This window comes from Chitinophaga sp. MM2321, from assembly GCF_964033635.1.
Classification (GTDB): domain Bacteria; phylum Bacteroidota; class Bacteroidia; order Chitinophagales; family Chitinophagaceae; genus Chitinophaga.
Genome location: NZ_OZ035533.1, coordinates 4,383,024 through 4,440,694, shown reverse-complemented (window position 1 = coordinate 4,440,694; position 57,671 = coordinate 4,383,024). Strand labels below are relative to the sequence as shown.

At 44.7% G+C, this 57,671-nt stretch carries 41 protein-coding genes (2 of these 41 cut by a window edge); 30 read left to right on the top strand and 11 right to left on the bottom strand.

Annotation, left to right across the window (positions count from 1 at the left end; all coding sequences use genetic code 11):
* The 3 genes from ABQ275_RS17125 to ABQ275_RS17115 form a co-directional block, all read left to right on the top strand.
* Positions 1-919, top strand: the 3' portion of a protein-coding gene (locus ABQ275_RS17125) for a YihY/virulence factor BrkB family protein (protein WP_349314372.1). It extends 11 nt beyond the left edge of the window; only the last 919 of its 930 coding nucleotides appear in the window; the start codon falls outside the window, past its left edge; it ends in the stop codon at positions 917-919.
* A 151-nt stretch (positions 920-1,070) separates the two neighbouring features.
* Positions 1,071-2,453, top strand: a complete 1,383-nt coding sequence (locus ABQ275_RS17120; protein ID WP_349314371.1) for an MFS transporter — start codon at positions 1,071-1,073, stop codon at positions 2,451-2,453.
* A 7-nt stretch (positions 2,454-2,460) separates the two neighbouring features.
* A complete protein-coding gene (locus tag ABQ275_RS17115) occupies positions 2,461-3,657 on the top strand; it encodes an AGE family epimerase/isomerase (protein ID WP_349314370.1) in 1,197 nt (398 codons plus the stop codon).
* Between the two features lie 161 nt (positions 3,658-3,818).
* Here the strand turns inward: ABQ275_RS17115 and ABQ275_RS17110 are convergent, their stop codons facing one another.
* Positions 3,819-4,547, bottom strand: coding sequence for a ThuA domain-containing protein (locus tag ABQ275_RS17110; protein WP_349314369.1), 729 nt, complete (start codon positions 4,545-4,547; stop codon positions 3,819-3,821).
* Positions 4,548-4,666: 119 nt separating this feature from the next.
* Between ABQ275_RS17110 and ABQ275_RS17105 the strand changes: the two genes are divergently transcribed.
* The 9 genes from ABQ275_RS17105 to ABQ275_RS17065 all read left to right on the top strand — a co-directional run bounded on the left by ABQ275_RS17105 (position 4,667) and on the right by ABQ275_RS17065 (position 17,414).
* Positions 4,667-5,179 carry a sigma-70 family RNA polymerase sigma factor gene (locus ABQ275_RS17105; protein ID WP_349314368.1) on the top strand — a complete coding sequence of 171 codons (513 nt, stop codon included), beginning with the start codon at positions 4,667-4,669 and terminating at the stop codon, positions 5,177-5,179.
* 75 nt (positions 5,180-5,254) lie between these two features.
* Complete coding sequence (locus ABQ275_RS17100) at positions 5,255-6,232, top strand: FecR domain-containing protein (RefSeq protein ID WP_349314367.1); 978 nt, start codon at positions 5,255-5,257, stop codon at positions 6,230-6,232.
* Between the two features lie 147 nt (positions 6,233-6,379).
* On the top strand, positions 6,380-9,808 hold the full coding sequence (locus ABQ275_RS17095) for a SusC/RagA family TonB-linked outer membrane protein (protein WP_349314366.1): 3,429 nt from the start codon (positions 6,380-6,382) through the stop codon (positions 9,806-9,808).
* 11 nt (positions 9,809-9,819) lie between these two features.
* Entirely contained in the window at positions 9,820-11,334 is a 1,515-nt protein-coding gene (locus ABQ275_RS17090; RefSeq protein WP_349314365.1) for a SusD/RagB family nutrient-binding outer membrane lipoprotein, read from the top strand.
* A gap of 77 nt (positions 11,335-11,411) precedes the next feature.
* The gene (locus ABQ275_RS17085) at positions 11,412-12,932 is read left to right on the top strand and encodes a cellulase family glycosylhydrolase (RefSeq protein ID WP_349314364.1); all 1,521 of its coding nucleotides are present in this window, start codon (positions 11,412-11,414) and stop codon (positions 12,930-12,932) included.
* A 95-nt stretch (positions 12,933-13,027) separates the two neighbouring features.
* Positions 13,028-13,714 (top strand): ribose 5-phosphate isomerase A, encoded by a 687-nt coding sequence (gene rpiA / locus ABQ275_RS17080; protein ID WP_349314363.1) that lies wholly within the window; start codon positions 13,028-13,030, stop codon positions 13,712-13,714.
* 185 nt (positions 13,715-13,899) lie between these two features.
* On the top strand, positions 13,900-15,048 hold the full coding sequence (locus ABQ275_RS17075) for a glycoside hydrolase family 130 protein (protein ID WP_349314362.1): 1,149 nt from the start codon (positions 13,900-13,902) through the stop codon (positions 15,046-15,048).
* A gap of 15 nt (positions 15,049-15,063) precedes the next feature.
* Positions 15,064-16,428, top strand: coding sequence for a sugar porter family MFS transporter (locus ABQ275_RS17070; RefSeq protein WP_349314361.1), 1,365 nt, complete (start codon positions 15,064-15,066; stop codon positions 16,426-16,428).
* A gap of 116 nt (positions 16,429-16,544) precedes the next feature.
* Entirely contained in the window at positions 16,545-17,414 is an 870-nt protein-coding gene (locus ABQ275_RS17065; protein ID WP_349314360.1) for a carbohydrate kinase, read from the top strand.
* A 71-nt stretch (positions 17,415-17,485) separates the two neighbouring features.
* On the opposite strand, the gene ABQ275_RS17060 is transcribed toward ABQ275_RS17065, so the two are convergent.
* The 5 genes from ABQ275_RS17060 to ABQ275_RS17040 all read right to left on the bottom strand — a co-directional run bounded on the left by ABQ275_RS17060 (position 17,486) and on the right by ABQ275_RS17040 (position 23,838).
* Positions 17,486-19,555 (bottom strand): DNA topoisomerase 3, encoded by a 2,070-nt coding sequence (locus tag ABQ275_RS17060; RefSeq protein WP_349314359.1) that lies wholly within the window; start codon positions 19,553-19,555, stop codon positions 17,486-17,488.
* A 134-nt stretch (positions 19,556-19,689) separates the two neighbouring features.
* Positions 19,690-20,082 (bottom strand): hypothetical protein, encoded by a 393-nt coding sequence (locus ABQ275_RS17055; RefSeq protein ID WP_349314358.1) that lies wholly within the window; start codon positions 20,080-20,082, stop codon positions 19,690-19,692.
* On the bottom strand, positions 20,063-22,696 hold the full coding sequence (locus ABQ275_RS17050) for a sugar-binding domain-containing protein (protein WP_349314357.1): 2,634 nt from the start codon (positions 22,694-22,696) through the stop codon (positions 20,063-20,065). The genes ABQ275_RS17055 and ABQ275_RS17050 overlap by 20 nt, the downstream gene beginning before the upstream one ends.
* Before the next feature lie 158 nt (positions 22,697-22,854).
* Positions 22,855-23,235 carry a hypothetical protein gene (locus ABQ275_RS17045; RefSeq protein WP_349314356.1) on the bottom strand — a complete coding sequence of 127 codons (381 nt, stop codon included), beginning with the start codon at positions 23,233-23,235 and terminating at the stop codon, positions 22,855-22,857.
* 57 nt (positions 23,236-23,292) lie between these two features.
* Positions 23,293-23,838: a sigma-70 family RNA polymerase sigma factor gene (locus ABQ275_RS17040; protein WP_349314355.1), complete on the bottom strand. Its 546-nt coding sequence runs from the start codon at positions 23,836-23,838 to the stop codon at positions 23,293-23,295.
* Positions 23,839-24,288: 450 nt separating this feature from the next.
* On the opposite strand from ABQ275_RS17040, the gene ABQ275_RS17035 reads away from it, so the two are divergent.
* The 4 genes from ABQ275_RS17035 (at position 24,289) to ABQ275_RS17020 (ending at position 33,845) form a co-directional block, all read left to right on the top strand.
* On the top strand, positions 24,289-27,654 hold the full coding sequence (locus ABQ275_RS17035) for a SusC/RagA family TonB-linked outer membrane protein (RefSeq protein WP_349314354.1): 3,366 nt from the start codon (positions 24,289-24,291) through the stop codon (positions 27,652-27,654).
* Between the two features lie 65 nt (positions 27,655-27,719).
* Positions 27,720-29,201, top strand: a complete 1,482-nt coding sequence (locus tag ABQ275_RS17030) for a RagB/SusD family nutrient uptake outer membrane protein (RefSeq protein WP_349314353.1) — start codon at positions 27,720-27,722, stop codon at positions 29,199-29,201.
* 420 nt (positions 29,202-29,621) lie between these two features.
* A complete protein-coding gene (locus ABQ275_RS17025) occupies positions 29,622-30,968 on the top strand; it encodes a thioredoxin family protein (protein ID WP_349314352.1) in 1,347 nt (448 codons plus the stop codon).
* A 363-nt stretch (positions 30,969-31,331) separates the two neighbouring features.
* Positions 31,332-33,845: a prolyl oligopeptidase family serine peptidase gene (locus ABQ275_RS17020; protein ID WP_349314351.1), complete on the top strand. Its 2,514-nt coding sequence runs from the start codon at positions 31,332-31,334 to the stop codon at positions 33,843-33,845.
* Between the two features lie 497 nt (positions 33,846-34,342).
* On the opposite strand, the gene ABQ275_RS17015 is transcribed toward ABQ275_RS17020, so the two are convergent.
* The 5 genes from ABQ275_RS17015 to ABQ275_RS16995 all read right to left on the bottom strand — a co-directional run bounded on the left by ABQ275_RS17015 (position 34,343) and on the right by ABQ275_RS16995 (position 39,632).
* Complete coding sequence (locus ABQ275_RS17015) at positions 34,343-34,582, bottom strand: hypothetical protein (protein ID WP_349314350.1); 240 nt, start codon at positions 34,580-34,582, stop codon at positions 34,343-34,345.
* 143 nt (positions 34,583-34,725) lie between these two features.
* On the bottom strand, positions 34,726-35,178 hold the full coding sequence (locus ABQ275_RS17010) for a redoxin family protein (protein ID WP_349318799.1): 453 nt from the start codon (positions 35,176-35,178) through the stop codon (positions 34,726-34,728).
* A 68-nt stretch (positions 35,179-35,246) separates the two neighbouring features.
* Positions 35,247-35,687, bottom strand: coding sequence for a MauE/DoxX family redox-associated membrane protein (locus ABQ275_RS17005; RefSeq protein WP_349314349.1), 441 nt, complete (start codon positions 35,685-35,687; stop codon positions 35,247-35,249).
* A 40-nt stretch (positions 35,688-35,727) separates the two neighbouring features.
* On the bottom strand, positions 35,728-38,412 hold the full coding sequence (locus ABQ275_RS17000) for a hypothetical protein (protein ID WP_349314348.1): 2,685 nt from the start codon (positions 38,410-38,412) through the stop codon (positions 35,728-35,730).
* A gap of 188 nt (positions 38,413-38,600) precedes the next feature.
* Positions 38,601-39,632: an AraC family transcriptional regulator gene (locus tag ABQ275_RS16995; RefSeq protein ID WP_349314347.1), complete on the bottom strand. Its 1,032-nt coding sequence runs from the start codon at positions 39,630-39,632 to the stop codon at positions 38,601-38,603.
* Between the two features lie 796 nt (positions 39,633-40,428).
* On the opposite strand from ABQ275_RS16995, the gene ABQ275_RS16990 reads away from it, so the two are divergent.
* The 14 genes from ABQ275_RS16990 to ABQ275_RS16925 all read left to right on the top strand — a co-directional run.
* Positions 40,429-40,665 (top strand): hypothetical protein, encoded by a 237-nt coding sequence (locus ABQ275_RS16990; protein ID WP_349314346.1) that lies wholly within the window; start codon positions 40,429-40,431, stop codon positions 40,663-40,665.
* Between the two features lie 372 nt (positions 40,666-41,037).
* Complete coding sequence (locus ABQ275_RS16985) at positions 41,038-41,277, top strand: hypothetical protein (RefSeq protein WP_349314345.1); 240 nt, start codon at positions 41,038-41,040, stop codon at positions 41,275-41,277.
* Positions 41,278-41,443: 166 nt separating this feature from the next.
* A complete protein-coding gene (locus ABQ275_RS16980; protein WP_349314344.1) occupies positions 41,444-42,034 on the top strand; it encodes an RNA polymerase sigma-70 factor in 591 nt (196 codons plus the stop codon).
* A gap of 82 nt (positions 42,035-42,116) precedes the next feature.
* Positions 42,117-43,193, top strand: a complete 1,077-nt coding sequence (locus ABQ275_RS16975; RefSeq protein ID WP_349314343.1) for a FecR domain-containing protein — start codon at positions 42,117-42,119, stop codon at positions 43,191-43,193.
* 27 nt (positions 43,194-43,220) lie between these two features.
* Complete coding sequence (locus ABQ275_RS16970; RefSeq protein ID WP_349314342.1) at positions 43,221-46,580, top strand: TonB-dependent receptor; 3,360 nt, start codon at positions 43,221-43,223, stop codon at positions 46,578-46,580.
* Positions 46,581-46,640: 60 nt separating this feature from the next.
* A complete protein-coding gene (locus tag ABQ275_RS16965) occupies positions 46,641-48,104 on the top strand; it encodes a RagB/SusD family nutrient uptake outer membrane protein (protein WP_349314341.1) in 1,464 nt (487 codons plus the stop codon).
* 391 nt (positions 48,105-48,495) lie between these two features.
* Entirely contained in the window at positions 48,496-49,023 is a 528-nt protein-coding gene (locus ABQ275_RS16960) for a peptidoglycan-binding protein (RefSeq protein WP_349314340.1), read from the top strand.
* A gap of 80 nt (positions 49,024-49,103) precedes the next feature.
* Complete coding sequence (locus ABQ275_RS16955; protein WP_349314339.1) at positions 49,104-50,351, top strand: TolC family protein; 1,248 nt, start codon at positions 49,104-49,106, stop codon at positions 50,349-50,351.
* 8 nt (positions 50,352-50,359) lie between these two features.
* Complete coding sequence (locus ABQ275_RS16950; RefSeq protein ID WP_349314338.1) at positions 50,360-51,280, top strand: HlyD family efflux transporter periplasmic adaptor subunit; 921 nt, start codon at positions 50,360-50,362, stop codon at positions 51,278-51,280.
* 4 nt (positions 51,281-51,284) lie between these two features.
* Positions 51,285-54,332 (top strand): efflux RND transporter permease subunit, encoded by a 3,048-nt coding sequence (locus tag ABQ275_RS16945; protein ID WP_349314337.1) that lies wholly within the window; start codon positions 51,285-51,287, stop codon positions 54,330-54,332.
* A gap of 90 nt (positions 54,333-54,422) precedes the next feature.
* A complete protein-coding gene (locus tag ABQ275_RS16940) occupies positions 54,423-55,190 on the top strand; it encodes a tetratricopeptide repeat protein (RefSeq protein WP_349314336.1) in 768 nt (255 codons plus the stop codon).
* A gap of 90 nt (positions 55,191-55,280) precedes the next feature.
* Positions 55,281-56,402 (top strand): NAD(P)/FAD-dependent oxidoreductase, encoded by a 1,122-nt coding sequence (locus ABQ275_RS16935; RefSeq protein ID WP_349314335.1) that lies wholly within the window; start codon positions 55,281-55,283, stop codon positions 56,400-56,402.
* Complete coding sequence (locus ABQ275_RS16930; protein ID WP_349314334.1) at positions 56,380-57,120, top strand: methyltransferase domain-containing protein; 741 nt, start codon at positions 56,380-56,382, stop codon at positions 57,118-57,120. The genes ABQ275_RS16935 and ABQ275_RS16930 overlap by 23 nt, the downstream gene beginning before the upstream one ends.
* On the top strand, positions 57,117-57,671 hold the 5' portion of the coding sequence (locus ABQ275_RS16925; RefSeq protein ID WP_349314333.1) for a type III polyketide synthase. It continues 498 nt past the right edge of the window; 555 of the gene's 1,053 nt are visible here — the first part of the coding sequence; its start codon is at positions 57,117-57,119; the stop codon falls past the right edge of the window. Before ABQ275_RS16930 ends, ABQ275_RS16925 begins: the two co-directional genes overlap by 4 nt.

The window sequence follows — 57,671 nt, the reverse complement described above, 5'->3', positions numbered from 1 at the left end:
TCCTACAGAAAATATCCGTCCACATTGGCAGCTATTCCTGTTATCTTTCAAAGATGCATATAAGGAGTTGCAAGCAAATGATCCGTTGCGGCTGGCGGGCGCTACTGCCTTTTTTACTACGTTTGCCTTACCGGCTATCCTGGTGATCATTATACAATTACTCCGGCTTATTTTCAGGGTCCGGCATGTGGGAGAGCGGCTGTCGTTGCAGCTGGAGGGGTTATTCGGAAAAGAAACTGCCGATGCCATTCTCGAAACACTCCGGGCTTTTCGCAGTATTGCGCAAAACTGGATGATCAACATAGCAGGCTTCCTGTTTTTATTATTTGTAGCCACCACTTTATTCAAAATCATCAAGGGATCCATTAACCAGTTATGGAAGATAAAACCTGTGCGCCGGGAGAGCTTCGGGCAAATCATGCTGGGGCGTTTGAGGGGGGTGTTGGTGATCCTGTTTGCCGGCCTGCTTTTTATCATTGATTTTATAGCGGATGCGGTACAGGCATTCCTGGGAAAATATATAACGGAATACCTGCCGGCACTGGCCATCTACTATCATAGCGCCCTGAACTATGTGATCTCCGTGGTGATTGTTACGATGTGGTTTTACCTGGTGTTCTATTTCATCCCCGATGGCCGCCCCCAGTGGAAGACCGGCATGACCGGCGCCCTGGTGACCGGTATCCTGTTTACAATCGGCAAGATAATTTTAAAGGTGATGCTCACCTATAGCAGCATCAATACTATTTATGGTGCCTCTGCATCTACCGTATTATTGCTCTTGTTTATGTTTTATTCTTCCCTTATCTTTTACTTTGGCGCAGCTTTTACCAAAGTATGGGGAGAGCGTAACGGGACGCCCATTACACCTTTACTACACGCCGCCCGGTACCGGCTGACGGTGGAAGAGGAGGAGTGAAGCTATTCCAGCTAACAAAGCACATGGAATAGATAAATAAGTATTATATAAAATGCAGATTATAAAGATAGATTTGTGAACCTGGTCGCTGATGATTCCAGGCCCGCCACTGAGCAATACCTTAATTAATGCTTTGTTTTAGATTCCACCTATGAGCAATAGAATAACGTTACAGGAAAAAATTGGATATGGTTTTGGTGATATGGCTTCTTCTATGTTCTGGAAGCTGTTTGGCATGTACCTGTTATTTTTTTACACAGATGTAATGGGACTCGCTGCTGCAGCGGTAGGCACCATGTTCCTGATCACCCGTATATGGGATACCTTTTTTGATCCGGTAGTGGGGGCTATTGCCGACAGAACAAATTCCCGCTGGGGTAAGTTCCGGCCTTACATTTTATACATGGCCATTCCGTTTGGCGTGATAGGGGTACTCACTTTTACCACACCGGGGTTTACTGCTTCCGGAAAACTGGTGTATGCTTATATTACCTATTCTGTTATGATGATGATCTATTCACTCATCAACGTACCGTATGCTTCCTTGCTGGGGGTTATATCACCGGATGGTAAGGAGCGGAATACGCTGGCATCTTTCAGAATGGCCTTTGCATTTGGTGGCAGCTTTATTGCGCTGGCACTGATTGAACCGCTGGCCGGTTTCTTCAGTAAAACAGACAGCGGTACACCCAATCACGAACGTGGCTGGCAGCTGGGCGTGATGGTGATTGCGGCCATCTGTGTATTGCTGTTCCTCCTGTGTTTTTCATGGGTGAAAGAAAGGGTACAACCCATCAGGGAAGAACAATCTTCCCTGAAAGATGATTTCCGCGATCTCTGCAAAAATAAACCCTGGTGGATCCTGCTGGGCGCCGGTATTGCGGCACTGATCTTCAACTCTATCCGCGATGGCGCTACCTTGTATTATTTCAAATATTATATTCAGCATACCGAAGCATTTACGTTGGGCGCCATGAGCATTACGTATTCTACACTCTACCTTATGGTAGGACAGGGTGCCAACATCCTGGGGGTTATACTGGCATCTCCCATCGGTAATAAAGCAGGAAAGAAAAACACGTATCTCGGTGCCATGGTTATTGCATCTGTACTCAGCATCCTGTTTTACTGGCTGGGTAAGGAACAGCTTACGCTGATCTTTATTTTCCAGTTTGTGATCAGCGTATGCGCAGGTATTATTTTTCCCTTGCTATGGTCTATGTATGCAGATATTGCCGACTATTCGGAATGGAAAAATGGCCGTCGTGCTACCGGTCTTATCTTCTCTTCTTCTTCCATGTCGCAGAAGTTCGGCTGGACAATCGGCGGTGCACTTACCGGCTGGCTGCTGGGATATTTCGGGTTTAAAGCCAACGAAGTACAGGGCGCCGATGCGCAAACAGGTATTTTATTCATGCTAAGTTTTTTACCGGCGATAGGGTCCCTGTTATCGATCATTTTTATAGCGATGTATCCACTATCGGAAGCACGTATTGCCACTATCTCATCTGAATTGGAAGAACGCAGAAAATAACTATTTCATGCAAGCGGAATTAAAGCAGGCACTTCATACAGAGTTATATACCATCCTTGACTACTGGATGAAATATACACCTGACAGAGAACACGGTGGCTTTTTCGGAAAGCTGCACAACAACAATCATCATGATCCCTTTGCGGTAAAAGGAGCGGTGTTGAATGCGCGTATCCTCTGGACATTTTCTGCTGCCTATAACAGCACTGGAGAAGAACAGTTTCTGAAGATGGCAGACAGGGCTTATGATTATTTTGCCCGTCACTTTATTGATAAGGAATTTGGTGGTGTTTACTGGAGTGTGGATTATAAAGGCCATCCTGTAGAAACAAAAAAACAGGTGTATGCCATTGCCTTTGCCGTGTATGCGTACAGCGAATATTACAAAGCGCGTGGTCAGGAAGAAGTGAAGCAGATGGCCATTGAATTATACAACCGTGTGCAGCAGCATAGCTATGATCCGGTGTATGGCGGCTACCTGGAAGCCTTTACCCGCAACTGGCAGGAGATCAAAGACCTGCGCCTGAGCAACAAGGATGCGAATGAGAAGAAGACGATGAACACACACCTGCATGTGCTGGAAGCCTATGCCAATCTTTATACTATCTGGCCTGCACCTGCGCTGAAAGAAAATATCCGGGACCTGTTGGTGATATTCCGGGATAAGATCATTGATCCCGGGACCGGTCACCTGCATTTATTCTTTGATGAACAATGGCGGGTAAAAGGCGACACGGTTTCCTATGGTCATGATATTGAAGCCAGCTGGCTCCTGCTGGAAGCCGCAGAGATCATTGGCGATCCGCTGCTAATAGACAACTTCAAAGAACTCTCCCTGAAAATGGCGCATGCCACACTTGTGGGCATCGACAAAGACGGCGGATTATGGTATGAATATGAACCATCGCAGCGCAACCTGGTAGCCGAAAAGCATTGGTGGCCGCAGGCGGAAGCAGTGGTTGGTTTTATCAATGCATGGCAGCTCCATCCTGAAGGGCGCTACCTGCAACATGCCGTTAACAGCTGGAACTTTATCCGTGAGCGTATCCGGGATAAAGTCAATGGTGAATGGTACTGGGGTGTAAGAAAGGATAACAGTATTATGGAAGAAGATAAAGTAGGTTTGTGGAAGTGTCCTTATCATAATGTAAGAGCATGCCTGGAAGGAATGACCAGGATTACCAGGATGAGTGAAGGATTATAGGATGGGACAAGGATGGATTTAAAAAATATCATGTTAAAAATAAATACTGATCATCCATGTTCCATCAATGTCCCATCCATGTTTAAAGCATATTTAAAGCATATTTAAAGCATGTTTAATCCATGTTTAATCTATTCTTGTCCCATCCTATAATCCTTCACTCATCCTGGTAATCCTGGTCCGGTGACGTATACGATGCCTTCCCACAAGTGTTGCAGAAAAAGCGGTTCCTTATAGGATGTCCCAAAATGTCCGAGCGCAGTATAAAAAGCGCGTCCTCCATCAAATTCATGGTACCATGCTATGGGGTGATCTGCCCCGTGTTTGCCGCCGGTATAGGTGGTTTCATCTACTTTAAGCAGGATGTGTACATCGGTGGGTAATGCTTTGAAGTTGTACCATTCATCGAGCCATTTCCATTTTACGGGCAGGTGCCGGGTGGTGGCATGCTGATGATCAATTACGTTTACGATGGCTTCCTGTGGTTTGGGGTGCCCGTTAAAATACGCGCCTACGAGCCGTCCGTACCAGGGCCAGCTATAGCAGGTGGTAGATGCCGCATGAATACCCATGTAGCCACCGCCTGCCCGGATATATTTTTGGAAGGCGCGTTGCTGTGCGCTGTCCAGCACTTCTCCGCTGGTACTCAGGAAGATCACGGCGGCATAATGCCGGAGAGTGTCTGTCGTAAACCAGGCGCTGTTGGTGGTAGTGTCTACACCCAGCTGATGCTGCGCTCCAAGCTGTTGAATAGCGGCTATGCCTTCGGGAATGGAGGCATGGTGGTATCCCAGTGTTCTGGAAAAGACCAGCACTTTTTTCTGTGGCGGCTGCGCAATAGCGTTAATGGTAAAGAGGAGCGCCAGTATTGTACACCCTTTTTTCATCATGATATCCAAGATAATAACAAGATAAGGATTCAAAAATACTTTTTGCTATTGCCCTGATTTTTTCTTCCGCAACATTATTAGTAGATTTAGTGGGAGTTTAATTACTAATTTGTCAACCAGTGAGCAATAAGGATAGTAAGTTTACAATAGAGGAAGTTTACGCCCTTTACTGGAAGGAGTTGTACGTGGCTGCCTTCCGTCGCCTGCACGCTGCCGCAGATGTAGAGGATGTGTTACATGATCTTTTTCTTTCCCTGCTGCGCACCCCTGAAGCACTGGAAAGAGAAGGCTCCATCCGTGCTTACCTGCATCAGTCGCTCAAACACCGGATCATAGATAACTACCGCAAAGCCAGGATCAGGCCCCACCTGGAAAATGATACCAGTATGGAAGAAGCGCCTTCTGCCATACGTACTGACGCTGGTTTGCTGACCCGTGAAGTGGAAAACTGTGTAATGGAAGAAGTAAACCGTATGCCGCAGAAAATGAAAGAGATCTATCTCCTCAGCCGCGAAGAGCATTTGCCCAACAATGAAATCGCCAGCCAGCTCAATATTTCTCTGCAAACCGTCAAGAACCAGATTACAAATGCGCTCAAAAGAGTGCGGACGGCATTGGCGGAGCATGAATAAATGTTCTGATATTTTTTTTTCTCCTATCTAGTACTCTTCCCTTACTTCTCCGTGTATACTATCAAAATCATTGAAGTGGATGATATTTTATTGCAGGAACTGGTAGCCAAATACCGGGCGGGTACGCTGACAGCCGCAGAAAGGCAGCAGCTGGACGCATGGTATGCAGCATTTGATACAGCGGGGGAAAGGCTGAACCCTTTCGTTACGGCAACTGATGAAGTGACCGCAAAGGAACGTTTGCTGGGCAGGATCCGGAACTCGCTTGAAAGTGCCGCGCCGGCAGAGACGAAAGTGGTGCCTATGCGCCGCCGCTTCCTGTATGGTGCAGCCGCTGCGCTGCTGTTGCTGCTGGCAGGAGTGCCGTTATACAGGTGGATCATAAAGAAAGAGATGCCATCGGTAGCACCAGCCTATCAGCTGGCAGTTACAAAGCCTGGTAAGATGATGAAGCTCACACTATCCGATGGTAGCCAGGTATGGCTGAATGCTAGCTCCGGGCTGCGCTTCCCCGCGGAGTTTACAGACAGTACCCGCGAAATCTGGCTCACAGCAGGAGAGGCTTTCTTTGATGTGGCTACCGACAGTAAAAAACCATTTATTGTACATACCGGCAAACTGGCCGTACGGGTATTGGGTACCTCCTTTAACGTGCGCGCCTATACGGAATTGGAGAAGGTTAACATCGGTGTAGCCACCGGTAAAATACAAGTGATGGACTCCGCAGGATCACTGGGCATACTCACGGAAAGCAAGCAACTGAACTGGAACCGGGAAAATGGTACGGTGGAAATAAAAGATTATAGTGCCAAACAGATAGGCAACTGGAAAGATGGCCTCATCAGGCTGGACGGCGCTTCTTTTAATGAACTGCGCACTACTATAAAAAATGTATACGGATATACTTTGAATACCAGCAGCAAAACCCTGCAACAGGCATCTTTTACTGCTACATTTAAAAATACCAATAATATAGAAGAGGTTATGAAAATGATTTGCAGAATCCAACAAGCACGTTATCAACAAAAGGACAGTATTATTACCTTATACTAAACAACCAGCTATCATCCCGAAAATGCAACAGGAGCTGTGCAACCAGCCCCTGTTGAAAAGTGTTACAGCATTCACCTCCCGGTCAAAGGATTATGAATGACTGTGCATTTAAAGGGCCTTTTATTACCATTTAAACTCATCAAATGTATGAAAAAAAACCTTAGGGGAATTACCAGGCAATTTATGAGAGTGTCAACGATTTTCTTGGGAATTATGGTGTTGTCGGCAGGCTTGTTGCAGGCCCACACCGGAAATGCGCAAAGGGTCAAAGGAATGCGACTCAGCATTACCTTTAAACACCAGACCCTGGCGGCTGCCATTGCCGATTTGCAAAAGACTTCCCGCCTATCCTTTGCATATGACAAAAAGAAACTGCAACAGCTGTGGGCGCCCGATACGGCCTTCAGCAACACACCACTGGATCATATCCTGACCCGCCTCCTGGAGGGTACAGTATACTCCTATGATGTTATTAATGATAACGTGACCATTGGCCGCGACTTCAGCAAAGTATTGCAACAGGAGAAGCCCGGCAGCATGAGCGGCCGCGTTACGGATGCCACCAACGGGGAGGGGCTACCGGGCGCTTCCATCCGCCTCCAGGAATCCAATAAGGGCGCCGTTGCCGACGGCAATGGTAACTATAAACTGGAAGGCGTTGTACCCGGCAGATACACCGTCGTGATCTCTTCTATCGGCTACGAGCCAGGCCGTATCAATGGTGTGGACATTAAAGAAAACCAACAACTGGACCTGAACATCCAGCTGAAAGTGAAAAATAACCTCAACGAAGTAGTGGTAACTGCCCTGGGGTTGCGGAAAGACCAGAATACCCTCGGCTACGCCGTCAACACCGTACAGGGAGAAGATTTTACGAAAGCACGTGAGCCGAATATCGCCAACGCCCTGGAAGGCAAGGTGGCCGGTGTAAACGTAGTAAAACCGGTTTCCGGCGCCATGGGTTCCAGCCGCGTGGTAATACGCGGTAACGGATCTATCTCCGGAAATAACCAGCCACTATATGTTGTAGATGGTGTACCACTGGTAAATAATACCTACGGACAAACATCCGTATTCTATGGTGGTTCTGACGGGGGAGATGGTATCTCCAGTATCAACCCGGATGATATTGAAACGATGACCGTGCTGAAAGGTGGCCCTGCTTCCGCATTGTACGGCGCCCGCGCTTCCAATGGCGTTATCCTGATCACTACCAAAAGTGGTAAATCGCACAAAGGACTGGGTGTGGAGTACAACGGCAGCTATACCATGGATAAGCCGATATTCTATAATAAAAAAGATTTTCAGTATGAATATGGTCAGGGCTCACAGGGCCTCGCACCACAGGATGTAGCTACCGCCAGGGCTATTGGTCCCGGCAGCTGGGGCGCTAAACTGGATGGCTCTTCTGTTATACAGTTTGATGGCGTATCCAGACCATACAGTCCTGTAAAAGATAACATCAAAAACTTCTACCGCAATGCTAATACTTTTACTAACAACGTCTCTATTTTTGGTGGCAATGAAAAAGTAAATGCCCGGTTTTCTGTATCTGATCTCAACAACCATGATCTGATGCCTAACTCCAGTTTGCGCCGTCAAAACTATACCCTGCGTGCTTTTGCGCAGCTGGCCGATAAGTTGACCTTGCAGGTGAATGCCATGTTTGTACACGAAAAGGTAAGAAACCGCCCTTACTCCGGCGACTTCTCCTGGAATCCGCACATGTCGGTACAACTGTTGCCCACCAATATGGATGTACGCACACAGGACCGCCGGGTAGATGACCAGGGCAAAGAATATCTTTTCTCGGATAACATCTATTTTGCGAACCCTTATTTTATGGCGTACAACAGGCTCAGTTCCGATACAAAAAACCGCCTGATTGCTTCCGCCGATATGAAATATAATGTTACCAGTGCATTGTATGTACGTTTACTAATGGGAACGGATATGGCATACCGTTTTTCTGAAGGGATGAATCCTGAAGGTGGTGCCATTGCGCAGCCCAGTATCAACGTAGGACAGCGTTTTGATAACGAGTTTAATGCGCAGTTGCAGGTAGGGTATGACAAGGAGCTGAGCAAGGATTTTTCGTTGAGTACATTTGTGGGTGGTAACATCATGAAAAATGTAAACAGCAACGTGAGCGCCGGTGGCAGCCAGTTTATTGTACCCGGTTTTTATGCGGTGAATAACACGAAATCTTTGTCGCGTGGTTACGGCAGGTCTGAGAAGGAGTTTAATTCATTGTTCGGCTCCGCCGAGATGGGTTTCAGGAAATATTTATACCTGACGGTAACAGGCCGTAATGACTGGTTCTCTACCCTCAATCCCAATACCAATAATATTTTCTATCCTTCCGTAGGATTGAGTTATGTGCTGTCGCAATCCGTGACGCTGCCAGTATGGTTTACCTATGCGCGGCTGCGTGGTTCATGGGCCAAAACGGGTAATGATGCAGACATCTCGCCTTATTCACAGGCACTTTCCTATGGTTTCGGTAATACCTATATGGGGCAGCCTACTGCTTACGTGGCTTCCGGAACTATTCCGAATACACAGCTGCAACCTTCTGTTAGCCGCTCTTTTGAAGGAGGTTTCGATACCCGTTTCCTGAAAGATCGTATAGGCGTGCAGTTTACTTTTTATAACCGGCATACTACCAATGATATCCTCACTTCGCAGATCAGTGCTACTTCCGGTTTCGGTAGTGTAAGCCTGAATGCCGGTGAGATGCGTAACACCGGTGTGGAATTGTTACTAACGGGTACGCCCGTACAATACGGTAAGTTCAGCTGGGATATGTCCTATAACATGGGCTATAACAAAAACAAGGTGCTGGCGCTGGTAGATGGTCAGGATGCCATGGTGCTGCAACAGAGCCGTCCGGGTTTGTACAGCGATGGTGGTGTACCGGCGTTTATCAACGTGAAAGTGGGTGAACCTTATGGCATCATTACCGGCAACACGTACAAACGTGATGACAAAGGCAATATTATTTACAACGACCAGGGCTACCCTGTACGCGGCGACATCGCTACACTGGGCAACAGTATTCCGCCGCTGACGATGGGCTTCAACAACGAAATCCGTTACGGTAGCTTCTATGCCAGCGTATTGGTAGACGCCAAATTCGGCGGTAAAATATCTTCGGGTACCAACAACCTCGCGTATGTGGCCGGACTGCACAAGAAAACACTGGAAGGCCGCGAAACCGGCGTTACCGGCGTGGGTGTAACAGAAAGCGGTGGCATCAACAAAGTGAATGTATCTGCTGAAAGTTATTATACCTGGGTAGCGAATAATATCACGGAAGAATTTGTATACGATGCCAGCTTTGTAAAGCTGCGTCAACTGGTGGTAGGTGTGAACCTGCCGCATAGCTGGCTGCGTCAGGTAAAAATAAATGATGTCAGTGTATCCGTGGTGGCCCGCAACCTGTTTACCCTTTACAGCAAAGTGCCACTGGTAGATCCGGAGTCCACTTTCCTGAATGGAAATGTGCAGGGTATTGAAATGCTGGCGCTGCCTGCCACCCGCTCTTTTGGCCTGAACCTTAACGTAAAGTTCTAAAACAAGCTGACATGAAAAGTAATCTGCTCAAATATATAACGATAACATGCGCTTTGATGATCACCGGCGTAGCATGTACTAAAGACCTGGAAGAAATCAACGTCAATCCGAATACGCCGGAATATGTATCACCTGATCCGCTCTTCACGAATATCCTGATGAATACACCGTTGCTTTCTTCGGCAAGGCGCGGCAGTATCGGGTTCTGTATGATGTTTGTACAACAGACGGCTACGACCAAAATCGATGATCTGCAGGGTGACAAGTACCTGCAGAGTGATAACGCGAGTACTATTTTTTCTGATACATATAATGTACTGGCTAAAGATATGGAAACGGTGATGAACGATGTGAAAAGTTCGCCGGAGGATATCAACCGTTATGCTGCCATGCGCATCTGGCGCGTGCTCGTGATGCACCACCTTACAGACTTGTATGGGGCGATCCCATATTTCGGTGCAGGTAAAGGTTATTCAGAAAACATCTATACCCCCGTATACGACGATCAGCAAAGCATTTATGCCGATATGCTGAAAGAACTGGACGAAGCCGCCGCCTCTTTTGACGCTGCCAAACCTACTTTTGGCGAGGCCGATGTGATGTACCAGGGCAAGATCCCGCAATGGAAACGCCTGGCGTATTCCCTGATGTTGCGGTTGGGCATGCGCTTATCAAAAGTAGATGCTGCGCAGGCGGAAGTATGGGTAAAAAAAGCGATTGCCGGTGGCGTAATGCAGGGGAATGAAGATATGTGCAAACTGCCGCATGAAGGGCCTAACGAACCACAATCCAATCCGGTTAGTTATGCTTTTTTAAAGTTTAACCTGGTAGAATTGGGCGATATCAAGATCGGTAAAACATTCCTGGATTACCTGGTGCAGACCAAGGATCCGCGTATATCCTCGTATATGTCGCTGCCCGATGGCAACAGCGCCGTGGCCAGTCAGAAAGGACTGCCAAATGGGCTGGATGCCAACGCTTTCGCCAACTATCCCGGTGGTAATAACCTGGCTACCTATTCAACTTTCAACGTCAGCAAAATACTGCCTTTATCTACCCCTACTTTTATGCTTACCTATGCAGAAGTAGAGCTGATGCTGGCAGAAGCCACCATTCGTAACTGGACCGCTGGCAGCGCGGCAGACCACTACACCAAAGCGGTTACCGCCTCCATGCAGCAACAATCTTACTACGGTGTTACCATCGATGGCGCCGCCATCAATGCTTACCTGCAAACCGGTAAGCCTTTCCCTGCTACCGGCGCAGCTGCACAACTACAGGTGATCGCCGAGCAATACTGGGTAGCTACTTTTATGAATGGTATTGAGTCATATGCTAACTGGCGCAGAACAGGATTCCCTGTACTCACCCCTGTTAATTATCCCGGTAATGCTACCAGCGGTGTTATTCCCCGCAGACTTACCTATCCTATCGGTGAGTACAGTGCCAATGCCAAAAACGTGAAAGACGCCGTTGCCAAACAAGGCGCGGATAGTTATGTAACAAGGGTTTGGTGGGATAAATAATTAATAAAAAATAAAAAATAATGACCGGCTTCAGAACCGCCCAGTGGCGGTTCCGGGGCCGGTATGTAAAAAAAACTATGAGACAGCTGTTATTCTCTTTTTGCTTTCTGAGCATCCTTTCCCTTCATGCCCAATCTCCTTATCTGACTACGAAGGACCGGCGCTTTATTGATAGTACCGGCAGGACGGTGATCCTGCATGGATTAAATTTTGTGAACAAGGATAAAGCGAAAGGCTACCGCTACGCAGATGATTCACTCAGCCTGGTGAAAATGAAGCAGTGGGGAATCAACTGTATCCGCCTGGGTGTTACCTGGGATGGGATGGAACCTGCGCCGGGAGCGGTGTCTGAAGCATACCTCCGGCAACTGGATGAACGGGTAAAGTGGGCAAAGCAACTGGGCATGTATGTATTACTGGATATGCACCAGGACCTGTACAGCACCAAATACGCCAACGGTGCACCGGATTGGGCTACACTGGATGAAGGTAAGCCACACTATGCCAACGAAGTATCCTGGGACGATTCTTATTTTATGAGCGCCGCGGTGCAAACTGCCTTCGATAATTTCTGGCTGAATAAACCTGCACCCGACGGAAAAGGTATCCAGGATCACCTGGTGACGAACTGGGGAATTATAGCAGCCAGGTATGGAGGTGAGCCCGCCGTGATAGGTTTTGATTTGCTGAATGAACCCTTTATCGGCAGTGCTGTGAATAAAGTACTGGCAGCTTTTATGCATACGCTGGCACAGTCTATGAAACCGGCGATGAGTGAAGAAGATGTGATGCAGCAGTGGGTAACGGAAGAAGGGAAGGCCCGCCTGATGCAGCAACTCAACGACACCGTTTTATATAAACAACTGGTGGCCGCTCCGGAAGCATACTATGCTGCTTTTGAAACTGATCACCTGGTACCTTATTTTCAAAAGGCCAAGGCGGCAATACGGGCAGTCAATAAACAACAGATCATCTTCCTGGAGCCCAGTGTTTCGGCCAACTTCGGGGTAAAAACACATATAGCGGCATCCTTTTCCCCAGCGGAACAGCAGCTGGCTTTTGCACCACATGCCTACGATATTGTTACGGATACACGCAGTGTGGCAGGCGCGAGTAATGAACGCATGAAAATTATTCTCCACCGTTTGGACTCCGTGAGTAAGGTGATGCAGATACCCATGTTGCTGGGTGAGTGGGGCGCCTTTTATAGTGCAGACAGCAGCATGTTTACTGCCGGTGATTATATTGTAGCACAACTGGAACAAATGCGTTGTGGAGAAGTTTACTGGAGCTATTTTAATTCACTGGAAAATGCCGCTTATTTCCCATTGATCAACAGGGGTTATCCGATGGCGGTGGCAGGGGAGTTGCTGCATTTTAAATACGACCGGATGCACCGTACACTAACGGTACACTGGAAAAACGATGCGAGCATATCATCACCCACACGGCTATACGTTCCTTTTCCACCGGAGAAAGTTCATTTGTCGGACAGTAAAAATGCGGAGGTTATACCGGATGGTACAAATGGTGCGGTCGTTATTGTACATCCTATAAAGGGCAAGGCTATACGAAAACTGGTCATTACCGGTAAGTAGGGATTGGCTTCGCGATAAAATTTTATTTTTATCTCTCTAAAAAATTAATATAGTTCAACTATTTACCGGATATTTATTTCTCAATAACTATTCGCATGGAAGATCTGAAACAGGTAGCAGCCAGGGAGGCGCTGAAGTATATACAGGCGGGCAGTACTATTGGCCTGGGCGCCGGCAGTACCATTGCACACCTCATACACTATTTAAAGGAAGACGCGGCGCTGCTGCAAAGTATCACGACCGTTACTTCTTCTTATAATACCCAGTTGCTTTTACAGGAACATGGCTTTACTATCAAAGAGATCGGTGGGGTATCCCGGCTGGATCTTTATTTTGATGGCTGCGATCAGTTTGACCGGCAGCTGAATGCCCTGAAAAGTGGCGGTGGTATCCATACGCGGGAGAAATTGCTGGCTGCGATGGCGGATAAATTTATCATTATCGGTGATGGCTCAAAGTATGTTGACCAGTTGTACGTTACGTACCCGGTGGTGATAGAAGTGATTCCGGAAGCGGTACCGTTTGTACTGTTGCAGGTGAAAAAAGTTTTTAGCACGGTCAATCCGGTAGTACGTATCAGTAATAAGAAAGATGGTGCGGTGATCACCGAAAACGGGAACCTGCTGATCGATCTCTGGTTTACTACTTTTCCGCCGGTGGACACAATCAACCCGCAGTTGAAAGCTATTCCGGGCATCCTGGAAACCTCCCTTTTTTACCAGATGGCGCAGGAAGCAGTGGTGGCGGGCAAAACCGGGGTAGAGGTAATCCGGCGTGTATAATAGAATGTGGACATACTCATGTAGTTATTAATGTACAAATTGAAAAAATTGCCCGGCCCACTATTGTGACGAAGCCGGTCCTGTTGCATTTCAGCTGCCGTTAAAAAAGCCCCCATTTTTTTAGCAATAAATTTTACGGGAAAGATATTATCTTCAACCCTGTTCGACTAAATCGATTTATTGCTGTGATAAAGCTATTTCCACGTTTATTGCTGCTGGGGCTACTCTTATCTCCCGGTAAGAGTGCCGGTCAGACAAACACTCTGCCCAACTGGGCCCTGGGTGGTTTTGTAAGACCGCCCGGTGTAAATCCGGTGATTCTGCCGGATTCCACAGCCGTTTTTTATGATTCATTACTGCAAAGAAATGTAGACTGGGAATCCAATGATACCTTCAATCCTGCTGCGGTAGTGAAAGATGGGAAGATCGTGGTACTGTACCGGTCGGAAGATAAATCAGGCATCGGTATTGGTTTTCGTACCTCCCGTATAGGTTATGCCGAAAGTAAAGATGGAACAGCCTTTACACGCCGGCGTACACCGGTACTTTATCCGGCAAAAGATGACCAGCAGGTTTTTGAATGGCCCGGTGGTTGCGAAGATCCGCGGGTAGCCGTAACCGATGACGGCACCTATGTTATTTTTTATACCCAGTGGAACCGGCAGGTCCCCCGGCTGGGCGTTGCCACTTCCCGCGACCTGATCAACTGGACCAAACACGGTCCCATCTTCGAAACGGCTTACAACGGCCGCTTCCTGAACCAACCGCATAAATCTGCTTCCATCGTCACCAGGCTGGTGGGAGATAAACAGGTAGTGGCAAAGATCAATGGAAAATACTGGTTATACTGGGGAGAAGCAGGTGTATTTGCGGCTACCTCCACCAACCTGGTAGACTGGCAACCGGTGGTAGATGAAAGAAACGAACTAAAGGCCCTTATCTCCCCCAGGAAAGGTTATTTCGATAGTGGCCTGACAGAGTGCGGACCGCCGGCGATCATCACGGATAAGGGCATTGTATTGCTTTATAACGGCAAGAACGAACCCGGTGATAAAGGAGATCCGCGATTTAATGCCAACACTTACAGTGCCGGACAGGTATTGTTTGATATAAACGATCCGGAGAAAGCCATCGCCCGGCTGGACGTGCCCTTCCTGCGACCTATGGAACCCTTTGAAAAAAGCGGTCAATATGCAGCAGGCACGGTATTCATTGAAGGGCTGGTATTCTTTCAGAAAAAATGGTACCTGTACTACGGCTGTGCGGATTCAAGGGTAGGCGTAGCCATCTACGACCCTGCACATCCTGCACAACCAGATCCGATCCACAACTAAAATAAATTATTATCTATGTCATCACCAGCAGCAACAATTCCCGCCCAGCAACGTACTACCGGTTCCGGTTATGCCGTGCGCATCGCATTGATCGCATCATTGGGCGGCTTCCTCTTTGGTTTTGAAACAGCTGTGATCTCCGGCGCTGAAAAGATCATTCAACACTTATGGTCGCTATCTTCCACCTGGCAGGGCTTTACGGTGGCATCGAGCCTGATCGGTACCGTGGTGGGCTCACTGATAACAGGTACGCCTGCACAGAAATATGGCCGCAAAAAAGTGTTGATGGTCATTGCCCTGATGTTTATCTTATCTGCCATCGGTTGTGCTTTAACATCGCAATGGTTGCTGTTCGTATCATCCCGTTTCATCGGCGGACTGGCCGTAGGGGCTTCCTCCGTAGTAGGACCGATGTATATTTCTGAAATTGCTCCCGCCGCTATCCGTGGCCGCCTGGCTGGCTTCTTCCAGCTGATGATCGTAACCGGGATCTTCGTGGCCTATCTTACTAACTTCTTATTCGTTGACTTTGGTGATGCCGGCTGGCGCTGGATGCTGGGCATCATGGTTATCCCTGCTTTGTTGTTCGCTATTCTACTCAATTTTATTCCTGAAAGCCCCCGCTGGCTGGCGCTGAATGCCCGCTATGATGCGGCGAAACGCATCTTTGAAAAAACCGGTGAGCCACAGGCACTGGACCGGATCATGACAGAGCAGCAATCTGCCGGACAGGCCGTGGAAGAAAAACTGTTTAACGGAAAATATAATAAACCTATTTTCTACGCCATGTTGCTGGCGGCTTTCAACCAGTTTTCCGGCATCAACGCCATCCTTTATTACGCCCCCCGCATTTTTGAGATGGCCGGTTTTGATGCTGCCAGCGCCTATCTGCAACCGATCTACATTGGTGGCGCCAACCTCTTGTTTACCTTGCTGGCGATGACCGTCATCGATAAGATCGGCAGGAAAACATTATTATTGATCGGCAGCGCCGGTATGTTTGTCTTCCTCGGATTAACGGCCATCGCTTTCCGGCATATCGATGGCGCCAACAGCAACATCCTGATTTACCTGATCGGATTTATCGCCTTCTTTGCTTTTTCGCAAGGCGCCGTGATATGGGTATTCATCTCTGAAATATTTCCCAACTCTGTTCGCTCGCAAGGCGGATCACTGGGGAGTTTCACGCACTGGATCATGGCCGCACTCATTTCCTGGACTTTCCCCATCATCGTGGAAGGCAGTCCTGACGGTGGTTTTTATTCCTTTGTATTTTATAGTGTAATGATGCTGGTGTCCTTTGTATTTATCTGGAGAGTGATGCCTGAAACGAAGGGCAGAACATTGGAAGAGATCCAGGAAGAATTAGGCATAAAATGATCCGGATTAAACCGGTTGGAAAATATTATTATTGCTATCTGCGTTAAACAGTTGAGCATCCGGATATTGCAGGTTGCTTTATTATATTTGCTGACCCCATATAACCTATTTAATGTATGATCGTATGTTACGGTGAAGTATTGTGGGATGTTTTCCCCAAAGCAGTTAAACCAGGCGGTGCTCCCATGAATGTAGCTTATCATTTAAATAAGCTGGGCATGGAAACCAATATTATCAGTCGTATAGGCGCTGATGAAGAAGGCGAGCGGATGCTATCACAATTGGAGAACTGGCAGCTCTCTACAGATTGGTGTCAGCAGGATAGTGAATACCCCACCGGTTCTGTACTGGCTACGATGGGAAAGGATCATGAGATGTCTTACGAAATCAGGAATCCTGCGGCCTGGGATTATATTCAATGGCAGCCGGAATTTGAAACGTTGATCCGCAGTGCCGAAGCATTTGTTTTCGGTAGCCTGGTCACCCGTAATACCGTATCGCGGCACACGCTTTTCACGATGCTGGAAATAGCGCCCTATCGTGTCTTTGATGTTAATATCCGGCCGCCTTTCAGCTCTATCGGTATCATCCGGGAATTACTGGAAAGGGTAGATATGGTGAAGATGAATGAGGCAGAACTGAGATTATTATTGTCTACCTATAATGTTGAATTTACAACCGCACAAAACGGTGCCAGGTTCCTGCTCGATAAATTTTCATTGAAAGAAATTATTATCACCCGCGGCAGCAGGGGCGCCCTGTATCTCAACAACGACACCCACTACGATCTGCTGGCAAAACAGGTACCTGTAAAAGATACCGTTGGCAGTGGCGATTCTTTTTTAGCAGGCTTCCTGGCCCGGAAACTCCAGGGAAAACCACTGGAAGAAGCCATGAATTTTGCCATCGGACTCAGTGCCTTTGTAACCACGCAGGAAGGAGCTTGTCCGGATTATAATCCGGCGGAGTTGATAATAGGAAGATAGAAGACTGCGGCAGTACTTATCAGAGCTGGAAACATGGAAGGTACTGTGCGTGCCTACTGCGCTGACGGCAGTTAATTAGAAATCTCAAATGCACCATTCAATATCATCTTCCCGCTTTTGCCTTTGGTGACGAGATCCGCAATGTTTTTGTCCGTCAGTTTTTTGCCGGTAAATTCAAAAGGGATTTTGAAGCCGCATGCGTTGAAGTTGGCGCAGCCATAGGCGGTGTTACCTTTCTTCAGCAGGTGAGCTTTGCACTTGGGACATGTCAGTTCTTCTATGACGATGGCTTTCTTTGGTGCTTTCGGCTTGGGCGCTTTTTTGGGTTTCGTTTCTTCAGGCGGCGGAGGTGGTGGTGCGATGGTGATGGTTTTGTAACTGGCTGTCTTCACTTCTTTCGTAAGGTCTACCACCATCTGTATGAGTTCTTCCTTGAAGGTATCGATAGTGTATTCACCTTTTTCGATGAGACGTAGTTTACGTTCCCACTGACCGGTTAGTTCGGCACTTTTCAGTAGTTCGGTCTGAATGGTGTCGATGAGGTCCATGCCGGTTTGTGTGGCGTAGATATTCTTTTTTTTCTTGTCGATGTATTTTCTGCGGAACAGTGTTTCGATGATATTTGCCCGGGTAGAAGGGCGGCCGATACCATTGTCTTTCAGCAGCTCGCGCATTTCTTCATCATCCACCTGTTTGCCGGCGGTTTCCATGGCCCGCAGAAGTGTAGCTTCTGTAAAGGCTTTGGGCGGGGATGTTTTTCCCTGGTGGATGCGGGGCGTATGCGGACCACTTTCTCCCACTACAAAATCAGGAATGAATTTCTCTTCTTCTTCCCCCTCTTTTTTAATACTGGTATCGTTGGCGTACACTTCTTTCCAGCCGGGTTCGATGATTTGTTTACCGGTGACTTTAAAAGGTACCTGTCCTACTTTTCCGAGTACGGTGGTGTTGGATATTTTACATTCAGGGTAGAAGGCTGCAATAAAGCGGCGTGCTACGAGGTCGTAGATGCGTTTCTCATCCAGGCCGATGCCGCCGGGGTGCATACCGGTGGGGATGATGGCGTGGTGATCTGTTACCTTTTTATCATCGAAGACGGTTTTCAGCTTCGGGATAGGCTTTGCCAACACCGGCGCTATTAACACACTGTAGGGTGTCATGTCCTGCAGGATGCCGGCTATTTTAGGGTGCAGGTCTTCGGTGAGGTAGGTGGTGTCTACCCTGGGGTAGGTGACCAGCTTCTTTTCGTAGAGGCTCTGCACGTATTTGAGGGTGTCGTCGGCGGAGTAGCCGTATTTTTTATTGGCGTCAACCTGTAAGGCGGTGAGGTCAAACAGGCGTGGATTACCTTCTTTGCCATCTTTCTTTTCGAAAGAAGTGACCTCGAACGGATGTTCTGTGAGATAGGCTAATCCTTTCTGCGCTTTTTCTATGTTGGCAAGGCGGTCGATAGCAGCAGTGAATTCCGTTTCGCGGTACATTGTTTTCAGCTCCCAGTAGTCTTCCGAAAGGAATGCGTTGATTTCTTTCTGACGGGCCACGATCATGGCGAGGGTAGGTGTTTGTACCCTGCCGATGGACAACACTACTTTCCCGGTGCCGAATTTCCGGGTAAAGAGGCGGGTGGCGTTCATGCCCAGGAGCCAGTCGCCGATGGCGCGGGCGCTGCCGGCGGCGTAGAGATTATCATACTGACTGCCTTCCCTGAGATGCTGGAAGCCATTGCGTATAGCCTCTTCCGTGAGGGAAGAGATCCAGAGCCTTTTAACAGGTACGGTACACCGGGCTTTTAGTAATACCCAGCGTTGGATCAGCTCACCTTCCTGGCCGGCATCACCGCAGTTGATCACTTCTTCACATTGCTGTACCAGCTGCTCTATTATTTTGAATTGTTTTTGTACACCTGAATTTTCTATGAGTTTGATCCCAAAACTAGGTGGGATCATAGGGAGATCTTCGAGTCGCCACGACTTCCACTGTTCAAAATAATCATGTGGTTCTTTCAGGGTGCAAAAATGGCCGAAAGTCCATGTTACCTGGTAACCATTGCCTTCGTAGTAGCCATCTTTGCGTTGCTTCGCACCGATTACTTCCGCTATATCCCTGGCCACGCTTGGTTTTTCTGCAATGCAAACTTTCATAAAAGCTGAAATAGGGAGACAAATATCGTATAATTAGTTGAACGATATACTATTCCCGCTGCATTAAAAGAAACTGCCCGGGTAGATACCCAGGCAGGTGTTTGTAATCAAACCATATATCTTTATTCTAACGACTATTGTCTGATGCCGGCATCATAATATTGGTAACGTATTAATTCCAGTATAGCGATGTCATATTCTACGTAGGCGCCCTCAAAGTATTCCCGCCAGCTGATATCTCCTATCCATTCATCTGTGAGCACTTCTCCATCAACAAAATGGATGCATACGCAGCAATTGACGACTCTTAGATTATATTCGCCTTTACCCCCGATCATGAGCCGCCGCAGCGAACTTTTTTCCAGGAAATCTTCTACAGATTTGGGGCATATTTCGGCTAACATAATCATCATAACATAGTCCGAAAAACAGGGAGGCACATTATATCTTACAGCGGCGATATGCGATTGCTTCCAGCAATACTCCAGCTGGGCTTGGGTTAATTTGTCATTTCCAGGTTCTAGCACCGTTTTTCATTTTAGTGAGTGTTTCCTGATAAGTTTTCTTTTCGTTGTCTGGCGCGAGGTTCAGTGCTTTCTCCTCATAGGCGATCGCGTCAGTGGTTTTGCCGGATTTATAGAGTACGTTGGCGTACGTATCAATATATGCCGGCTCATTGGCCACCTGTATACATCGCCGGCTCCAGTTGAGTGCATTGGCGAGATGGGTGGTGTCCATCACATTTTCAAATACGGTCCAGGCGTAGCTGTTCAGGTCCTGTGCGGAGATGTAGGGAGCGCATTTCTGGATGTATTGATCTGCTGTGGTGGCAAAGCTGTCCCATTCCTGTTTGTTGAGGTAATGGATGGTTTTGGCACGTAAGAAGATCTCTTCGCCGGGTGCACCATATTTTTTGATGTTTCCTGCGAGCAGGTTCCAGTCGGGGTCTGCTTGCGGTTCTGATACATAGGGACTGATTTCATCCTGGAAAATGATGTTCATCAATTTTACTTCGGCGCGCCGGGTGCCAAGTACGCTGTTGAATTGTTCCTGGTATTTATTGATGATCGCAAATCCCCTGTCTTTGGTACTGTTGGTAAACTTGTTTATATACTTTAGCTGGCCGGGTGTGTAGGGCGGTTTCAGCTGACTGATATATTCATTGGCCATTTTTGCAGCATTTGCAGGATCATTTTTTCTTACGGCCATTTGCGACAGGTTACGCAGGAAGTCCAGGTCATAGTTACCGTCCTGGTACTGCTGCAACAATTTTGTATACATGTTATCCGGATTGGTTGTGTCCATGTTTTGGGCAGAGAAGGCTGTTAGTACCTCGCTCGTGGGAGGTATAATCATGGCGTGTATTTTTCTTAGCTGATCAACAGGTATTTTAATCACTTCCCTGTCGTAGGTAAGGAGTCCGTTCTCTTCTGTTTCTACATCAAAAGGTTCTGTATAGATCGAACCGCTCAGCCCTTCTTCTTCATATACTTTGAGGTGTTTCATCATGAATTCATACTTGCGGGCGAATTGTGCAGCGGGGAGGGAGATGTATCCCCAGCCGTCTGCTTCATTCCATTGGTGGGAAGGTACCTGTACCTGTACGCCACCCCATTCGCCGAGTACCCTTGCTTTGCCGGGGAGGGCGGGTGCGATGCCGGGGCCGGGATAATCGTGAATATCTGTAAGGTCGCTGCTGATCCATTTCTCCATAGGATTCTTCGGAGCGTTGCGATCATAGTTTTCACCAGTGTGACCATCTATGATGCGGGAAGGATCTGCTTTTTTCATCCATTCTGTGAGGCGTTGCTGATCGTATCTTGCCCAGCCTTCGTTGAAGAGTACCCAGCAGATGATGGACGGGTAGTTATGTAATTGCGTGATGTTTTCCTGGTTCTCTTTTTCGAATGCCGCTTTTGCTGCTGGGCTTTCATTAGCGCAGGTAACCATGTCCTGCCATACCAGCATGCCTGTTTTGTCGCAGTGATAGTACCAGCGGGCCGGTTCTAATTTGATATGTTTGCGGATCGTATTAAATCCCATTGATTTTATGGCGGCTATATCAAATTTCAGTGCTTCGTCCGTGGGGGCGGTGTAGAGCCCGTCGGGCCAGAAGCCCTGGTCCAGTACGCCGAGGTTGTAAGTGTATTTGTTGTTTAAGAAGATTCTTTCCTGTCCCAGCTCATCTTTTTTGATCTCAATTTTCCGCATGCCGAAGTAGGAGCCGACGGTGTCTACTACTTTGTTTTTATACAGCAGGCGTATGGAGAGATCATACAGAAAAGGATCGTTGGGTGACCAGAGATGCGCGTTTGGAATGAGCAGTTGCAGGTCGGTATTCGCATTTCCTGTGATCGTGCCTATTTTAGCGCCGTTGCTTTTGGCGACTGCTTCTACGGTGTAACCTTCTCCTGCATCTTTCACATTTACTTTAAGGGAGAGGTAGCCCTGGTCTATGGCTGGTGTCATGGTTAAGGAACCAATATGTACTGCGGGTACTGTTTCCAGCCATACCGTCTGCCAGATACCACTGCTGGCGGTATAGAGGATGTTTTGCGGATGCAGTACCTGTTTGCCGTGTGGATTAGGTCCCTGATCGGAGGGGTCGTATACGGCTACCGTTAACTGATTATCTCCTTTTTTGAGGGCGTTTGTGATGTCGAATGAAAAATTCTGATAACCGCCCTGGTGTTCACCTATCTGTTGGCCGTTGATGTAAACAACTGCTTGCCAGTCTACGGCGCCAAAATGAAGGAGTACTCTATCGGTTCCCGTTTGGTTTGGTTTTTTTATGGTGCGTCTGTACCATAGCCGCTGTTCAGGTAATAAATTTTTCTTTACACCTGATAATGCAGATTCAACAGGGTAGGGCACCAGGATGCGGTCATCAAATTTTTGGGGCATGTCTGCATCTTTGGCAGTAATAGCGTATTGCCACAGGCCATTCAGGTTTTGCCATTCGCTGCGCACCATTTGAGGTCGGGGGTATTCCGGCAAAGCGTTGTTGGGTGTTACCTCTTTGGCCCATCTTGTCTGGAGCTGTACGGGCTTTATCTGCCAGTTGGATTGCCCAAAGGTGGGAGGGTGGAAAAGATGGCAACAGAATGCCAGCATGAAAAAATGCTGAAAAATAGTTTTCATATTGTTTTGTTGTGTTTGGTATATGCCTGATTGAATGACAGGTTTATTATTTTAAGATAGTTTATATGGGGTAACCTTTGGTTGCAGTGGTTAATGTGAATGGATTTCAGCTCACTTCTCACGCTTGCTTCTTCACACGCACTTTCATACCGTGATTGTTATTTATTATTAACGGTTGGGCTGCTACTTGTTGTAGCCCGGGTTGATTTATTCCATTTACTATCGTTGCGAAGGATAAAATACCAGCAGGTTGATACAATTAATATTAACACTGTGGCAACAATGATAGTTTTTTTACGAAGGGACCGGCGCTGCTGATTTTTGCATTGCTCCAGCACTTGTTGTGCGGGGTTCATGCGCAGGCTTTCTGCCGCTTCCGCTTGTAGTCGTGGACCCAGATCGCTGTGCAGCAATTCCCAGACATCTAAGGCGTCCTGATCTTCAAGGATTAAAAGATCTAAATAATGTTGATCGGAAGGGCTGATGGTTCCTGCAATTTCATCTATGGTCAACCATGCTGCTTCATGTAGGTCCCTCATAGCCCGGAATTTTTTTGATTGTATACATAATTTAAACGAGCGGCAGAAAAAAAAGTACTATTCCAGCGATGCAGATTTTAATTTTTTTCTCAATACTTTAAGCGTGGTGCTGATTTGATTCTTGATTGTTTGCAGGGAAGTGCCTTTTGCTTCCATGATTTCCCGGTGACTTCTGTCTTCCAGGTAGGCCATTTCAAACACCTGGCGCTGTGCCAGCGGCAGCTCATTGATAGCCGTCAGGATCTGCTGGAATAGTTCTTTATGTTCTATGGGAACGTGTTGGGTGTACTCCTCTATATTACCTGCGTACACTTTTACTTTTTTTTGGTGCCTGTTTATTCTCCGCATCCGGTCGAGACACTTGTTACGCAGGCAGGTGGAGAGGTAACTTTTCAGAAAGATATTTTCCGGCAGTTCATCTCTGCGGATCCACATGTTTACGAATACTTCCTGTACCAGGTCTGCTGCTTCGTCTTTGTCGTGCAGCAGGTAGTTGGCTTCCATGTGTAACCGGGGGTAAAAGCGGTTATAAATTTCTGTGAAAGCAAATTCGCTTCCGTTTTTCAGGGTGGTTATCAATAAGTGGTCTGTGCTTGGTTGCATGAGGATTTATTTTGGTTAATGATTCCGATGCTTCAGCGATGTGATTGCAATAATGAGGATATTTTCCAACAAATCGTTGTTAAAAGTGTGTTGATGTTTGTTAATCAAATGTGATTCTGTAATTATTTAGAAGCTGTTTGGAAAGCCGGGGGAAGGGGGGACAAAAAACCTTTTATTCGCAAAGTGGTGTGCTGCGAAATCTTTTACAGTAGCCAATGTACGTATTATTTTTTCATGAAAAAATTGTTAAGGGTTATAGTACTTTTTTCCTCCCCGGTCGTTTAGGATATATCGATAACAACTGCGCCGCCGCATTTCTCCTTGCTTGCTCCCCCAATAACTACGCTTGTACCTCCTAAAGGCTGCGTAAGGACATTAATCAAAATCATGTGATACCATTTCCATCTTGATTGCTTATTCTTTTCTGCTACTAAACAAAATTCCTTCCTCATGGCAAAACATATACTACCGCTGCATCTGCCGGCCATCCTGCTGACATTTGTCTGTTTGCCTTTTCTCTCCATGGCCACCACTGTTCGTGACGCGCAATTTGCGCATGAAGACCAAAAGGTAAGTATTGACGTGAAAAACGCGCCCATGGAGGATGTGTTTAAACTGATCTGTAAGCAAACCGGCCTGTCCTTCATCGGGAAGGATGCAGGGTTTACCAACAAAGAACGGATATCCCTGCAGGTGAAAAATGTAGAGCTGAAGAAAGTATTGAACGAAATACTGCCGGTAGGCAAATACATCTGGATTTTTACAGATGATGTGCTGGTAGTACGGAAGATCGGTATCGATGCTGAAAAAAAAAACATCTTTGAGACCTGGTGGGCGTGGAAGGAGCAACCCATAGTCACAGGTAAGGTGATGGACGCCGCTGGAACACCTGTACCCGGCGCCACTGTGATGGTGAAAGGAACTGATAAAGGGACTATCACCAATGAAAGAGGAGAGTTTGAGCTGAAAAATATAGATGATAATGCGATACTCCTGATTAGCAGTATGGGATATGAAAATGAAGTGATAAAAGTAGATGGGAAGGATCGGATTTTTGTCAGGGTCTTGTTAAAGATTAATATGCTGGACGAAACGCAGGTAATCGCCTATGGTACTACTAGCAGGCGTTTAAGTACAGGTAATATAAACACTGTGAAAGGAACGGAAATCGCCATGCAGCCTGTTGGCAATGTCTTGCTGGCTTTACAGGGACGGGTGCCAGGTTTGTTTGTAACCCAGACGAATGGTATCCCAGGAGGGGGCGTGACAGTACGTGTGCAGGGGCAAAATAGTCTTAAGAATGGTAATGACCCGTTCTATGTAATTGATGGGGTGCCTTATAATTCGCAATTACTACCAATGATTAGGGGGATTTTAGGTAGTTCTGGTGGAAATATGGTAATTAATGGGGTTAATAACTCTGGTCCTGTGGGGAATCCATTAAGTTATATTAACCCTGCAGATATTGAAAGCATTGAGGTGTTGAAAGATGCGGATGCTACCGCTATTTATGGTTCTCGCGCTGCGAATGGGGCGATTCTTATTACTACTAAAAAAGGGAGACAAGGCCCAACCAATGTGGATGTCAATCTTCAGAATGGCTGGGGACAGGTAACCCGTAGGTCGAACTTGTTGAATACACCACAGTATCTGCTGATGCGACATGAGGCCATTAGTAATGATGGACTAGCTACCAGTGCAACGGATTATGATATTAACGGTACTTGGGATACTACACGTTATACTGACTGGCAAAAAGAGTTGATTGGCGGAACTGCCCACTATACTGATGGCCATATTACTATTTCCGGCGGAAATGCTACGACCCAATTTTTAGTAGGGGCTGGTTATAAACGTGAGACGATGGTTTTTCCTGGTGATTTTGACGACCAGAAAGGATCTTTACAGTTCAATGTTAGTAGTATTTCCGTCAATCAGAAGTTCCGCATTAGCTTATCCGGTAATTACTTGGTTGATAATAATAAATTGCCCGGTGATGATTTTACGGCGTCTGCAAGAACGCTTGCGCCAACTGCTCCATCGCTCTATAATGCAGATGGTACACTTAATTGGGAAACACTACCTACAGGTGCCGCCACTTGGGATAACCCGTTGGTATCTTTATACCGAAAGTATAGTCTCAAAACTAATAATTTGGTTAGTAACATTCAAACAAGGTACCAGTTGTTACCCGGACTGGATATTGGGAGTAGTTTTGGCTATACTAACATACAATCTATCGAAACTGCAATTAATCCTCTGATAGCAGTACGACCTGAAGATCGGCCATATGCCTCTAGAACAGCAATTTATGGGAATAACAATGTCCTATCTTGGACAATTGAGCCGCAGGTTACTTATAAAAGGTCTATTGCTAAAGGGAAGTTGGATGCATTGATGGGTGCTACTATCAGTCAGAATAACAATAATGGTCAGCAATTTATAGGTTTCAACTATAACAGTGATCAGGCACTCAAGGACATTCATTCCGCCAGCACAGTATTGTCATCATCAAATGTGGTTTTCGTTTATAAATACAATGCGGTATTTGGCCGACTAAATTATACCTGGAATGAAAAGTACATCCTGAATATGACAGGCCGCCGAGATGGGAGTAGTCGTTTTGGATCAGAGAATCAGTTCCATGATTTTTGGTCTACTGGTTTTGGCTGGGTGTTCTCATCGGAGGATTTTATGAAGAAAATGCTGCCCTTCATCAGTTTCGGTAAATTAAGTGGAAGCTATGGTACAACCGGCAATGATCAGATCGGAGAATACCAATTTTTGAATTTGTATAATCCTATCGATGTCGGTGTTCCTTATCAAGGCATTGCTTCATTACGACCCAATGGACTAGCCAATCCCTATCTGCAATGGGAGGAAACGAAAAAGATGCAAGTTGGATTATCCTTAGGGATGGCAAAGGATAAGATTTTACTAAATACTTATTATTATCAAAATCGTTCTTCTAATCAGTTATTAAGTTATGGGTTGCCTATTATTGTAGGTTTTGGCGCTGTCCAAAAGAATATTCCAGCTACTGTAGAAAATTCAGGTTGGGAATTTGCGGCAAATACAACTAATCTAAAATCTAGTAATTTTAGGTGGTCTAGCAATATAAATCTTACTATTCCTAAAAATAAATTACTGGCTTTTAAGGATTTAGCAACTTCCAGTTATGCTAGTTCCTACACAATTGGACTGCCTATAACAGCTATTAAGGTATATCATTTACAGGGAGTTGACCCTGCCTCTGGCATCTACCAATTCACTACGGAACATGGTTCTCCTACCACAAATCCTAATTATTTGACTGATAGACCTGTTTTAATTAATACTGCTCCTACTTGGTATGGAGGTTTCCAAAACAGCTTCAGCTATAAAGATTTCCAGTTAGATTTCCTTTTTCAATTTGTGAAGCAAACAAGGATCGGCTCTTTCCTGGGTAGTTTACCGGGCACTAGAAATAACAACCAACCTACATGGGTGTTAGAACGTTGGCAACATCCAAATGATATCGCTTCTCATCAACAATATAGTGCCACATATAATGGAGCGATTTTTCCAGCCGTTTTTGCGAGTATGACCAGTGATGCTTCATATTCAAATGCATCTTACATTCGGTTGAAGAATTTATCATTTTCATGGCAGCTACCAGGGCAATGGAAGAACAAATTACATCTAAAAAAGGGCAGTATTTATTTGCAGGGTCAGAATTTATTAACCCTAACAAAATATAAGGGACTTGACCCTGAAACAGGATTAGGGTTACCTCCTTTAAGAGTCTGGAATTTTGGCTTGCAAGTGGGGCTATGAAGTTGATAATTTGGATTGGTAATGATTGCCTTTATTTGAGTTCCAAAAAGCGTTAAACCGAGATTATGAATAAAGCATATAAACATAATAAGAAAGTATCTGGCCATATACAAATAGTAAGATGTGCCGTTATAATAATAACAGGGGTCTCACTACTCACATTAAGCTTAACAGGTTGTAAGAAACTTGTTGAAGTGAATACTCCTTATACCAGTACTAATTCGGGGAATGTGTATTCTAATGATGCTAATGCTATTGCTGTTGTTACTGGCATATACGCCCAAATGAGTTCTACTACTTTTTCCGTCAATAGTAGTGGAATAGGAACCGTCTCTTTGTTTAATGGATTGTCTGCGGATGAATTTAATCTGTATAATGGGATAACCAATACACCTGCTAATTTTTATTATTCAAATGAATTAACCAATTCAAATGCAGCAGGAACAGACTTATGGAGTGCCATATATCCGATTGTTTTTGTTACCAATGCTGCTATTGAAGGGCTTATGAATGCTGGTAGTTTGACCCCGGCAGTGAAAAAGCAGTTGATAGGAGAAGCGAAATTTATGAGGGCCTTTTGTTATTTCTACCTAACTAATTTATATGGGAATTTGCCACTTGCCATCAGTACTGATTATACAATAAATGCGGAACTTATCCGGATACCCAAAGATCTTGTTTACCAACAAATAATTACGGATCTGAAATCCGCAGAGGATTTATTGAATGAAAACTATGTAGGAGGAGATGCTTTTACAATTACAACGGAAAGAGTACGGCCGAACAAATGGACGGCGGCTGCACTACTAGCAAGGGTCTATCTGTATACAAATGATTGGGGCGGTGCTGAGCAGCAAGCTACCACTATTATTAATAATACTAATTTATTTGATACAGTTTCCTTAAATAATAACGTATTCAGTAAAAGTAGTAAAGAAGCAATCTGGCAATTGCAACCAGTAAATATTGGGCAAAATACACCAGATGCATGGTTTTTTATTATTCCTCCTGCTGGCCCAAACAATAGCAAGCCTATTTATTTAAGTAAGAGTTTGCTTGGTAGCTTTGAGGTAGGTGATCAAAGAAGGATTGATTGGATTAATAGTGTTACGGTAGACACTATTACTTACAGCTATCCTTATAAGTATAAAAGTGCCAAACTAAATGATCCTATTACAGAATATTCCATGGTACTGCGCTTAGGAGAACAATTGCTTATTCGTGCAGAAGCAAGGGCGCAACAAAATAATATTATTGGGGCTACTTCTGATCTAAATATGATCCGGCATCGTGCGGGCTTGACTAATACTGATGTTCATGAAAAATCGGCTTTATTGGCTGCTATAATGCATGAACGGCAGGTAGAGCTATTTGGGGAATGGGGACATCGTTGGTTGGATTTAAAAAGGACGGGTACTGTGGACAAAGTGATGAGTTTGATTACGCCCCAAAAAGGAGGTACCTGGAATACTACTGACCAGTTATACCCCATTCCATTATCTGAATTACTAATGGCGCCACAACTAGAACAAAATGCAGGGTATTGAGTGTTACGAAAGACGATCAGTTTCTTACTGAAAGCAGATGATGTGTAAATTGATGAGGGCAATAAATAAAATACAGGAAATTGCATCGATGATAGATTCTGTATTAAGAGGCAGGATTAATTACTACGGTAAATTTTACGAAGTAAGACTTAGATTCTTTATACACATTGTTAATGTAAAACTTGCGCGCTGAGTGAGACAGTAATACAAGAATCTCCAACGAGTGAGGTAAAAGAAATAAAATTGTTGTACAGTATATGCATGCGTAGACTAGATTCCTTTGCTCCTTGGTCACTACTTGGTTCGGAACCGGCTGTCGGATAATTGGAGTGGAATGGCGCGAGAGTGTCATATTCCGTTCTAGCAGAGCCCCGGGTTTAGAGATCCCGATTTACTTACCGAAGTACAATAAAAAAACATATGAAGCAGCTCATTTTTTTAGTGATTTTTATACCATTTATGGTGAATGCTCAAATTGATAAAGGTATAAAATTCTCGGAAGGTCTGACTTGGCAACAAGTGCTATCGAAAGCTAAAAGCGAAAACAAGTATATATTTGTAGACTGCTATGCTACTTGGTGCGGCCCTTGCAAGTATATGGATAAAGAAGTATATACTAAGAGGGTCGTTGGTGATCTCTTGAACGAAAAATTTATTTCAGTTAAAGTACAAATGGATACTTCAAAACAAGACAATGAGCTGATTAAGAGATTTTATCAAGAGGCAGCGGATATCAATTTACAATATAAAATCACAGCCTTTCCTTCATATCTTTTCTTCTCTCCAGAAGGTAAGATTGTTCATAGGTATCTGGGTGCTATGCCTGACACCCTTTTTCTTCAACTTGCGTCTAATGCGCTAACACCGAATAAGCAATACTATACTTTGTTGGATAGATATAAGCTAGGGGAAAGAGATTCGACCCATATGCTGTATTTATCAAATATAACGAAGAAGATTGGTAATATGGCCTTGGCAAATACTATAGCTAGAGATTATTTTGATCTCTATTTGAACAAACTTAGCAGAACGAATATGTGCACAAGGAGGAATATTGAATTCTTAACCTCTTTCAGTCAATTGCTATGTTCAAAAGACAAAGCCTTCGAATTATTTTATCTAGATGGTGACACCGTCGATAGAATAATGGATAGTAAAGGGTTTTCTGAATATATAGTCGAGATGACAATTGTAAGGGAGGAAATAAACCCCAGATTATGGCCAGAAGAGGTACCTATTGCTGGGACCCCTGATTGGCAGAAGTTGATGGATGTTATTACGAGGAAGTTTAATAGATATTATGCCGAAAATGCACTTTTAAATGCACAATTAAGGTGGTATACTGAAAAGAAAGCATGGCCAGAAGTAGCGAAGTATAATATCTTAAAAATTGAAAAAAATGGACTTGATACTATTGGTATGGGGAAGTTTTTTACTAATAATATGATATGGAATGTCATGTTCTTGCATAGTAACGATATGGTAGTACTAAGAAAAGGAGTCAATTGGATGGAGATCATTGTAAAGGCTACTCCTAATGATGGGCCTAATATTGACACTTATGCGAATTTGCTGTATAAAATTGGCAGGACAAAAGAAGCATTGTATTGGGAAGAAAGGGCATTGAAAATCGCCAAAAATAATAAGAAGCTAGCAGAAAGTAAAAAGGATAGCATTGTAATTGCTGCATTCAAAAATGAAATAGAGATTTATGAGCGAACGATTGGTAAAATGAGAAAGAACGAGCCTACCTGGACAGTGAATTAGGCTTTCTAATTTGTGGTAAAATATTTATGAATAGGTTATAAATATTTCATATTGACCACTCTTTTTTGTAACTTAAATGGGTATAAATAGAGAATTATTTTCTCTGTGCACCAGCGATTGAGGTAATCATCCATTATTTAATTATATTCATTTATGAGGTTCTTTTTTTGCGTGTGGTTCATATTTTGTACCTGCTACAGTTTCGGCCAAAAACCCCTTATTGATACAAGCGTTTTTAGGGAATGGCCATTGGTTGGCAACCCAATGATAGGGAATGATGGAAATTATGCATTATATACTATCTATAACAAACCAGTTGGACAGCATACCTTAGTCATACAGTCAATACATACAAGTTGGAACTTGGAGATTGAGAGAGGGGAGGGCGGCCAAATGACAGCCGACAGCCGCAAGATGATTTTTAAAACTGATGATAGTTTAGGTATTGTTAAATTAGGCAATTCAAATATTGAGTATATTCCTCATGTTATTTCTTTCAAACTCCCCAATCATGGTAAAGAAGAATGGTTAGCTTACCAACTTAATAATGTTGGAAAGGAGTTGGTTTTATGTAATCTGTTAACAAATTGTAAGAAATATTTTAAGAATGTAAAGGATTATAAATTCACAGATGATGGGAGGGGAATGTTATTAAGAACTGAACTTAAAAAAGATAGCATTACTATGCAGTCTTTGAAATGGGTTGACCTGATAAGGAATAGGAATATCACGATATGGGAAGGGATGAATGCTGATGGGGTTGTTTTTGATAGTAAAGATAGTCAGCTAGCTTTTACCGCAATAGACGCTCCTGGTATAGCAACGATTTCCTTTTGGTATTATAGGTTGGGTGCAGATAAAGCCATACGAATAGCTGATGATAACTCATCTGGTATTAAGGAGAATTTGGAATTAGGTAGTATTACTAATTTTAGTGAAGATGGGAAGAGCATTTTTTTTAATTTGCGGGAGAAGAGTAGCCCGATTTCTGAGCGGCTAGATGTGATGGTTGACATATGGAGCTATATCGATCCAAAATTACAATCGCAGCAATTGAATGAAATTAGTCATGATCAAAGATATGAAGCTGTTATTCATCTTTCTGATAATAGCATCCTTCAATTGGAACATTTGGGAGGGGAGAGTTTATTTTTTTCTATTAATAGTGAAAATAAGAAGGGTTTTGTACTACTTCGAAAAGGGGAAGGGGACTTGGGTAATGAATGGAACTGGAATAAGACTGCTCAGTCATCTGTTTATTTAGTATCAATAAAAGATGGGTCCAGGAGATTGTTAAATGATAAATTACCTGAAAGTATTGCGAACTCGTACCAACTATCTCCGGAAGGGAAGTTTGTTGTTTATTATAGTGCCACCCAGAAAGATTACTTTGCTTATGAGATCCTTACAGGAAGAACGCGGAATATTACACAAGGAATTAAGGGTCGATGGACAACTTATAAAGACAGAGATATACCTATGGCTGCTTATTTACCCATTGGTATAGCTGGATGGGTGCTACATGATGAGGCAGTACTCTTGTATGATCAAAATGATATTTTCCAAGTGGACCTCACAGGAAGGAAGCGGTCTGTTAATTTTACTAATGATTATGGAAGAAGGAACAATATTGTATTTCGATTGGCGATGGGAGCTTGGCCCCCACCCATTATTAAACCAAATGAACAGCTTGTTTTGAATGCGTTTAATAGGAGTAATAAAGATGGAGGGTTTTACAGCGTGACTTTAGGCGTGGAAAGAAATCCGGTACTACTTACCATGGGACCTTACATTTTTCAGGGGACTAACGAAAGTGAAAATATATCCCCTATTCGCCCAATAAAAGCCAAGGATGCTGAAATATACTTGGTAAGACGCATGAGTGCTACTGAATCGCCTAATTATTTCTATACAAGTGATTTTAAACAGTTTATTCCATTAACCAACCTGCATCCTGAAAAGCAATATAATTGGCTTACAACTGAATTGGTGACATGGAAAACATTGGATGGAAGTTTGTCGCAGGGGATACTCTATAAACCTGAAGATTTTGATCCAAAGAAGAAGTATCCAGTTCTGTTTTATTATTATGAAAGATTGTCGGAGGACCTACATGGATTTATCAAACCGGAGATGAGTAGGGGATCAATTAATATTCCTTTTTATGTAAGTAGTGGCTACCTTGTATTTACACCTGATATACACTATAAAATTGGTCATCCAGGTAGTAGTGCGGTTAATTCGATCGTATCAGCTGCGGAGTACCTAGCTAAATTTCCTTGGGTAGACAGTACGAGGATGGGTATACAGGGGCACAGCCGAGGTGGGTATCAAACCAATTATGTAATCACGCAGACAAATCTATTTGCTGCAGCGATGTCTGCATCTGGCTTTTCTGATTTCGTCAGCCTTTATGGCGGAGTTCGTGCGAGTGGTGATACCCGGAAGAGTGGAATGGAATTGCGCTACCAACGGATTGGTGCTACCTTATGGCAAAGACCGGATTTGTACATAGAAAACTCTCCAATATTTAATATAGATAAAGTTTCTACTCCACTTTTAATGATGAGTAATAGAATGGATGGTGATATTCCATTTATAGAAGGGGTGGCTTTTTTTACAGGATTACGTAGATTGGGGAAGAAGGCTTGGATGTTACAGTATGACAAAGAGGATCACATAGTATTTGGTCGTGCTGCAATTGATCTGACCATACGCATGAAGCAGTTTTTTGATCATTATTTAAAGGGTGCAAGCGCACCAATATGGATGACAAGGGGAGTTTCTGCAAAGTTGAAAGGAATTGATAATGGACTAGAGTTAGATAGCAATATACGGACACCTGGAACTGGACTGGTTAGCGAAATTCAGTATTAAAGCCAGAGTAGGAGCATGCAGTGTAGTATTTCTATTTCTGATCAGCTTAATAATGATTCTTAATAGTTAGATCGTTATATGTTTGCACAGTTTTTGAAATAATGACGGAGTATTGAAATTCGTATATTTGACTTTAAGAGGCCTCAAAAAAGGTGTCTATCAGAAGCTAGGGGGTGATCTTAAATCAATTTTTAGCCATTTTGATTCGAGAGGCAAAGTTTAGTCCCTAAATTGAATTCCGATTTTTAAGTTCACATACTTATTCAAATAGTCCCCAATAATGAATTAAGTGCCTGAAAGTTGTTTATAAGACAAAATGTCTCCATCACTACCTGAAAAAGAGGCTGTCTCGTACTTACGAGACAGCCTCTTGAATTTTGAAAGAGGCTTGTTTTTCAATACTTAAACAGCTTCTTTTATTTCGAAAGGTTAATGTCTAACCGGCAATGAATTCATTGGAACTGTTGAGAACTATCAAAAATTCATTGCTATTAGAATTAAAGGTCTGAAGTAGCAACTGTATAAATTGTAGTAGTGCAAGCGCCGGAGGCTTCTGCAACTGGTACTTTTACGGATCCTACATCGGTGATTTTAGCACCTGTCTGTAAAACAGTGCAATTGCCTGCTCCTCCTGCTTGGGTATATACAAAGTGATTAATCCGAGCTTTAGAAGCCAATGCGCCACCAACTACTGCTAAAATGGCTATTGCTGTTAACATTAATTTTGCTCTTTTCATAATAAAGGTTGCTTTTTAAATCAAAAAGCTAAACTTTGTTTGATGAGAATGTGCCTACTCTTTTTTAATGGTTTTCGGCTTCCCCATGTAAATGGCCGGCTTTACTTGCAAGTACAAATGCCGACATATGTTACGCAACATTTTTAATTTGTTGTGAGGTCCCTGATCTTATGCGCGTCGATTTGTCCGATTATTACCTGCTTTAATAGTTTATGATGGGTATAAATAGCTGTGTAAGGTACCTTTGTTACTTTGAAGTGTTCGCCAAAGGAATTATTGTTGTCAATACCTGCCGTTATATTGTTATACTTTTCTAAATGATATTCGGTATAGAATTTTTTGAATGCAGGAAAAGGAGCTGGTGTCAATAAACAGAATTGAATATCTTTCAAAGCATCCATATTAGCTAGCATAGTTGATGTTTGTGCCCGGCAGTAGGGGCAAGATGGTGTAAAATAAAATAGCACTATTGCTTTTCCATCTGACAACACATTGGTGTCAAAGGATGTAATGCTATCAATAAGTAAGAGTTTGAAAGAAGGTAGTTTATTTCCTTCTAGCCCACTTTTAAAGGGAGGAGGTGTGAAACATCCCATACAACTTACAAATAGCAGGATTAACCGCATCTTTCTCATATTGGATTGCGTTTGGTATATGTATTATATTAATTTTGATGTATAGGCATATTCATTTTCTTCCTCTGGTTTCTTTTTAGGTAAATACCAATAAGTGCTATGATGGTCGAAATAATATTAAATATTAAGTGCATTGGCCATGTCATGGATTCCAGTATTCCACCACATCCACAAGGCAGGTGAGGACTAAAATTAAGGATATATATAGTATAGCCTGTGAAAACTAACATCAGACTAAATGCTGCATATAATCCATGTAAGCGACTAAATGGGATAAATAGTAAAATGGAAATAATGATTTCTGTTATTGGTATCAGACGAGCTATCCAAGAAGAAAATGGTTGTAAAAAGACCGATTGTGAAATTACTTCTCTGAATAATGGATATTCGATCATTTTGCTGATACCCGTGTACAAGAATAAAATGACAAATAATAGAGAGATGGCTTCTATAAGAATTGTTTGTTTCATATGGCTGAACTTTTATAAAGCATCATATGTGTGTGTAATATTATTCCTTTGTGGTAGCTACCTTCCAAATGTTTCCAATTAGTAAAAAAGCAAATGCTGTCGATACAAATAACGGGAACAATTGAAAGCGTAGGGCAATAGGTGATGCAAAGACACTAAATCCTAAATTAGTGATCCATAAACCGAAGGCTAACAATAAAACATTTTTTAACAATGGCACTTTTTTGTAAATGCCTAGAACAAGCACGAACACCATACTGAATAAAAAGACAACATTTATAACTGCTGCCATGATTGGATAAAAGTTAAGAACTGTTACCTTAAAATCTTTTAAGTGTGTGTGTACTTTATTATTTTTATATTGAAACCATACCCGAGCAATGGGCTGAACGCTGTCTACTTTCATGTTGTATGTTTCAAGGAACTCAATTGGGGGTACATAATATTTTAAGAAATTTGGCCACAAATAATGCTCTCCAAAATAAAATGGGTATTGGCGTATTAAATAGCCGCCGTAATCAGCATATAGAGGAGCGACGGTTGCCCAACGTTTTAAGGATGTTGCAGTAGTGTCCTTTTTAAACTGATTATTCATATAATGTTGTAATGGTGATCGGGGATCCCACATATACATTGTACTTGCTACCAACATTTCCACCGGGTATTTTTTTACATCGCGCGTAGTGTCAAAATAGGTTTTTATCATATTGTCTAATTCTCTGAACTTTGAAGGGACAGGTTTTCTTGCACTGCTGTCTACGTAGCGATAGGCATACATCGCATTATTCGCCATCTGCCAACCTGTGAATGGTGTGAATTGACTGATGCCTGTTAGTTTATAATATTTATTGCTGGTAAAACAGATAAATGCACCGATAAGTATTATCCCAAATGCCATCCCGGTTACTTTGACCCATAAACCTTGTTTTGATAGCAGAAATGCCAATGCTGATATGGCTGGGTACCATAAGGCATTATACCTAACAGTGAAGGCTAAAAGTAGAACTATTCCATGTAATATAATTAATCGATTTGTTGGCTTGTAGATCATCCAAAGCAACAACGTAAACCAAATTAAACTCAATGATAAGAATAATACATCACTTGACACATAATTGCTAAGATACAATAGCACCGGGTTAAAAATCATAAATCCGAAAAGAGATACTTTTATCCATTTCGCCGGTTTGAGAAATTTGAACAGCGTGTATATAAATGATAATAGACTCACCTGCAGTAAAGAATATTGAAACGCTATCAGTAAAGTATCGTACTTGGTAAAAACGCTAAATAGTCGTAAGAACTTTGAATAACCTATTGGGTAGGTGTTTATATCAAGATTATGATAAGCTGTTTCCAAGTATACATATGAATCTCCATCTATGAATCCTGCAAACGGGTAAAAGTACTTAAACACTACAAACTGTACGATAACGCCAAGAATGGCCATCCATAAGTACCATTTGTTTGCAGGGGTATTAAAGACATATTCTTTTAAAGTCTTGCTTTCATTGGGAGACATAGATGTTATTGGTTCTATTACCCGGGTATCCCCCTTCTCCGACATATCTGCGAGAATATTATTTACGGCAGCCATTGCTGTGAGTCCAGTATTAGTATCTTTAGGCGTCGCCGTGCCATCCACGAAGAACAGATTTTTATACCTGACCAAATAGCTATGAATGGTGCTGAACTGATCATAGGTGCCAGAATAAACAGTAAATACTTTTTCGGTGCGTGTTATTGTTGTATCGAGTACATTAGTAGCACAAGCGAAGCCGTTTTTTTCCAGTTCTGAAACAGCGAGTTGTTGGAAGTCTTCGTCAGCTAGTTTCCAGAGGGCATCAGCGGGTGCGCAATAGTATTCCATGTTTATCCATATGGAATCTTTTAATGGGATGGTTAGCTGAATACATCCTACCTTTAGATCCTTATCAGCGATATAGATAACACTGTTCCGCAGGTCCAGTGGTTTCCATTCACCGGTGGCTTTACTCAGGAAGGATAATTTTTTCAAGAGAATACCAATGGAGACTCTGTTTCGATATTGGAGACCAGCAACTACTCCTTTCACTTCATATGGTGTTTGTCCATTCATGCTGGTGACAAAATCCTGCACTGGCATGGTAGAAATGAAATAGTCGCCTTTTACGGTAATCACTTCCTCTGTTAAATTGTTGATGGCGATGATGGAAGTGATCTTGTCTTCTTGCATGTTGATTTCCTTTGTTTGGTGATATGGGAAGATCTTGCCTCCCACCGTGGTTACTTGGCTGGAGAGGGAAGGATCTATAGCTACATAGTCCATAGGAGCTACTCCCCAGGTAGCAGGAATTTCTCGGCAAGCCATACCATATAGCTTCTCGATATAGTCTTTATAAAATGATTTGTAAACGCTTTTGCCGTAACGATTAATCATTACATCTTCCAGTGTCTTTTGCCTCCTGCTAGGAAATAGTTGTGAAGCCAGATAGGAGGTAATTATGCGAAGGCTGGCAGATATGCCCATTTTATATAATAGATCAAGGGAGAGTTGTACCGGATTGGGGAATAATTTATTATTGTAATATATATAAGATTGCTGCTGGTCGATCATTCCATGCGTAATAAAAGTGCTGCCTGATGACTGCAGGATAACAGGAACAATATCTGTTCGCTGTAGCAATGCACTAGCCGCAATAAGGCTTGCGTGTCCCGAGCCTATAATAATAACTTTTTTAGTCATCTTAAAGAAAGGATATTACCGGTTAAGTAATAATAGATTCATAGTGAAAATGATAGTTGTTGGTAATATAATTCCAGCTTTGGGTTTTCTGCAATGTTTTTTTTTGTTGTTATAAATCTCTTAAAATACTTTCGTAATCATCTTCATTATTTCAAATAAAAAGTATGAATTTTCCGAGAAGATAAAGGCTATCTATTGCTAATATTTGTATGTAAAGGTTCTCCATTTTTTCGAAATGAAATTGGGGTGCAGTTGAAATGTTTCTTAAATACCTGTGAAAAATGGTTTGGATCGGTGAAGCCAATTGCATAGGTGATTTCCTTAACAGATTGTGTTGTCGTCTTCAGCAAATGCGCTGCCTGCTCGATCCGGTAATGCTCCAGGTGTTCTCTAGGATTTCGTCTAAACAGCTTCTTGAAGCCTTTCTCAAAACTAGTTGTATTCAGGCCGGCTATCCTACTCAGTTCCGGGATTGTAATCCTTGACTGGTAATTTTTTTTGATGTAATCTTCTACAATTTGTAATCTTTTTTCTTGGTCTGCTTTATGCTTTGCTGTAGGCTTGTTCATTTGTTCAATGGAGGTAAAGTATAAAAGTAATAATTCATTGATCCAACATTGAAGTCTGAATTGCCGCAGCGGGCCTTCCTGATTGCAGTGCCGGATCTTATGTAATATTTCCAACCCCAGAGGAGGTAGATAGAAGAATGGCAGAGCTGCTGTGTTAGGTCCATGTTGTTGTTGGTTCTGGTAGAGGGTATGTAATAGTGGATGCTGGTCCATGAATATTTCCAAGTAGCGCGATGAAAAAGATATGAAGACTGTTTCGTAATTACCCTTCTTAAAATAGCAACGATGTTTTGAGCGTGGTGGTATATACAGAAGGGAACATTCCCCGGGTGATGTCATGAGTGGACCATACTTGGTGCAAAAAGAGCCTTCCAAGTTTAGCTGCAACGTCACTACAGGAAGTGCGGAGACCACACATAATACCTGTGGGTGCGTAATGAAAATATTCATCCACCCAATGATCCAGTCCTTGTTATGCAACTCCTGCCGGAAAAAACAACCGAAGTTACCCTCCGTATATTGCACTATGGCCCCATTAACGCTGTATTGGGTATAAAATGAGGGAAGGGCATTATACACTTTTGTAAGTGGACTTATTTTATCGGATATTCCGAGTTGAATACTTCCCGGGGATTGGATAGCTGTCATCATACTTCGTTTTGCGACGGAGGATACCGATTACGGTTATTTTGAGATGGGTAAGATAGCAAGAAGGCCTGCAAAAACAACGCAGCCTAAAGCCATCAGCTACAGAATACGGCACAGGCAACAAAAAAAAGTATTTTATTTTTTGAAATCTTAATTGTGTAATTTTAATTAAATGGTTGATTGGCTAATGATTCCTCATGACCGTAAATGGAATTTCTATATGTCTCTTTTTCCTGCCTATGCTACGTTTCTTAGTGATTGATTGTAGTATATATAACCTGAAATTAGGTAGAGAAACCGACGACAACGGGAATTATAAAAGTGCAGATAAATTTAATTGGCATTAAGTTTAGTTTTTTAGTTTGGAAATAACCTCTATTCTGGAAAAGGTGAGAATTGTGTTAATAACAGTTATTGTTTTATGGGTAGGTGATGGAACGTTAGCCTTTATGTAAGGTTTCAGTATTTGCTCTATTCTCTATATAGGACCTGCCAAAAGCAAAGTATGCGCTATGTTCAACTATATATATTATTATGATAATACTGAAGATTACGTAGCTGTGTCTACGTTATCCAGTTCTATTGATTTTCCTGATAGTTTTATTAGGTGGACGTATAATCGTTGAAATTATGATGGATTTTAATAGTACTGATATCACAGAGTGGTTCCATGAAGGAGCCCAAGAAGCCATCTGATTTGTGTAGAATATTTACATGGAGAAGCCGAAAACCATTAGAAAAGAGTAGGCATGTTTTATTAACTAAAGTTTAGCTTTTTGATTTAAAGAGCATTTTTACTATGAAAAGAGCAAAAATTATGTTGACAGCGGTTGCTGTTTTAGCAACGGTTGGTGGAACACTAGCTTTTAAAGCCAGGATTTCTCAATATATTTATACCCAAGAATCAGAAAAGGGTAATTGCACTGTTTTAAAGACAGGTGCTAAAATCACCGATACAGGGGTTATTTTGGTACCTGCGACAAAAATACCTGGTCCATGCTACCCTACTTATACAACTACAACCTTTAATATTTGATTCCTAACTCTAAGCGGAATGATTTTTAAACAGCCCTTTTATTGTCTTTTTATTTAGCAATAAACTATATGACCAATTTCTGCGGGGCTTACCTTGAAAAGAACCCTCAAAGAAGATTTAAGTGATAGCTCAAAGTGATTATCCATACCAAGTAAGGCAATTGAAACTCCAGGTTATTTATCAGATTCTAACCATGTATAATTATTGATTGAAATATCATGCTAAATGCTTATCGGATCTAACATGATGGTCGAAATAATTTTGATTGTAAGCAAGATAGAAGATGATCAATTTACATTGGGAAACTGAAAACCATTAGAAAGGAATGAGCGCATTTCATCAAATAAGCTTTTGATTTTAAAAGCAACCATTATGAATAAAGCAAGAACCATGTTAACAGCTCTAGGTGTTTTAGTAATTGCTGGTGGCGCATTGGCTTTTAAAGCAAGGAATAATCACGTGCTGTATACGGGTGAAGCTGGAAGTGGAATATGTACTGTGCCTGTTACGGGTTACACTTTCGGAGGCATTAGATTAGTAGCTGTTTCTATAATACCGAATAGTATTGATTGTCCGGATAGATATGTAACCTTTATTGCCAACGATTATTAGCTCGTATACTAACGGCAATTCATACCCGTGGTGAATTCATTGCCAGCTAATCAATTTCCATAAGGGCTGATTCCACGAATCGGCCCTTTCCTTCAAAGTACCTCCCCGAAAACGAAACACCCCCACCTCCCAAAAATCCCCTAATTTTACACTACAATCACTCCCGGTGTCATCCTACCAGCAATACGAGGAATCCACTTTGCTCGCCCTCCTCGCGGAGGACAGTGAATATGCTTTCCAGCTTATTTTCGACCGGTACCGCAACCACGTGTACAAGGTAGCGGTGGTGTACCTGAAATCTCCGGCTATTGCAGAGGAGATCGTGCAGGACATCTTCCTGAAACTATGGTTCCAGCGCAAAGAGCTGACAGGCATTCATTCGCTGGAAGCCTGGTTATATACGGTTACAAAGAATTTCGTGCTCAATGCTATCAAGAAAACGGCGCATGAATGGACGGCCAGGGAGCGGTGGTTGAAAGAAACACAGGTGGATGAAGGGAATGCGGATGAAAAGGTGATTACGGAGCAATACCGGCAACTGTTGGCGGAGGCCATTGCACAGTTGCCGAAGCAACAACAGTTGGTATATAAGCTGGGTAAAGAACAATATCTTTCTTACGAGGAAATCGCGCAGCGGTTATCCCTTTCTCCTTTAACGGTTAAAACCCATATGGCCCGGGCATTGGATGCTATTCGTACTTTTTTACGGCAAAACGGGGTGGTGTTTGTCATTCTACTCCTGATAGGTAAAAAATAATTTTAAGGCTTGTACTCCGGGGGGCTTTTTCAGTTGTCTGTTATAGTAGGGCTGCTTTTAGCCAGTCATAAAAACAGTTGTTATGGAGGGTGTGCGATTCCAGGCTTTGCTGAAGGAATACATTTCGGGTGATATCTCCCCCGCGCAGCACCATGAACTGTTTACGCTGATCGATAGCGGGTTGTACAATGAGCTGCTGGAAGAAAATATTGCCGGCATGCTGCAACGGGAACAGCTGGTGGGCGCCGACCTGGCGCCGCATCGGGCGCAACGCATCGTTACCAATATTTTATCTGCGGAGCGGCATACGGACAAAGTATTCCGGTTGTCAAAACGGCGGAGGAGTTTCTCCCGCTGGATAGCAGCCGCGGCTGTTTTTACGGTGATCGCTACCGCCGCTTATTTGTTGTTGAACAGACCCGCCACGCCTGCCCACATAACTTATACCGCCGCCGTAACGGATCAGCTGAGCACTGAAAATACATCCGTTCAACCACAGCGGGTACAGCTGGAAGATGGCACTGCCATTGTGTTGCAGCCGGGAGCCCGCATCACATATGCCCGGCATTTCCTGGGCGCCAAAAGAGAGGTCTATTTAAGCGGGGAAGCGTTTTTTGAGATCAGCAACAGCGCGCATACCCCCTTTTTAGTATACAGCAATAGTATTGTTACACAGGTGCTGGGCACCAGTTTTTCTGTCTTACAAAATAAATTACATAACCAGGTAGAAGTGAATGTACGTACGGGAAAAGTACAGGTATTTGAAAACCCGGCGTTGCTACCTGCCGGGGAATCTGCCGCCAAAGGCATTATTCTCACACCAAATCAGAAGGGGATCTACAAAAACGATAAACGGGAATTTGAAACTACGCTGGTAGAAGCGCCGGAGCCGCTCACGGCCGACCGCCACGCTACGGCTATTACTCCACCCGCCTTTGTATTTGAAGGCAAGCCCATAGCAGACGTGCTATCGGCGCTGGAAAAGGCTTACGGGATTGAAATTGTAGTGGAAAACGACAATTTATACCACTGCATTTTTACCGGGGATGTAACCGAACAATCACTCTACACCAAACTGGATATGATTACCCGTGTTATCAACGCCACATATGAAATAAAAGGAACCAGGATCCTGATCAAGGGAAGCGGCTGTAAATAGGTTTTTTAAACTGAAAAATTTACTGTTATGAGAAAGAAGCAATTGATTGCTTTGGTATCCACTGTCATGAGAAACACCATTGTACCACTCATTCTTATACTTTTATGTACCGTCACGTTATCAGCCAAGGATAGCAAAGCGCAGGAAATACTTGACCGGCAGCTTTCTTTATCTGTCAACAACCGGACATTGGTAAAAGTGATCGCCAACATCCAGGCGCAAACCGGTGTAAAATTTGTTTACAGCAGCAATGCCATCCAGGCCGACCGGAAAGTATCGCTGCGCATGGTAAATAAAACCATCAGCCAGTTTATAGAAGAGATCTTAAAACCACTGAACATCAGTTATAAAATAGTGGAAGATAAGATCCTGCTGTTTCCTGCTACGCAACCGGAAGCTGCAGTAAAGCTGGAAGCCGCGTTGTCGCCCGTGCAGGCGCCACCCGGCACCATCACCGGCAGGGTGGTTGACGATCATGGTGATCCGGTACTGGGCGCCAGCATCGCCGTAAAAGGTACTTCGAGAGGTACCACCACCGATATCGATGGTAATTTTAAACTCAACATCCAGGAAAGTGATAAAGTATTGGTGGTATCCAGCCTGGGGTTTACTTCTACGGAAGTTGTGATCAACAATCAGACAACCCTCACCATCAAACTGGCAGCATCTGTAGGCAAGCTCGATGAAGTGATTGTAGTAGGTTATGGCTCCCAGCGCAAAAAAGATCTTACCGGTGCGGTTTCTGTGGTCACTGCCGCCGATATTGCCAACCGTCCCATTGTAGATGCAGGCGAGGCTTTGCAGGGTAAGGCAGCCGGCGTACAGGTAGTATCTAATTCTGGTAAGCCGGGAGCTGGTTTATCTATCCGTATCAGGGGCGCTTCTTCTATCAGCGCGGGCAACGAACCGCTATATGTGGTAGATGGTATTCCGATGACGGATATTACTTCGCTCAACCCCAACGATATTGCTTCTATTTCTGTGTTGAAAGATGCGGCTTCTGCTTCTATATATGGTACCCGCGCGGCCAACGGGGTGGTGGTGATCACCACCAAAAGAGGTGTCAGCGGGAAATCGTCGATTGATTTCAGTACCTACTACGGTATTACGTCTCCTTCAAAAATGCTACCGGTGATCAATGCAAAACAGTACCAGGATTTCGTTAATGAGCTGAAAGGCCCCGGTACTGTGACAGATGCCATGGTGGCAGCGAATAACATCAACTGGCCTGATGAAGTTTTCCGGAACGGTAACCAGCAGAATTACCAGCTCTCCGTTTCCGGTGGCACAGAAAAAACACAACATTATATTTCGTTGAATTATGCCGATCAGACAGGGATCATCAAGCCGGCGATTTACAACCGGGCCAGTGCCCGGGTGAATATCACCACCAAAGCAACAGACTGGCTGACAGTGATGACCAATACATCTATGTCACGTTCGCATTTCAACGACTCCAAAGATAACCAGAGCGTGGCCAGGGGCGGGGTCGTATTATCTGCCCTGGAAACGCCCGCTATCACGCCCAAATTTAATCCCGATGGTACCATTGGTTTAAATACGCTGGGTAATGGCTGGGAGAATCCGCTGGGCAGCATCCTGGGTTCCTGGACCAAGAATATAAATGACCGCCTGATATCCAACATCGGCGCCGATGTGAAGCTGTGGAAAGGGCTGGTGTTCCAGTCGCGTTTTGGTATCGACTACTCCAATAACAAGAATACCTATTTCCTGGATCCTTTCCTGACTACCAACGGAAGAAATCCGGGTACCACCAAACATCAGCAGATTAAGTTAAACAACTTCACCTGGCTGAGTGAACAAACGCTGCATTACGAAACAACTTTCGGAAAAAGCCATCTCACCGCATTGGCTGGTTGGACCGTACAGGACTCGCATACAGAACAAACAAGTATTTCAGGCTCCTATCTGAAACCGGAGTACCGTAACCTCCCCTGGGAACAGAGCTTCCTGAGAGATTCCGTGCATGCGCCGCCAACCACCTATGTGGATGAATGGGCGCTGATCTCCTACCTGGGCAGGATCACCTATGATTATGATGATAAATACCTGTTCCAGGCAAACGTGCGCTCTGATAATTCTTCCAAATTTGCACCGGGTAACAGAAACGCTGTCTTCCCTTCTTTTTCTGCCGGATGGAGAATATCAAGAGAAGATTTTATGAAAGATGTAACCGTGATCAATGACCTGAAACTGCGTGGTGGCTGGGGGCAGAATGGTAACCAGGAAGGTATCGGCAGCTATAGCTATCTGCCTTTGTCCAGCATCGATCCGGTTACCGGCGCCGTTACGCCGAAATCTATTGCACCGGAAAGCTTAACCTGGGAAACCAGTACCCAGACCAATGTGGGTATTGATGCTACCTTGCTGAATAACCGTTTGTCCTTTACCGCAGATTTTTATGTAAAGAATACGAAGAATGTGCTGATCAATTTGCCTTTACCTTCGCAGGCCGGCTTTGCCACCGCACCGGTAAACGGAGCTGCCACCCGGAATGTGGGACAGGAATTTTTAATCTCTTCCCGCAATATCGATCAGCCTGATTTGAAATGGAGTACAGACCTGAACATTTCTTTCAACAAAAATGAAGTGACCAGGATCTTTAATAATATAGAGTTCCTCAATGCATGGGGCGATGTGGATTCAAGGGGTAAAGCTATCGCATTGGCCGTAGGCTCCGGCCTGGGCGCCTTTTATGGTTATACCGCAGCAGGTGTGGATCCGGCTAATGGAGATCAGCTGTATCTCACTAAAGATGGCAAAACCACCCACAATCCTTCTCCAACAGATAGAACCGTTATTGGCAGTGCGCAACCTACTTTTGTATATGGATTAACCAATACACTTACCTATAAAAATTTCGACCTGACCGTATTTATTCAGGGCTCACAGGGAAATAAAATATTCAATGCCGCCAGGCTGGAATCAGAGGCGATGATCTTTGGGATCAACCAGAGTACCGCCATTCTCAACAGGTGGCGCAAAGAAGGCGATGTTACCGATATTCCCGGCGTTACCAAAGATGGCAGCACCAACAATTCACTGATCTCTACCCGCTTCCTGGAGAATGGCTCTTATCTGCGGTTCAAGACCATTACACTGTCGTACCGGTTTAGTCCTGAATTGCTGCGGCATATAGGATTAACGGCAGCTACCATCTATGTATCCGGTAATAACCTGATCACTATCACGAAATATAAAGGCTTTGATCCGGAAGTAAGTTCCAATGGCAGCGGGCTGGGTGCTGCTGCTGATGCTACACAGGCTACCAGCATAAATGATAACAGGAATATCTCCATCGGTATGGACAATGGTGCTTATCCGCAGTCAAAGATGTTCCTTTTCGGACTCAATGTAAGCTTGTAAAAGATGTGTGAAGAGAAAGAGATGACGAGCTGTTTTTTATCAACAATTAATTTTTTCCACATGAAAAATAGAATCTTTCCGAATGCTGTTTTCTTATCCGTCACTACGTGGCTGATAATAAGTGGATGTACCAAAATACTGGACAAGCAACCTGTTACGGATCTTATTACCAACACAGGCGCTACCTCCATCAGCGCACTGGATGCAGAAAATTCTCTCGCCGGTGTATATGATGCGGAAACCGGTTACGCCTATGGCCTGGAGTTCAATGTGCTGGACCGTATCACCAACGGTGATGCCAAAGCAGATAACTGTTATGCCGGTGGCGATAACCCGAATAATATCAGCATAGACTTGTTTACTTTCAATGCCGCTAACGACAACATCGGGCGCGACTGGAAAGATGCTTTTGGTATCGTAGCTACAGCCAATATCACCCTTGCGCAGGTAGCGGCATGTACAGATCCTGCATTAACACCTACCCGAAAAAATCAGATCCTGGGAGAAGTACGTTTTATGCGGGCTTACACCTATTTCGACCTGGTACGCCTGTTTGGCCGTGTGCCCATCATGCTGGAGCCGGTAGATCAAACAAATTCTGAAGCACTGATCGCTTCTACGCTGATTCCACAATCATCCGTGGATTCCGTATACGAGGCTATCCTCGCCGATCTGTGGTTTGCCCGCGCCAATGTGCAGGCAGACAACACACCACCCAATAAGATGGTGATTACCAAGGGGGCCGTAAATTCAATCCTGGCAAAAGTATATGCGTCCATGCCTACGCCCAACTGGGATTCCGTGGCTTACTACTGCGATCAGGTGATTCCCAACTATTCGCTGGTACCCAACTTCAACAGCTTATGGGATAACTCCGCTAAAAACAACAAGGAAGCTATCTGGGAATTTAACTATGTGGGCTATAGCAAAGTAGGTAACTGGATACCATCACAGTTCCTCACCGGCGGCTGGAAGAAATTCAACACACCTACCAACGACCTCGTGAATGTTTACCGCGCGGAAGGCGATTCTGTTCGCCTGAAAGCCTCTATCACCTTCGTCGACTACGGCTGGAGTGATGCCTACTGGAAAGATCCCCTTCATTACCCGGTGTTGTCCAAATATCCTGATCCCAACGATGGTACCAACGATTTTTACGCGATCCGTCTCGCAGATATTTTACTGCTGCGCGCTGAAGCCTACAACAGCAAAGCCGACATCGGCAACGCTGCTATGATGGTTAACAAAGTACGCGCCCGTGTAGGGTTACCAGCAACCACCGCTGCCAATGCCAACGATATGGCGCTGGCCATCGAAAAGGAAAGACGGCTGGAACTGGCTTTTGAAGGGCATCGCTGGTTCGATCTGCAACGAACAGGCAGGGCATTAACAGTCATGAATGCATTCACTAATGGCGCCGGTCAGAACCTGAACTATCATGTACAGGATTATCAGATCATCTATCCCGTACCACAAAATCAGCTGGATAATAATCTGCTCCTGACACAAAATCCGGGGTATTGAGAGGTACGTATTTATATCTTCGTTCCGGGCAATAAAACATAATCGGTCCCGTAGGGACCGCATATTGGTAAACCGGGGTTTTAACCCCGGTTGCGTGGGTGTCGTATACTGTGGTCAACACCATATAAAAGGGCTTTATTAAAAAGCAGATGCACGATAACAAAACAGATGCATAATAATTACAAGTAATCATCGTGTGATAAATATCGGATCAAAGTATTGGTTTATTATTTCATAGTGATAAACGTTTGATCGTGCTGATACCCCGGTTTACCAATATTTGGTCCTCCGGACTTATCGTAGCGAATCCTCCATTATATTAAACACAACTAACAGGATTGTCGTAAATTCATGTACGTATACCGTAACCCCCAGATTAAATTGTTTCCCCATGAGCACAACAGATTTTTATTTGCAGACCCTCGTGACCAGTACAAAGTATAATTCACAAACGCCGGTAGATGATCAGGCGTTGTTGTATCCTGATTTCCTGGCAAGGCTGAAAAGCTGTGTCAGCCAGTACCGGCAAACATACCCGGATCAGGATATTACTTTTACAGAAACGTATAGGAGTAATACGTTACAGGAGCAATATTTCAATAATGGTGCGAGCAAGATCAAAACCAACGGCATGCATCATTACGGTATTGCCGCAGATAGCATCTTCATTATTAATGGTAAAAGAACCTATAAGGGAGATATCAACCTTATCCGCAGTATTTATAAACAGAATGGCTTAACTATCCTTGGAATGTGGGATGCCCTGCATGCGCAATATATTACCATCGCCCAACAGCAGCCTTTGAGAAATGCGGTCAAGGCTGCGATCAAAAAATTTCAAAAAGATAATGACCTGGTGCCGGATGGTATAGTTGGTAAGAAGACGATTGCGATGGCCAGGAAAGTATTTGGTCAGTAGCGGAAAGCCACAAATTTCCTTCAGAATCAGTGTCTAGTTTTGTCATAGTTTATTTGATAAACGATGGCAAAGGAAGATCTATGATACGAACAGCCGCTTTACTACTACTATTTTTCGTGGTGTGGTTGCCGCAGGTCCATACACAGGACAGGAGTATGCAATACTACCTGGAAGCAGGTACGCAGCATAGCCCTTTGTTGAAAGACTACCGGAACCAGGTGCTGGCGGCAGGGATCGACAGTATGCGGGTGCGTGCGGGTTATGGTCCGCAGCTGAGTGGGGTGAGTACGAACAGCTATGCGCCGGCATGGCGTGGCTACGGTTATGATAACGCCATTACCAACGGCGGACAGGTAAGTGCGTTGATCGTGGCTTCCAGGCAGTTTGTTGGGAGGAAGAACCTGGATAACCAGTTACAGGCTGTCACCATTCAGAACCGGGGCACGCAGAATACCGCTGCTATTACGAAACAGGAACTGAAGAAAAATATCATCGCGCAATATATTACCGCCTATGGCGATTGGGCACAGTATAGTTTTAATGCAGACGTATTAAAGCTGCTGAAAGACGAAGCCGTTTTACTGAAACGACTTACGGAAACCGGCACCTACAAACAAACAGACTATCTCACCTTTCTGGTTACACAACAACAACAGGAGCTGCTGATCAGGCAGGTCCTGATCCGTTATCAATATGATTATGCACAGCTCAACTACCTCTGCGGCCTGACCGATACCACGTTTCATGCGTTGCCGGATCCGGCGTTGTTACTGGAACATATTCCGGAGCTGGAGAATACCGTGTTCTTCCGCCAGTTCCAGATCGATAGTATGCAACTGGAAAACAGTAATGCGCAGATCGATTTCAGCTACCGCCCAAAACTAGGTCTGTATGCCGATGGTGGCTTCAATTCTACATTGGCACTAAACCCATATAAAAACTTTGGTGTCAGTGCGGGGTTGACGGTCAGCGTACCTATTTATGACGGGCGGCAGCGGAAGATGCAGCATGATAAAATAGTGATCTCACAACAAACAAGACAGGGCTACCAGGATTTTTATATACAGCAATATCAGCAACAGATCAGGCAACTGGCGCAGCAGCTGCAATCCACGCAGGAGCTGATAGACCAGGCCAATATACAGATTAGGTATGCCGATGGGCTGATGGTGGCTAACCGCAGACTGCTGATGAATGGCGATGTGAGAATTGCAGACTATATCATTGCGATAAATAATTATCTCAATGCAAAAAATATTATCACAGAACAGCAGGTAAATAAATACCAGCTCATTAACCAGCTTAATTACTGGAACAGTGTTAATTAATATCCGCTATGAATGTAAACAGCTTGCTTGGCTTATTGCTCGTTACCGGTTTAGCCGCTTGTCATAACAGTGTACCAGCTGCGGAGGAAACCGCCGCCGCTACCGGTACACCGGTAACGGTAGCAGCACCGGATACCGGTGTGATAGCAGATACGGTGGTGCTGAATGCAACGGCTGTTTTTTTGTTGAAAACGAATGTAAAAGCAGTGGCCAACGGGTATTTGCAATCGGCTGATATCAAGCTGGGGCAGCACGTTACCAGGGGACAGTTGTTGTTTTCCTTAAAAACAAAGGAAGCGCAAAACCTGGGCAATACCATCAATAAGCTCGACCCCGACTTTCATTTCACCGGCGTGATCCCCATCACGGCGCCGGGTAGTGGCTACATCACGCAGCTGGCTTACCAGGCGGGCAACTACGTACAGGATGGGGAACAGCTGGCGGTCATCTCCGACGATAAAAGTTTTGTATTTGTGTTAAACCTGCCCTATGAATACAAGCCATATGTGCCGGTGAATAATACGGTGGAATTATCCTTACCTGACGGACAGCAGTTAAGAGGGCAGCTGGGTGCGCCATTACCCAGCGTAGACTCGGTATCGCAAACGCAACGCTATGTGATCCATATTAGTAGTCCGCAGCAGATCCCGGAAAACCTGGTGGCCAAAGTGAAGCTGCTGAAGTCGGGGAAAACGGATGCCGTGCTGTTGCCTAAGGCGGCGGTGCTAACGAATGAATCGCAAACGGAATACTGGATCATGAAAATGATGGACAGTACCACAGCCGTGAAAGTGCCGGTACAGAAGGGATTGGAGACAGCGGATAAAGTAGAGATCCTTTCTCCCGTATTAACAAAACAGGACAGGGTGCTGATCAATGGCAATTACGGATTGCCGGATACGGCCACAGTAACCATCGTAAACAATTAGCCCGATGAAGAACTTTTTCGTTGCCTATAAGAATCCTGTGACGGTGCTGGTGGCTATCATTATCATGGGCGGTTTGTTTGCCTATAGCCGCATCCAGTCGGCTCTTTTCCCGGAAATTACTTTCCCTAAAATAAAGATCATTGCAGATGCCGGTCAACAACCGGTGAGTAAAATGATGATCACGGTTACGCGGCCACTGGAGCTGGCCATCAAGCAGGTGCCCGATCTGCAAACAATCCGTAGTACCACCAGCAGGGGCAGTTGCGAGATCTCCGCTTTCATGAACTGGAATGCTGATATTGATATCAGCCAGCAACGGATAGAGTCAAAGATCAGCGAGATAAAGAATACCCTGCCGCCGGATTTGCAGATCAATGTGGAGCGGATGAATCCTTCCATACTACCGGTTAGCGGCTACACGCTGGAGAGCCGGAACCGTTCACCCATCGATCTGAAGTATCTCGCTACCTATACCATCAAGCCATTCCTGTCGCAGGTAACGGGTGTTTCCGAGATCCGGATCATTGGCGGCAAAACGAAGGAGTTCTGGGTGGAGCTGAACCGGCAGAAGATGAACACGCTGGGCATTACACCCGAAATGATCAGCAATGCCCTGAGCCAGACCAATTTCATCCAGTCAAATGGTTATTTGTCCGACTACCGCCTTATGTACCTGACCGTAACAGATGCGTTGGTCAACACAAAAGCGCAGCTGAATGATATTGTAATCAGCAACAACAGCCAGCGCATTGTAACGCTGAAAGATATTGCCGCCGTGGAGATCCGCGAGGCAAAAGAATATATAAAGGTAAATGCCAATGGCCGCGAAGGAATCCTCATAGCAGTGATCAAGCAGCCAAACGCCAACCTGGTAGACCTTTCCACCCGGATGAAGGCGAAGATCGAAGACCTGAAAAAGACCTTGCCGGCAGATGTGAAAATCGCGCCCTACTATGTACAGGCCGATTTTGTAAAAGATGCTATTAAAAGTGTCACAGATAGTTTGTGGATCGGGTTGATCCTGGCTATCATTGTAGCCGTGATTTTTCTGCGGTCGGTGAAGGCCAGCGCCACCATCCTGATCACGATACCCGTTACCTTACTGCTCACCCTGATCATCCTGTATGTAACCGGGCAAACTTTCAATATCATGACGCTGGGCGCCATCGCCGCAGCAATCGGGCTGATTATAGATGATGCCATTGTGGTGGTGGAGCAGATACACCGTACCCATGAAGAACATCCGGAAGAACCTACCACGGCGTTGCTACAGAAAGCGATCCACTATCTCTTCCCGGCTATGGTAGGTTCCTCACTCAGCACCATTGTGATCTTCCTGCCTTTCCTGCTGATGACAGGGGTAGCCGGCGCTTATTTTAAGGTGATGACCAATACCATGATCATCACGCTGGTGTGCTCTTTCCTGGTTACGTGGCTGGTGCTGCCGGTGATCTACCTGTTGCTCACCAGGCACAAAAAAATAAAGAACGGGCGGCAGTTACCGCCAGGTCACGATGTGAAACAACAGCGATGGGTGACTTTTTTTATCACGCGGCCCTGGCTGAGCGTGGTATTCATCGCTGTATTGGTTATATCGGTCGTACTGATCGTGCCGAGGCTGGAAACGGGCTTCCTGCCTGAAATGGACGAAGGAAGCATCGTGCTGGACTACAGCTCTCCGCCGGGTACCTCGCTGGAAGAAACAGACCGCATGTTGCAGCAGGTGGAGAAGATCATTACCACTATCCCGGAGGTATCGGCGTATTCCCGCAGAACAGGTACGCAGATGGGATTTTTTATTACAGAGCCCAACCGCGGCGACTACCTGATCCAGCTAAAGCCGCAGCGGAGCAGGTCTACCAATGAAGTGATAGATGCTATCCGTACACAGGTGGAGGCTTCGCAGCCCGCTCTCCGCATTGATTTCGGGCAGGTGATCGGGGATATGCTGGGCGACCTGATGACCTCCGTACAACCAGTGGAAGTGAAAATATTTGGCAGCGATCAGCAAACCCTGCAAGGGCTTTCCCGGCGCGTGGCGGCTTTAATCAGTGGTGTAAAAGGTACCGCAGATGTATTTGACGGCATCGTGATTGCGGGTCCTTCTATCAGCATGGAGCTAAACTACACGGCGTTGGCGCAGTACGGTATTACGCCCGCTAACCTGCAATATCAGCTGCAAACAGCCCTGGAAGGGAATGTAGCTGGCGCTGTATTTGAAAAGGAGCAACTGTCTCCCATCAGGCTGGTATATCCCGGTAACAGCCAGTTGAAAGTAGCGGACCTTTCCCGCTTGCAGGTCTTTTTGCCGGGTGGTGTATTGCGCCCCATCACTGATTTTGCCAGGATCAAAATAAACGATGGCGATGCAGAAGTAGAACGGGAAAATCTACAGTCGATGGGGATCGTTACTGCCCGCCTGGACAATCGCGACCTGGGCGCCGTGATGAAAGAGATAGACCAGCAAATCACAGCGGACATACGGTTGCCACAGGGCTACAGTATTGAATATGGCGGCGCCTATGCCGATCAGCAGCAATCTTTCCGTGAGCTGCTGATCATCCTGGTAGCGGCCAGCCTGCTGGTATTTGGTGTAATCCTTTTCCTCTACCGAAATTTTGTAGATGCGCTGATCATCCTGCTGGTGGCGGTACTGGGCATTTCGGGTAGTTACATCGCTTTGTTCCTCACGCATACACCGCTCAACGTAGGCAGTTATACGGGCCTGATCATGATTGTGGGGATCATCGGCGAGAATGCGATCTTTACTTTCCTGCAATTCCGGGAATCCATGCACCATACTTCCCATGCAGATGAGGCCATCGTCTATGCCATCTCCACCCGGCTCCGTCCCAAGCTGATGACCGCCATAGGCGCCATTGTGGCGCTGCTGCCTATTGCGCTGGGTATTGGTACGGGTGCGCAGTTGCATCAGCCATTAGCCATTGCCGTTATAGGCGGGTTTATCATCGCCCTGCCATTGTTGCTGGTGGTGTTGCCTACCCTGATGCGGTGGCGGTACAGGCGGTCAGGACGAATACCGGTATTGTGAGGAAGATGTTCCCGGTATAACTTTTTTGTTGCGTACTTTTTTGTGTTAAATTACAGCACCAAAGTATTCAATAAATTGAAATGAAGCTATATGATAGCGAATGAAAAAGAATATCTCATAGTAAAGGAAAAGTTGCAGACACTTTTGCTGGACCTGGAAAGGATGGAGAAGAAAAAAGTAGCAGCTGATGATCTTCTTCATTTCATTCGGATGGATGCGGTAAGGGCAGAAATTGAAGAACTGAAAATAGAGATAAAACAATATTATCTTTCCAATGCAAAGCAGCACGCAGCGATGGAAGACTTTGACGCTACGCTGGAAGATTATAAAAAGATCCTGGAGATGGATGAGGGCAGCAGCCCGATCATTTTAAATTTAATCGGCCGGTTATTTCTCGCGAAGCGGGATTATCCAAAAGCGGTTGAATATTTTAGTATCAATCTTCCTGAAGGCTACACCGGTTTGGGAGATGCATATGCAGGCATGAAAGATTATAAAGCCGCCATCTTTAATTATACCAGTGCTATTGCAACGGATCCGGGCAACTACTCCGCTTACAACAACAGGGCGGATACCTACAAGGCCATGGGGAAGTATGAAGATGCGCTGAATGATATTTTTGAAGCCATAGAACTGAATCCCGATAAGGCCATTGCTTATTTAACGCTGGCCGAAATATATGCCCATTCTGAAAAGCTGAACGAATTTTACCTGACCTTTGAACATGCTTTAAAACTGGATAAAGAGGTAGTAGATGGTATTATCCGTTCAGAAAGTTACTACCAGCAATTCTTCAAAGAAGAGCGGTTTACCGCGCTTTTAGAGAAGTATAATGTCGATGCTGTTAATAACAGCTGATAAAATTTATCCCCGCTTTCCACGCTCCGTAAAAATCGTATCTTGCTGTAACACCCGCATAGATGAAACCTTAATTCGGAAGATATGGCCATGGGGTACGATATAATTATTGCAGGCGGTGGATTGGCCGGACTAACCAGTGCCATTCATCTTTCCCGTGCCGGTTTGCACGTACTCGTGATAGAGAAGCACCCATTTCCCAGACATAAAGTTTGCGGAGAGTATATCTCCAATGAAGTATTACCCTACCTGCAATGGTTGGGCGCAGATCCTGCTGTGCTGGCACCTGCGCAGATTTCCCGGGTACTGGTATCTTCGGCCGGTGGCAAAACAATTGAAGCACCGTTGCCGCTTGGCGGGTTTGGTATCAGCCGGTATGCGCTGGATTATTTTTTGCAACAACAGGCGGTAAATAACGGGTGTACCATAATTACAGCTACCGTAACAGATATTTTTTATGAAGATGAATCCTTCCTGGTGCATACTGCGGGGAGCGGTGTTTTTAAGGCGAGGGTGGTACTGGGCGCTTATGGAAAACGTGCGGCGCTGGACCAGCGGCTATCGCGGGATTACGTAGGGGAGAAGTCACCCTGGCTGGCGGTGAAAGCGCATTATGCAGGCGATTTCCCGGATGGACTGGTAGCCTTGCACAACTTCCCCGGCGGCTATTGCGGTGTATCGAAAATTGAAGACAATAAACTGAACATCTGCTACCTGGTTAATTACGAAACTTTTAAACGTTACAAAGATCCGGCTATCCACCGGCAGGAAGTGCTTTGCAGTAATGTGCACCTGAAAAAGATCTTTGATAACAGCCGTCTTTTATTTGAGCAGCCGTTAACGATCAGCCAGGTGTCTTTTGCAGAAAAATCAAAAGTAGAAAATCATATCCTGATGATAGGCGATACCGCCGGTCTTATTCATCCGCTTTGCGGCAACGGGATGGCGATGGCGGTGCATAGCGCCAAGATAGCGTCGGAAGGCGTGTTGCGGTTCTTTCACGGCAACGGCTATACGCGGCAGCAACTGGAAGCAGATTATATCAGGGAATGGAACCGGTTATTTAAAGGTCGCATGCAAACCGGCAGACGGTTGACGGAACTTTTCCTGAAAGACCGGTTGTCGATGTTGCTCATCAGGGGACTGGCATCCGTACCGGCATTGTTGCCATTTATCATAAAACAAACACATGGCAGGCCTATCAATGTTTAAGCAGTACACGATTGACACTACGCACAGGTCATTGGCGCCGGAGATCATGGACGACTTCGCGATGGAGGGAAGTTTGTTGCAGAAAGCATTGGACAGGATTGCCAAAATAAACAGGTTGCTGGGTGGCAATAAAATAACCATTCAGGGCGTGGAGGCGCTCCTGCAACAGTTGCCAGCAGACCGCGAAGTAGTGATCGCAGACATCGGCTGCGGCAACGGTGATATGCTGCGCACACTGGCTGCCTATGGTAGAAAAAAACAGTGTAAGTTCCGGTTGATAGGCATAGATGCCAATAACTTTACTACCCTGCATGCGGCACAATTGTCTGCGAAGTTTCCGGAGATCAGCTACCGCTGCCTGGATGTTACACACACTTCATTTGCAGACATGAAATGTGATATTGTACTCTGTACCCTCACGCTGCATCATTTTAAAAATGAAGAGATCTTTCAGCTGATGAAGATCTTCCGCAACAGTGCTGCCGTGGGTATTGTGATCAATGACCTGCACCGTAATATCATTGCCTACCGCCTGTTTCAGGCGTTGTGTTTTGTGTTGGGACTCAACAGGATGACCAAAGCAGACGGGCTCACTTCTATCCTGCGTGGATTCAAGAAAAAAGAACTCCGTTATTTTTCTCAAAAATTAAATCTGATTCATTATAGTCTTCGTTGGAAATGGGCTTTCCGTTATCAATGGGTAATTTCTAATCTATGAGTGTTAAAGTACAGGCTGTAGCGAAAGCATTGCCGGCCTATTACAGGTCTACTGACGAGATTATTCCTTTCCTGGATACCTGGTTATCGGGACAGGAGGAACGATTTATTAAAAAGGTAAAAAAGATTTTTGAGAATGCAGCTGTAGATAAACGTTATTCTATTATGACCCCCGAAGAAGTATTCAGCCATACTTCTTTTGAAGATAAAAACAACCTCTATGCGCGGGAGGTGATTAAACTGGGAAAGCAATGTTTGCTGAATGCGCTGGATAAAGCCGGTATCGGTACGCAGGACCTGGACTATATTATTACCGTGAGTTGTACCGGTATCATGATCCCATCGCTGGATGCATATCTTATCAACGAGTTACAGCTGCGGCAGGATATTGTGCGGTTGCCTGTAACGGAGATGGGATGTGTGGCGGGTATTTCAGGGATGATCTATGCCTACCAGTTTTTACAGGCCAATCCCGGCAAACGTGCGGCTGTGCTGGCGGTAGAATCGCCCACCGCCACCTTCCAATTACACGATTTTTCGATGGCGAATATT

What these genes read in the sequence shown, in the direction of transcription:
- ABQ275_RS17120 (WP_349314371.1), top strand. Translation starts at nt 1,071, where the DNA reads ATGAGCAATAGAATAACGTTACAGGAAAAAATTGGATATGGTTTTGGT.
- ABQ275_RS17115 (WP_349314370.1), top strand. Translation starts at nt 2,461, where the DNA reads ATGCAAGCGGAATTAAAGCAGGCACTTCATACAGAGTTATATACCATC.
- ABQ275_RS17110 (WP_349314369.1), bottom strand. Translation starts at nt 4,547, where the DNA reads ATGATGAAAAAAGGGTGTACAATACTGGCGCTCCTCTTTACCATTAAC.
- ABQ275_RS17095 (WP_349314366.1), top strand. Translation starts at nt 6,380, where the DNA reads ATGAAAAAAAACCTTAGGGGAATTACCAGGCAATTTATGAGAGTGTCA.
- ABQ275_RS17090 (WP_349314365.1), top strand. Translation starts at nt 9,820, where the DNA reads ATGAAAAGTAATCTGCTCAAATATATAACGATAACATGCGCTTTGATG.
- ABQ275_RS17085 (WP_349314364.1), top strand. Translation starts at nt 11,412, where the DNA reads ATGAGACAGCTGTTATTCTCTTTTTGCTTTCTGAGCATCCTTTCCCTT.
- rpiA (WP_349314363.1), top strand. Translation starts at nt 13,028, where the DNA reads ATGGAAGATCTGAAACAGGTAGCAGCCAGGGAGGCGCTGAAGTATATA.
- ABQ275_RS17070 (WP_349314361.1), top strand. Translation starts at nt 15,064, where the DNA reads ATGTCATCACCAGCAGCAACAATTCCCGCCCAGCAACGTACTACCGGT.
- ABQ275_RS17065 (WP_349314360.1), top strand. Translation starts at nt 16,545, where the DNA reads ATGATCGTATGTTACGGTGAAGTATTGTGGGATGTTTTCCCCAAAGCA.
- ABQ275_RS17060 (WP_349314359.1), bottom strand. Translation starts at nt 19,555, where the DNA reads ATGAAAGTTTGCATTGCAGAAAAACCAAGCGTGGCCAGGGATATAGCG.
- ABQ275_RS17050 (WP_349314357.1), bottom strand. Translation starts at nt 22,696, where the DNA reads ATGAAAACTATTTTTCAGCATTTTTTCATGCTGGCATTCTGTTGCCAT.
- ABQ275_RS17045 (WP_349314356.1), bottom strand. Translation starts at nt 23,235, where the DNA reads ATGAGGGACCTACATGAAGCAGCATGGTTGACCATAGATGAAATTGCA.
- ABQ275_RS17040 (WP_349314355.1), bottom strand. Translation starts at nt 23,838, where the DNA reads ATGCAACCAAGCACAGACCACTTATTGATAACCACCCTGAAAAACGGA.
- ABQ275_RS17035 (WP_349314354.1), top strand. Translation starts at nt 24,289, where the DNA reads ATGGCAAAACATATACTACCGCTGCATCTGCCGGCCATCCTGCTGACA.
- ABQ275_RS17030 (WP_349314353.1), top strand. Translation starts at nt 27,720, where the DNA reads ATGAATAAAGCATATAAACATAATAAGAAAGTATCTGGCCATATACAA.
- ABQ275_RS17025 (WP_349314352.1), top strand. Translation starts at nt 29,622, where the DNA reads ATGAAGCAGCTCATTTTTTTAGTGATTTTTATACCATTTATGGTGAAT.
- ABQ275_RS17015 (WP_349314350.1), bottom strand. Translation starts at nt 34,582, where the DNA reads ATGAAAAGAGCAAAATTAATGTTAACAGCAATAGCCATTTTAGCAGTA.
- ABQ275_RS17010 (WP_349318799.1), bottom strand. Translation starts at nt 35,178, where the DNA reads ATGGGATGTTTCACACCTCCTCCCTTTAAAAGTGGGCTAGAAGGAAAT.
- ABQ275_RS17005 (WP_349314349.1), bottom strand. Translation starts at nt 35,687, where the DNA reads ATGAAACAAACAATTCTTATAGAAGCCATCTCTCTATTATTTGTCATT.
- ABQ275_RS17000 (WP_349314348.1), bottom strand. Translation starts at nt 38,412, where the DNA reads ATGACTAAAAAAGTTATTATTATAGGCTCGGGACACGCAAGCCTTATT.
- ABQ275_RS16995 (WP_349314347.1), bottom strand. Translation starts at nt 39,632, where the DNA reads ATGATGACAGCTATCCAATCCCCGGGAAGTATTCAACTCGGAATATCC.
- ABQ275_RS16990 (WP_349314346.1), top strand. Translation starts at nt 40,429, where the DNA reads ATGAAAAGAGCAAAAATTATGTTGACAGCGGTTGCTGTTTTAGCAACG.
- ABQ275_RS16985 (WP_349314345.1), top strand. Translation starts at nt 41,038, where the DNA reads ATGAATAAAGCAAGAACCATGTTAACAGCTCTAGGTGTTTTAGTAATT.
- ABQ275_RS16975 (WP_349314343.1), top strand. Translation starts at nt 42,117, where the DNA reads ATGGAGGGTGTGCGATTCCAGGCTTTGCTGAAGGAATACATTTCGGGT.
- ABQ275_RS16970 (WP_349314342.1), top strand. Translation starts at nt 43,221, where the DNA reads ATGAGAAAGAAGCAATTGATTGCTTTGGTATCCACTGTCATGAGAAAC.
- ABQ275_RS16965 (WP_349314341.1), top strand. Translation starts at nt 46,641, where the DNA reads ATGAAAAATAGAATCTTTCCGAATGCTGTTTTCTTATCCGTCACTACG.
- ABQ275_RS16960 (WP_349314340.1), top strand. Translation starts at nt 48,496, where the DNA reads ATGAGCACAACAGATTTTTATTTGCAGACCCTCGTGACCAGTACAAAG.
- ABQ275_RS16955 (WP_349314339.1), top strand. Translation starts at nt 49,104, where the DNA reads ATGATACGAACAGCCGCTTTACTACTACTATTTTTCGTGGTGTGGTTG.
- ABQ275_RS16950 (WP_349314338.1), top strand. Translation starts at nt 50,360, where the DNA reads ATGAATGTAAACAGCTTGCTTGGCTTATTGCTCGTTACCGGTTTAGCC.
- ABQ275_RS16945 (WP_349314337.1), top strand. Translation starts at nt 51,285, where the DNA reads ATGAAGAACTTTTTCGTTGCCTATAAGAATCCTGTGACGGTGCTGGTG.
- ABQ275_RS16940 (WP_349314336.1), top strand. Translation starts at nt 54,423, where the DNA reads ATGATAGCGAATGAAAAAGAATATCTCATAGTAAAGGAAAAGTTGCAG.
- ABQ275_RS16935 (WP_349314335.1), top strand. Translation starts at nt 55,281, where the DNA reads ATGGGGTACGATATAATTATTGCAGGCGGTGGATTGGCCGGACTAACC.
- ABQ275_RS16930 (WP_349314334.1), top strand. Translation starts at nt 56,380, where the DNA reads ATGGCAGGCCTATCAATGTTTAAGCAGTACACGATTGACACTACGCAC.